Source organism: Rhizobium ruizarguesonis (assembly GCF_012349115.1).
Lineage (GTDB): Bacteria > Pseudomonadota > Alphaproteobacteria > Rhizobiales > Rhizobiaceae > Rhizobium > Rhizobium ruizarguesonis.
Genome location: NZ_PQIG01000089.1, coordinates 224,918 through 271,659 on the forward strand (window position 1 = coordinate 224,918; position 46,742 = coordinate 271,659).

The 46,742-nt window shown below is 60.7% G+C and carries 48 protein-coding genes and 3 pseudogenes (1 of these 51 cut by a window edge); 26 read left to right on the plus strand and 25 right to left on the minus strand.

All coding sequences use genetic code 11. From position 1 onward, the window contains the following. Positions 1-15 carry the start of a hypothetical protein gene (locus tag C3Y91_RS22620; protein WP_024319518.1) on the minus strand. 255 nt of this gene lie to the left of the window's left edge, so only the first 15 of its 270 coding nucleotides appear in the window; it begins with the start codon at positions 13-15; its stop codon lies off the left edge, out of view. Positions 16-118: 103 nt separating this feature from the next. Beyond that, a complete protein-coding gene (hemF, locus tag C3Y91_RS22625; RefSeq protein ID WP_024319519.1) occupies positions 119-1,030 on the minus strand; it encodes an oxygen-dependent coproporphyrinogen oxidase in 912 nt (303 codons plus the stop codon). A 177-nt stretch (positions 1,031-1,207) separates the two neighbouring features. Between hemF and C3Y91_RS22630 the strand changes: the two genes are divergently transcribed. Continuing rightward, positions 1,208-1,468 carry a hypothetical protein gene (locus C3Y91_RS22630; RefSeq protein ID WP_024319520.1) on the plus strand — a complete coding sequence of 87 codons (261 nt, stop codon included), beginning with the start codon at positions 1,208-1,210 and terminating at the stop codon, positions 1,466-1,468. 3 nt (positions 1,469-1,471) lie between these two features. Here the strand turns inward: C3Y91_RS22630 and C3Y91_RS22635 are convergent, their stop codons facing one another. Both C3Y91_RS22635 and C3Y91_RS22640 read right to left on the minus strand, forming a co-directional pair. Beyond that, positions 1,472-3,118, minus strand: coding sequence for a Na/Pi cotransporter family protein (locus C3Y91_RS22635; RefSeq protein WP_018073949.1), 1,647 nt, complete (start codon positions 3,116-3,118; stop codon positions 1,472-1,474). Between the two features lie 211 nt (positions 3,119-3,329). Then, entirely contained in the window at positions 3,330-3,791 is a 462-nt protein-coding gene (locus C3Y91_RS22640) for a tRNA (cytidine(34)-2'-O)-methyltransferase (protein ID WP_018073950.1), read from the minus strand. Positions 3,792-4,177: 386 nt separating this feature from the next. Between C3Y91_RS22640 and C3Y91_RS22645 the strand changes: the two genes are divergently transcribed. After that, on the plus strand, positions 4,178-6,034 hold the full coding sequence (locus C3Y91_RS22645) for an ABC transporter ATP-binding protein (protein WP_024319521.1): 1,857 nt from the start codon (positions 4,178-4,180) through the stop codon (positions 6,032-6,034). Between the two features lie 111 nt (positions 6,035-6,145). Here C3Y91_RS22645 and C3Y91_RS22650 read toward each other — a convergent pair whose 3' ends face one another. Next, a complete protein-coding gene (locus C3Y91_RS22650; protein WP_024319522.1) occupies positions 6,146-6,376 on the minus strand; it encodes a ribbon-helix-helix domain-containing protein in 231 nt (76 codons plus the stop codon). A gap of 162 nt (positions 6,377-6,538) precedes the next feature. Between C3Y91_RS22650 and C3Y91_RS22655 the strand changes: the two genes are divergently transcribed. Beyond that, positions 6,539-8,452: an ABC transporter ATP-binding protein gene (locus tag C3Y91_RS22655; protein WP_130688447.1), complete on the plus strand. Its 1,914-nt coding sequence runs from the start codon at positions 6,539-6,541 to the stop codon at positions 8,450-8,452. Here C3Y91_RS22655 and C3Y91_RS22660 read toward each other — a convergent pair. Continuing rightward, complete coding sequence (locus C3Y91_RS22660) at positions 8,408-9,340, minus strand: endonuclease/exonuclease/phosphatase family protein (RefSeq protein WP_024319524.1); 933 nt, start codon at positions 9,338-9,340, stop codon at positions 8,408-8,410. The two genes, C3Y91_RS22655 and C3Y91_RS22660, sit on opposite strands and share 45 nt — an antisense overlap. Positions 9,341-9,624: 284 nt before the next feature. Between C3Y91_RS22660 and petA the strand changes: the two genes are divergently transcribed. From petA to C3Y91_RS22680, 4 genes are all read left to right on the plus strand, one after another. After that, positions 9,625-10,203: a ubiquinol-cytochrome c reductase iron-sulfur subunit gene (gene petA / locus C3Y91_RS22665; RefSeq protein WP_026154254.1), complete on the plus strand. Its 579-nt coding sequence runs from the start codon at positions 9,625-9,627 to the stop codon at positions 10,201-10,203. A gap of 14 nt (positions 10,204-10,217) precedes the next feature. Continuing rightward, the gene (locus C3Y91_RS22670; RefSeq protein WP_018073954.1) at positions 10,218-11,486 is read left to right on the plus strand and encodes a cytochrome b; all 1,269 of its coding nucleotides are present in this window, start codon (positions 10,218-10,220) and stop codon (positions 11,484-11,486) included. A 25-nt stretch (positions 11,487-11,511) separates the two neighbouring features. Then, positions 11,512-12,396, plus strand: coding sequence for a cytochrome c1 (locus C3Y91_RS22675; protein WP_018073955.1), 885 nt, complete (start codon positions 11,512-11,514; stop codon positions 12,394-12,396). A gap of 115 nt (positions 12,397-12,511) precedes the next feature. Then, a complete protein-coding gene (locus C3Y91_RS22680; RefSeq protein WP_018073956.1) occupies positions 12,512-13,054 on the plus strand; it encodes an adenine phosphoribosyltransferase in 543 nt (180 codons plus the stop codon). A gap of 85 nt (positions 13,055-13,139) precedes the next feature. On the opposite strand, the gene C3Y91_RS22685 is transcribed toward C3Y91_RS22680, so the two are convergent. Together C3Y91_RS22685 and C3Y91_RS22690 are read right to left on the minus strand one after the other, a co-directional pair. After that, positions 13,140-13,607, minus strand: coding sequence for a MaoC family dehydratase (locus C3Y91_RS22685; RefSeq protein WP_018073957.1), 468 nt, complete (start codon positions 13,605-13,607; stop codon positions 13,140-13,142). Next, positions 13,604-14,068: a MaoC family dehydratase gene (locus C3Y91_RS22690; RefSeq protein ID WP_018073958.1), complete on the minus strand. Its 465-nt coding sequence runs from the start codon at positions 14,066-14,068 to the stop codon at positions 13,604-13,606. The genes C3Y91_RS22685 and C3Y91_RS22690 overlap by 4 nt, the downstream gene beginning before the upstream one ends. A gap of 81 nt (positions 14,069-14,149) precedes the next feature. On the opposite strand from C3Y91_RS22690, the gene C3Y91_RS22695 reads away from it, so the two are divergent. Continuing rightward, entirely contained in the window at positions 14,150-15,244 is a 1,095-nt protein-coding gene (locus C3Y91_RS22695; protein WP_168575807.1) for a hypothetical protein, read from the plus strand. 72 nt (positions 15,245-15,316) lie between these two features. Here the strand turns inward: C3Y91_RS22695 and ychF are convergent, their stop codons facing one another. Continuing rightward, entirely contained in the window at positions 15,317-16,420 is a 1,104-nt protein-coding gene (gene ychF / locus C3Y91_RS22700; protein ID WP_024319526.1) for a redox-regulated ATPase YchF, read from the minus strand. A gap of 153 nt (positions 16,421-16,573) precedes the next feature. Between ychF and C3Y91_RS22705 the strand changes: the two genes are divergently transcribed. The 3 genes from C3Y91_RS22705 to clpS all read left to right on the plus strand — a co-directional run bounded on the left by C3Y91_RS22705 (position 16,574) and on the right by clpS (position 17,647). After that, positions 16,574-16,852 carry an AbrB/MazE/SpoVT family DNA-binding domain-containing protein gene (locus C3Y91_RS22705; RefSeq protein WP_018073961.1) on the plus strand — a complete coding sequence of 93 codons (279 nt, stop codon included), beginning with the start codon at positions 16,574-16,576 and terminating at the stop codon, positions 16,850-16,852. Beyond that, complete coding sequence (locus C3Y91_RS22710; RefSeq protein ID WP_130655968.1) at positions 16,842-17,240, plus strand: type II toxin-antitoxin system VapC family toxin; 399 nt, start codon at positions 16,842-16,844, stop codon at positions 17,238-17,240. The genes C3Y91_RS22705 and C3Y91_RS22710 overlap by 11 nt, the downstream gene beginning before the upstream one ends. Positions 17,241-17,335: 95 nt before the next feature. Continuing rightward, complete coding sequence (gene clpS, locus C3Y91_RS22715; protein WP_003541733.1) at positions 17,336-17,647, plus strand: ATP-dependent Clp protease adapter ClpS; 312 nt, start codon at positions 17,336-17,338, stop codon at positions 17,645-17,647. Positions 17,648-17,678: 31 nt separating this feature from the next. Here the strand turns inward: clpS and C3Y91_RS22720 are convergent, their stop codons facing one another. The 5 genes from C3Y91_RS22720 to C3Y91_RS22740 all read right to left on the minus strand — a co-directional run bounded on the left by C3Y91_RS22720 (position 17,679) and on the right by C3Y91_RS22740 (position 22,857). Continuing rightward, a complete protein-coding gene (locus tag C3Y91_RS22720) occupies positions 17,679-18,131 on the minus strand; it encodes a GNAT family N-acetyltransferase (protein ID WP_018073964.1) in 453 nt (150 codons plus the stop codon). Positions 18,132-18,136: 5 nt separating this feature from the next. Beyond that, the gene (gene pth / locus C3Y91_RS22725; RefSeq protein ID WP_168575808.1) at positions 18,137-18,868 is read right to left on the minus strand and encodes an aminoacyl-tRNA hydrolase; all 732 of its coding nucleotides are present in this window, start codon (positions 18,866-18,868) and stop codon (positions 18,137-18,139) included. Between the two features lie 106 nt (positions 18,869-18,974). Continuing rightward, positions 18,975-19,688 carry a substrate-binding periplasmic protein gene (locus C3Y91_RS22730; RefSeq protein WP_168575809.1) on the minus strand — a complete coding sequence of 238 codons (714 nt, stop codon included), beginning with the start codon at positions 19,686-19,688 and terminating at the stop codon, positions 18,975-18,977. Positions 19,689-19,713: 25 nt separating this feature from the next. Continuing rightward, complete coding sequence (locus C3Y91_RS22735) at positions 19,714-22,065, minus strand: EAL domain-containing protein (RefSeq protein WP_018073967.1); 2,352 nt, start codon at positions 22,063-22,065, stop codon at positions 19,714-19,716. Positions 22,066-22,248: 183 nt separating this feature from the next. After that, on the minus strand, positions 22,249-22,857 hold the full coding sequence (locus tag C3Y91_RS22740) for a 50S ribosomal protein L25/general stress protein Ctc (RefSeq protein WP_024319531.1): 609 nt from the start codon (positions 22,855-22,857) through the stop codon (positions 22,249-22,251). Positions 22,858-23,153: 296 nt separating this feature from the next. On the opposite strand from C3Y91_RS22740, the gene C3Y91_RS22745 reads away from it, so the two are divergent. Together C3Y91_RS22745 and C3Y91_RS22750 are read left to right on the plus strand one after the other, a co-directional pair. Beyond that, complete coding sequence (locus C3Y91_RS22745) at positions 23,154-25,238, plus strand: putative bifunctional diguanylate cyclase/phosphodiesterase (RefSeq protein WP_024319532.1); 2,085 nt, start codon at positions 23,154-23,156, stop codon at positions 25,236-25,238. A gap of 100 nt (positions 25,239-25,338) precedes the next feature. Next, positions 25,339-26,814 (plus strand): hypothetical protein, encoded by a 1,476-nt coding sequence (locus C3Y91_RS22750; protein ID WP_168575810.1) that lies wholly within the window; start codon positions 25,339-25,341, stop codon positions 26,812-26,814. A gap of 47 nt (positions 26,815-26,861) precedes the next feature. Here the strand turns inward: C3Y91_RS22750 and C3Y91_RS22755 are convergent, their stop codons facing one another. Further along, a complete protein-coding gene (locus C3Y91_RS22755; protein WP_024319534.1) occupies positions 26,862-27,767 on the minus strand; it encodes a LysR family transcriptional regulator in 906 nt (301 codons plus the stop codon). Between the two features lie 117 nt (positions 27,768-27,884). Between C3Y91_RS22755 and C3Y91_RS22760 the strand changes: the two genes are divergently transcribed. From C3Y91_RS22760 to C3Y91_RS38595, 3 genes and pseudogenes are all read left to right on the plus strand, one after another. Then, positions 27,885-28,913, plus strand: coding sequence for an aldo/keto reductase (locus tag C3Y91_RS22760; protein WP_024319535.1), 1,029 nt, complete (start codon positions 27,885-27,887; stop codon positions 28,911-28,913). 128 nt (positions 28,914-29,041) lie between these two features. Further along, a complete protein-coding gene (locus C3Y91_RS22765; RefSeq protein ID WP_281411373.1) occupies positions 29,042-29,662 on the plus strand; it encodes a PadR family transcriptional regulator in 621 nt (206 codons plus the stop codon). 4 nt (positions 29,663-29,666) lie between these two features. Continuing rightward, positions 29,667-30,966, plus strand: a pseudogene (locus C3Y91_RS38595) (FAD-dependent oxidoreductase). Positions 30,967-31,019: 53 nt separating this feature from the next. Here C3Y91_RS38595 and C3Y91_RS22775 read toward each other — a convergent pair. The 6 genes from C3Y91_RS22775 to lgt form a co-directional block, all read right to left on the minus strand. Further along, the gene (locus C3Y91_RS22775) at positions 31,020-31,952 is read right to left on the minus strand and encodes a ribose-phosphate pyrophosphokinase (RefSeq protein WP_018073974.1); all 933 of its coding nucleotides are present in this window, start codon (positions 31,950-31,952) and stop codon (positions 31,020-31,022) included. A 105-nt stretch (positions 31,953-32,057) separates the two neighbouring features. Beyond that, positions 32,058-32,879, minus strand: coding sequence for a hypothetical protein (locus tag C3Y91_RS22780; protein WP_130791778.1), 822 nt, complete (start codon positions 32,877-32,879; stop codon positions 32,058-32,060). A 91-nt stretch (positions 32,880-32,970) separates the two neighbouring features. After that, positions 32,971-34,122, minus strand: coding sequence for a M24 family metallopeptidase (locus tag C3Y91_RS22785; RefSeq protein ID WP_018073976.1), 1,152 nt, complete (start codon positions 34,120-34,122; stop codon positions 32,971-32,973). A gap of 5 nt (positions 34,123-34,127) precedes the next feature. Further along, positions 34,128-34,922 (minus strand): peptidoglycan editing factor PgeF, encoded by a 795-nt coding sequence (gene pgeF / locus C3Y91_RS22790; RefSeq protein ID WP_018073977.1) that lies wholly within the window; start codon positions 34,920-34,922, stop codon positions 34,128-34,130. Positions 34,923-35,033: 111 nt separating this feature from the next. Beyond that, a complete protein-coding gene (locus tag C3Y91_RS22795) occupies positions 35,034-36,134 on the minus strand; it encodes a class I SAM-dependent methyltransferase (RefSeq protein WP_018073978.1) in 1,101 nt (366 codons plus the stop codon). Between the two features lie 19 nt (positions 36,135-36,153). Further along, positions 36,154-37,002, minus strand: a complete 849-nt coding sequence (gene lgt / locus C3Y91_RS22800) for a prolipoprotein diacylglyceryl transferase (RefSeq protein WP_168575811.1) — start codon at positions 37,000-37,002, stop codon at positions 36,154-36,156. A gap of 201 nt (positions 37,003-37,203) precedes the next feature. Here lgt and C3Y91_RS22805 point away from each other — a divergent pair, with 201 nt between their 5' ends. From C3Y91_RS22805 to C3Y91_RS22820, 4 genes are all read left to right on the plus strand, one after another. Beyond that, on the plus strand, positions 37,204-37,464 hold the full coding sequence (locus C3Y91_RS22805) for an accessory factor UbiK family protein (RefSeq protein ID WP_024319537.1): 261 nt from the start codon (positions 37,204-37,206) through the stop codon (positions 37,462-37,464). A 389-nt stretch (positions 37,465-37,853) separates the two neighbouring features. Beyond that, complete coding sequence (locus C3Y91_RS22810; protein ID WP_003581141.1) at positions 37,854-38,354, plus strand: type III secretion system chaperone family protein; 501 nt, start codon at positions 37,854-37,856, stop codon at positions 38,352-38,354. Position 38,355: 1 nt separating this feature from the next. Beyond that, entirely contained in the window at positions 38,356-39,183 is an 828-nt protein-coding gene (proC, locus tag C3Y91_RS22815) for a pyrroline-5-carboxylate reductase (RefSeq protein WP_018073981.1), read from the plus strand. Between the two features lie 10 nt (positions 39,184-39,193). Beyond that, positions 39,194-39,535, plus strand: a complete 342-nt coding sequence (locus tag C3Y91_RS22820) for a tRNA-binding protein (RefSeq protein ID WP_075224517.1) — start codon at positions 39,194-39,196, stop codon at positions 39,533-39,535. Between the two features lie 175 nt (positions 39,536-39,710). On the opposite strand, the gene C3Y91_RS22825 is transcribed toward C3Y91_RS22820, so the two are convergent. After that, the gene (locus tag C3Y91_RS22825) at positions 39,711-40,406 is read right to left on the minus strand and encodes an MBL fold metallo-hydrolase (RefSeq protein ID WP_168575812.1); all 696 of its coding nucleotides are present in this window, start codon (positions 40,404-40,406) and stop codon (positions 39,711-39,713) included. A gap of 287 nt (positions 40,407-40,693) precedes the next feature. On the opposite strand from C3Y91_RS22825, the gene C3Y91_RS22830 reads away from it, so the two are divergent. Beyond that, on the plus strand, positions 40,694-41,311 hold the full coding sequence (locus C3Y91_RS22830; RefSeq protein WP_130675502.1) for a DUF1236 domain-containing protein: 618 nt from the start codon (positions 40,694-40,696) through the stop codon (positions 41,309-41,311). A 183-nt stretch (positions 41,312-41,494) separates the two neighbouring features. Beyond that, positions 41,495-41,764: a hypothetical protein gene (locus C3Y91_RS22835; RefSeq protein WP_003541697.1), complete on the plus strand. Its 270-nt coding sequence runs from the start codon at positions 41,495-41,497 to the stop codon at positions 41,762-41,764. 135 nt (positions 41,765-41,899) lie between these two features. Here the strand turns inward: C3Y91_RS22835 and C3Y91_RS22840 are convergent. Further along, positions 41,900-42,641: pseudogene (locus C3Y91_RS22840) on the minus strand (branched-chain amino acid aminotransferase); the annotation flags it as partial. Positions 42,642-42,746: 105 nt separating this feature from the next. After that, positions 42,747-42,869: pseudogene (locus tag C3Y91_RS22850) on the minus strand (branched-chain amino acid aminotransferase); the annotation flags it as partial. A 279-nt stretch (positions 42,870-43,148) separates the two neighbouring features. Here C3Y91_RS22850 and C3Y91_RS22855 point away from each other — a divergent pair. From C3Y91_RS22855 to C3Y91_RS22870, 4 genes are all read left to right on the plus strand, one after another. Then, complete coding sequence (locus C3Y91_RS22855) at positions 43,149-43,640, plus strand: MarR family winged helix-turn-helix transcriptional regulator (protein WP_064247790.1); 492 nt, start codon at positions 43,149-43,151, stop codon at positions 43,638-43,640. Beyond that, positions 43,641-44,342 (plus strand): response regulator, encoded by a 702-nt coding sequence (locus C3Y91_RS22860; protein ID WP_018073989.1) that lies wholly within the window; start codon positions 43,641-43,643, stop codon positions 44,340-44,342. 24 nt (positions 44,343-44,366) lie between these two features. After that, complete coding sequence (locus tag C3Y91_RS22865; RefSeq protein ID WP_168575813.1) at positions 44,367-45,743, plus strand: ATP-binding protein; 1,377 nt, start codon at positions 44,367-44,369, stop codon at positions 45,741-45,743. A 152-nt stretch (positions 45,744-45,895) separates the two neighbouring features. Further along, positions 45,896-46,147: a helix-turn-helix domain-containing protein gene (locus C3Y91_RS22870; protein ID WP_130689437.1), complete on the plus strand. Its 252-nt coding sequence runs from the start codon at positions 45,896-45,898 to the stop codon at positions 46,145-46,147. On the opposite strand, the gene C3Y91_RS22875 is transcribed toward C3Y91_RS22870, so the two are convergent. Then, on the minus strand, positions 46,109-46,742 hold a 634-nt coding region (locus C3Y91_RS22875), incomplete at its 5' end, for a transposase (RefSeq protein WP_168575814.1). The two genes, C3Y91_RS22870 and C3Y91_RS22875, sit on opposite strands and share 39 nt — an antisense overlap.

The window sequence follows — 46,742 nt, forward strand, 5'->3', positions numbered from 1 at the left end:
ACTTTGTATCGTCATGACAATCCTCCTCCGATTGTTACGCACATACATATAAAGTTAGGACGCACTGAGTTTTCGTGAAGGTCTATCACCTCGAATTTATCGATGAGATATCACAGTTTCATGGCCAGCGGACGACGGGGGGCAACGACGAGAGAATGGATTCAACGTTGCCGCCGGTCTTCAGGCCGAAGATCGTGCCACGATCATACAGCAGATTGAATTCGACGTAGCGGCCCCGGCGGATCAATTGTTCGTCGCGATCGGCCTCTATCCACAATTTATTGAAGTTGGAGCGGACGATCTTCGGATAGACCATGGCGAAGGCTCGGCCGACATCGCGCGTGAAGGCGAAATCGGCGTCCCAGCCGCCGGCTTCCTCGCTCGAATGCAGCCAATCGTAGAAGATGCCGCCGATGCCGCGGGCCTCGTTGCGGTGTTTCAGGAAGAAATATTCGTCGCACCAGGCTTTGTAGGCATCGTAATCGGCGACGGCATGATTGCGGCAGGCGATCTCCATAGCCTTATGGAAGAGCTGGCTGTCCTCGTCCTCCTGCGTGCGGCGACGCGACAGCACTGGCGTCAGGTCGGCGCCGCCGCCGAACCAGCGGCTTGATGTGACGACCATGCGGGTGTTCATATGCACCGCCGGAACGTTTGGGTTGACGGGATGAGCGATCAGGGAAATGCCCGAGGCCCAGAAACGCGGATCGTCCTTGGCGCCGGGTATCTGGGCGCGGAAATCCGGAGAGAACTCGCCGTGGACGGTGGAGGTGTGGACGCCGACCTTCTCGAAGACGCGGCCTTCCATCATCGACATCCGGCCACCGCCGCCGGCGCCGTTTTCGCGTGACCAGTCCTTGGCGGCGAAGCGGCCGGGCTCCTGGTCGGAAAGCGGCCCTTCCAACTCATCCTCGAGGGCCTCGAAGGAGGCGCAGATCGTATCGCGCAATCCCTCGAACCAATTGCGGGCGGCAGCCTTCTTCTCTTCAATATCGTCAGGCAAGCCGATCGGCAGTTCCGGTCTTTCCATTTACGCCTCCGACGGTCGACATCTCCTTCGGAGGCGACTCGCTCATTCTTGATTGCAGGCCATGATTAGCAGTTGGTGCTGCATCTCGCCAAGCCGCGGCAGCACTGCCGAGCGCTTCCAAGATTCGACTCGCAAATCAAGAATTTCGATATTACCTTTTCCGAGGAGGTAGGTTTGATGAAAAAAGTTCCAGGGCCTCCGTCCTTCGACGGCCTGAAGCGCAGGATAGCGAGACATCGGGCGGAAAATCCCCCGAGCAAGAAAGACCATTTCGTGCGTGAGACTTATTGCCTCGGCCTCATGGACGCACGCGCCAAGGCGCGCGAATGGTTCGACGAATATCCGAAAGCCGCCTATTGGACCGAGGTGGAGAGTTGGCGTCAGCTCGAGGGCGACCAAATCGAATTCACCATGCGCCGCCTGCCTTCGGCCGACTGACCGTCACTTTGCAGTCGCCCGCACGCGGCTTTCGATCAGCAGACCGCTTTCATCCATGATTGGATGCGCCACCGAGACGATGTGGGCATTGAGGCGCTTCAGGTCGCGCAGCATGTCGAGATGCAGCGAACTCGTCTGCAAGCTGTCGGCGCGGCCATCACGCAGACGTTCGAGGTGGCGCTCGGCAGACTGTTTTTCCATCCGGCGCACCTCGACCTTTACCTCCATCATCTGACGCGCGAGATTGAAATCGCGGGTGACGAAGATCGTCTGGGCGACGCGCAAATTGTCGATTGTCAGATCGAACAGCTTTCGCAGTTCCTGATGACCGTCCTCGGAAAATTTCAGGCCGAGGGAGATCTTCTTCGCCACCTGCTCCAGCAAGCCCTTCTCGATAATGTCGCCCATGTGCTCAAGGTTGATCGCATAATCGATGACGACGATCGAACGGCGGGCGTTCTCGTCGCTGAGACCCTCGCGGCCAAGCTTCGAGAGATAGACTTTCACCGCCTGCTGCAGCCGGTCGACGCGCTCTTCGAGGGCCGGGATCTCGGCAAGTTTGGATGCACTGTTATGCTCGAAAGCTTCGGAGACCCGGATGAGCATGCGCTCGATCAAGTCGCCGACGCCGAGCACTTCACGGGTGGCGCTGGCGAGGGCAACGACCGGCGTCGAAAGCTCCTGTGCATCCAGATATTTCGGCGCGTTATCGGGTTCGGCCTGATCCGGCACCAGCCGGGCCATCAGGGTGGCGAGCGGCCGGGAGAAGGGCCAGGCCAGCGCCGCCAGCAGAAGGTTGAAGGCAAGATGCGCATCGACCGGCAGCTTGGCGGGACCGAAGGGCAGCATTTGGATGAACTCCGCGCCATATCCCGCCAGAGGCAGCGCGATGAGGCAGCCGAGCGTGCGGACGGCGAGGTTGCCGAGGGTGACGCGCCTCGCCGAAGCCGGGCCGGACAATGTCGCGATAACCGGCGGTATCGCACCGCCGAGATTGGCGCCGAGCACAAGCACGATGACGAGTTCGGCGGAGACCACGCCGGCCGAGGCGAGCGACAGGATGAGCACCACCACTGCGAGGCTCGACGAGGACGCGAAGGCGAGTGCTGCCGAGACGAGCATTGCTACGGGCAGAGCGCCGTCCAGCAGGCCGATGAAGGCGGCGAGAGCAGGCGAGGCGCGCATCGGTTCCGTCGCAAGGCCAAGGAGATGCAGCGACAGCAGCATCAGCCCGATGCCGATCAGCGCCGTGCCGCCGCCTTGGCTGGAGCTTGAACGGCCGCGGTAAAGCACAATGCCAACAAGAATCAGAAGAGGAGAGAGCCATTCGATGCCGGTGGCGACGATCCAGGCAGTGATTGCCGTGCCGACATTGGCGCCGAGCAGGACGATCTGCGCCATGCGCGGCTTGATCAGGTCGCGCTCGACGAAGGAGGCTGTCATCAGTGCTGTGGCCGTCGAGCTCTGCAGCGCGACGGTTGCAACGAGGCCTGACAGGAAAGAACGAAGACTGCCACGCGTGCCGGTCGCCAGGCCTGTTCTCAGGCGGGCGCCGAAGGCCCTCGTCACGCCATCCTTCACCTGCGCGAGGCCGAACAGCAGCAGAGCCACGGCGCCGAACAGGTTGATCATGATGATTGTGGAGTCCATTTTTTGTTTTTATTCTTCTTTCGTCGGTCTGAAGAGATGCTGTTTTCCTCTCTGGCCCCAAGTTATTGGAATCGTGGAGGCTATACGAAATTTTTGGTTGTTCGGCTAATAAATATACCCCAGTCTGACCGATTGACAACGCCGTTTTGCGACATATTCCGGAGCTGTTCGGCAAATCCATCGCATGTGCTCCGCCAGCGCTGCGAGTTGGTCAGGCCCAGACGGTTTGGCGCATTGCTTCGCCGACGATCATCGCAGCCGAAACCGCGACATTGATTGAGCGTTGGCCTTCGACCATCGGAATCAGGACGCGCGCATCGGCTGCCTCATGCACCTGATCCGGCACGCCGGCGCTTTCGCGACCGAAGAGCAGGATATCGTCCGGCCGGAAGGCAAGATTGGTGTAGCGCTCCGCAGCTTTGGTCGAGGCGAGGATCAGGCGGCGGCCGGTGGTCAGACGCCATGCCTCGAAGCGGTCCCAGCTGACATGGCGGGTGAGGGCGGCGGCGGCGATATAATCCATTCCCGCCCGTTTCAGGTTGCGGTCGGAGATGTCGAAGCCGGCGGGCTCGATCAGATCGACCGCAAAGCCAAGGCAGGCGGCAAGACGCAGGATCGTGCCGGTATTGCCTGGAATATCCGGCTGATAGAGTGCCAGTCTGAGTGAAGTCATGATCCGCCATCTTCCTGCTTTCACCGCAAAACGCCTAATGCAACTGTGATTTCGACGCAACAGGGCGCGTTTTGACCCGAAAAGATGAAATTTTTGGCAGAACAGGGCTGGAAAATTCCTCGTTTTCGCGTTATCGGTGCATATCTTTAATCGCCAGCAAGGAGCGCCAGAATGAATATTTTGCTGTATGTGCGCCTCCCGGCCGTGATGCCAAGCGGTGCGATTTTCCGCCGATAGTGCGGGTTTCTTCCCTGAATTTCCTTTTTTGATCCCTTGTGCGGCTGTCTCAGCCTCGCCCCTTGAACGTTCGGTTCCCATATGTGCTTGCATAGCGCTGGGATGGCGCGAAGCCGGGAGCCGGAATGATGACGTTTCGGAGCAATTTCATGTTTGGCTGGTTCGAACAGCGACTCAATCCCTTTCCGAGCGAGGAGCCCGTCGCCCCGCCGAAAGGCCTTTTTGCCTTCTGCTGGCACTACAGCAAACCGGCTGCGCCCTGGCTCGGCCTGATGGCCGTGCTCACCGCGCTGATTGCGATCGGCGAAGTGGCGCTCTTCCAGTTCCTCGGGGACATCGTCGACTGGCTGACCAATGCCGACCGCGCCACCTTCCTGGAGAGAGAAGGCCACAAGCTGTTCTGGATGGCGGCGCTGGTGCTGGTCGGCCTGCCGCTGACGGCCGGGCTCGATTCGCTCATCATGCATCAGATGATGCTCGGCAATTATCCGATGATCGCACGCTGGCAGATGCACCGCTTCCTGCTGCGCCACAGCATGTCGTTCTTTGCCAACGAGTTTGCCGGGCGTGTCGCGACCAAGGTGATGCAGACGTCGCTTGCCGTGCGCGAGACGGTGATGAAGATCCTCGACGTCTTCGTCTATGTCGTCACCTACTTCCTGACGATGATCATCGTCATCGCAGCGGCCGACTGGCGGCTGATGATCCCGATCCTCGTCTGGCTCGCAGTCTATATCAGCATCGTCGCCTATTTCGTGCCGCGGCTTCGCAAGATCGCGGCGGCGCAGGCGGATGCGCGCTCGATGATGACGGGGCGCGTGGTCGACAGCTATACGAATATCGCGACGGTCAAGCTGTTTTCGCATGCGGGCCGCGAGGAGGTCTATGCCAAGGAGGGCATGGACGAGTTCCTGCAGACCGTGCACAAGCAGATGCGCAAGGTGACGCTCTTCCACATCTGCGTCTATGTGAACAACTGCGTTGCGCTCTTCGTCATCTCGGGCCTGTCGATCTGGTTCTGGCTGAGCGGGGCGATCTCGGTCGGCGCCATCGCCATCGCCATCGGTCTTGCCATGCGTGTCAACGGCATGTCGCAATGGATCATGTGGGAAGTCTCGGCACTGTTCGAGAATATCGGCACGGTCTATGACGGCATGGAGATGATGAGCAAACAGCACGACATCGTCGACAAGCCGGGCGCACCCACCCTGACGGCGAAGAAGGGTGCGATCCACTACGACCGCATCCGCTTTCACTACGGCAAGAGCAAGGGCGTCATCGACAACCTTTCGCTCGACATCAAGGCGGGTGAGAAGGTCGGCCTGGTCGGCCGCTCCGGCGCCGGCAAGACGACGCTGATGAACCTGCTGCTGCGCTTCTATGATTTGGAGGCCGGCCGCATCACCATCGACGGGCAGGACATCGCAGGCGTCTCGCAGGAAAGCCTGCGTTCGCTGATCGGCGTGGTGACGCAGGACACCTCGCTGCTGCATCGCTCGATCCGCGACAACATCGCCTATGGTCGCCCCGATGCAACGGACGCCGAGGTGATCGAGGCCGCCAAACGCGCGAATGCCTGGGAGTTCATCGAAGGTCTCGTCGACTTGCAGGGCCGCGAAGGGCTGAATGCGCAGGTCGGCGAACGCGGCGTCAAGCTCTCCGGCGGCCAGCGGCAGCGCGTCGCGATCGCCCGCGTCTTCCTGAAGGACGCGCCGATCCTGGTGCTGGACGAGGCGACCTCGGCGCTCGATTCGGAAGTTGAGGCGGCGATCCAGGAAAACCTCTTCGCCCTGATGGAGGGCAAGACGGTGATCGCGATCGCCCACCGGCTTTCGACGCTGACGGAGATGGACCGGCTGATCGTGCTCGACAAGGGCCGGATCATCGAGGCCGGTTCGCACAGCGAACTGATCGCGGGAGGCGGCATCTATGCCGACCTCTGGAACCGCCAGTCCGGCGGCTTCCTCTCCGATCATGCCGAGGAAGCGGAAGTGGCGGCGGAATAAGATGAAATGAGGCCCTCCCCACGGAAGCGGGGAGGGCCTCTTGAATTCTTAGGATGGCTATGAGCTTGCCGGACGGTTGCTGAAACCTGACCGCGTTTGCCTCTTGGCCGTTCAAAGGCTGTCGGCCCAATCAATCGCGCGGTGATGTTCGATGAGGACGATGGTGTTGGCGGCGGCGATCGTGCGCAGCGCTGTGATGCGGCGGCGCTCCTCCTGGTCGATCCAGGCGGTGATGGCGTCGGTGACGATTTCATCGCGCGGCAGCGCCAGGTCGATGGCCAGGGCATCCAGCCTTTCTGCAAGCGGAAGCGGAATATGCGCATCGAGCATTTTCGTTTCCATGGACGGTTTCTCCGGTGAAGCGCGATCGTAACGTCAGATTGTGACCGGTTGAGGGGCAGTCAATGCCGATGCCGCCGATGTTATCGATAATTACCAAAATATAACATTCTGTCCGCTTTTCATTCCCTTTGCCGGGTCGGCTAATCCGCCTATATCGCTTCTATGTTGCTGAACCCCATCCTCCGCCGGTTCGAAACCTGGATCGACCCGTTCCGCCCACGCGCCAATCTCCAACCGCCGCGCTCGACGCTCGGATTCATCTGGTTCTATATCGGCCAGGCGAGGATGCCGTTTATCGCCATGCTCGTTCTCGGTGGGACATCGGCGGCAATCGAGGCTGCATTGTTCTGGTTCGTCGGCCGCTTGGTCGATATCCTCGGGAGTATCACGCCGGGTGCCGGCTGGAACGGTCTTCTCGCCGCCCATGGCGGCGAATTGTTCGGCATGCTCGCCCTTATCGGGCTCGTACGCTTCGTCGTCGCCTTCCTGATCGCGCTCGTCGACCAGCAGGTGATCACGCCGGGCTTCTACAATCTTGCTCGCTGGCAATCCTATCTCCACGTCTCCAGGCAATCATTGTCGTTCTTCCAGAGCGATTTTTCCGGGCGCATCGTCACCAAGGTCTGGTCGGCGGGGCAGGCAACCGGCGATCTCGTCACCTCGCTGATGGAAAGCGTCTGGTTCGTCGGCATCTATGCCGTAACGACGCTCGTGCTCGTCGCCCGGCTGGACTTTTCCCTTGCCGCCGTCGTGCTGTTCTGGCTTTGCGCCTTCAGCCTGCTTGCGCGCCACTTCGTTCCGCGGATCCGCCATCATTCCCGCGAAACGGCGGAAGCCGGATCGATGCTGAATGGCCGGATGGTCGACTCCTACAGCAACATGCAGACGCTGAAGCTGTTTGCACGCGATGAGGAGAGCGACCGCTACATGCGGCAGGGTTTCGATATCTATCAGGATACGGTGCTGCGCTTCACGCGGTTCATCACGGGCGTCAGGGCCTCGATGGCGCTGCTCTCCGGCCTGATGATCGTAACGATGGCGGGGCTGAGCGTCGATCTCTGGCTGCGCGGCCTGGTGAGTTCCGGCGCCGTGGCGTTTTCGCTGGCGCTGGTGCTCAGGCTGAATTTCCTGCTCGGACGGCTGATGACCCAGTTCAACGGCATCATGCGCAATCTCGGTACCATCCAGAATGCCGCCGAGCTGATCTCCCAGCCCCTGGGGCTCGTCGATCGGCCTGATGCCAAGACCCTGGTGATCCGGCAGCCCGGCATCCGCTTCGACAATGTTTCGTTCCGCTACGGCAAGGGTCATCAGCCGGTCGTCGAGAATTTTTCCCTGACCATCCGCCCGGGCGAAAAGGTCGGGATCGTCGGCCGTTCGGGCGCGGGGAAATCAACGCTGATGAACCTGCTGCTGCGTCTCTACGACATTCAGGATGGCCGCATTCTGATCGACGGCCAGGATCTTGCAGCCGTGACGCAGGAATCTCTCAGGATGCAGATCGGCGTCGTCAGCCAGGACACCTCGCTGCTGCATCGTTCCGTGCGGGACAATATCCTGTTCGGACGGCCGGATGCCGGCGAGGAGGGGCTGGTCGAGGCAGCCAGGCGCGCCGAAGCCATCGACTTCATCGAACGCCTGCAGGATCAGCAGGGCCGCAGAGGTTTCGATGCACATGTCGGCGAACGCGGCGTCAAACTGTCGGGCGGGCAGCGGCAGCGTATCGCGATTGCCCGCGTCATGCTGAAGGACGCGCCGATCCTCGTTCTCGACGAAGCGACGTCGGCGCTCGATTCGGAAGTGGAAGAAGCGATCCAGTCCAATCTCCACCGGATCATGGAAGGCAAGACGGTGCTTGCGATCGCCCATCGGCTGTCGACGATCGCCGCGCTCGACCGGCTGATCGTCGTCGATCTCGGCCGGATCATCGAGGAAGGCAGTCATGACGAACTGCTTCGCCGCGGCGGCCTCTATGCCGAACTTTGGGCGCGCCAGTCCGGCGGCTTCCTCGCTACGGATGAGGACACGGGCTCAAGGGTCGATGACAAATTCCGCCATCAGGCCAAAATGATTTGATCCGAAGCCGTTCTCGATACGGCGGACCGATTTCAGCCGCAGCGGCGCCCGGGTAAAGACGTGATCGATCGGAATACCGAAGGCGCCAGCCCGGATCGGCCATGTCGCGGGCTCCAGCGATACCGTGCCCAAGCCCTGGGTGCGCATGAGATACTGCACGTCTGGCGCCAGAATCGACGTATTGAAATCACCGGCAAGGACGAGTGGTCCCGAAATGGAAGGGATGATCTCTGCTAGATCCCAGATTTCGAGGCCGTGGAACTCATCGTAATAAGGTTTTGTCAGGTGCGCGGCGAGGAAATTGACCTTCTGGCCGTCGAAATCGATCGTCGAGATCGTCAGCCGATTGCGCCAGAGCAGGCCGAGATTGCTGATGCGGGGTTCGATGAGCGGACGTTTCGACAAGACCAGCGTATCGCATTGCTCCATGCCGACGCCGCATCCGATATAATAGGGATAGGCCTTCAACAACCGCGGCAGTTCAGACAGCAGCGGTTCGGCCTCCAGGATGTTGACGACATCGGCGCCCGAGGCGATGACCATGTCGGCGATGCCAGGGCCGTTTGCGAAATTATCGTTCTCGATATTGAAGGACATCAGCCTGAAGAGGGCGGGGCGGCTCTCCTCGACTGATGGTTCGATGAACTCGCGCATCATCACGACGCCGTGGACGGCAAGGACCACCGATACCGCGAGGGTCAGCAGCGCATACCAGTGCCGCTTGACGAGAAGGGCTGCGAGCGAGGCCATCACGCCGGCCACCGCCAGATGGACCTGGAAGCTGTAAAAGAACGACAGCAGATAGAAATCGGCAACGTACCGCAGGGAGACGATGGCGAGAACGAGGGTCGTGAGGACGCTGAATACGCAAAAAATCGTGTCTCTCATCCGCTCCGGTCCGGCTCGCTGGCGTGGCTGCGACTGCGCCTATCACGAGGCCGTTTTTGTTGCAACGCAACATAATGGCAAGCGCGTGTTTGCCTTAAAAAATTCATCCGAAATTTCCCGCGACATTGTGCCCTCATCCCCTTGCCAAGGCTGGACATAATTTGCGATCAAGCATAGAACGCGCCGGATTGCCGGGGAATCTATGGCCGAATTGTGTCCAGAGAGATTCGCCGGTAGAGGGGGCAGGGCGGAATTCCGCGAAAATTGCGCAGAGGATGTTAGCCGTGAGCGAACACGAAACGACAAGCGAGGGCATGGGCGAACCCACTCGCCGTGATTTCCTTTATCTCACCACTGGTATGGCAGGCGCCGTCGGCGCCGTTGCGGTCGCTTGGCCATTCATCGATCAGATGCGTCCTGACGCTTCGACGCTCGCTCTCGCCTCCATCGAAGTCGACGTTGCCAGCCTTGAGCCTGGCATGTCGCTGACGGTCAAATGGCGCGGCAAGCCGATCTTCATCCGCAATCGCACGCCTGAGGAAGTGGAAGCGGCAAACGCCGTCCAGCTTGGTGATCTGAAGGACCCGATCGCGCGCAATGCAAACCTTCCTGTCGACGCTCAGGCAACGGGTGTTGACCGTTCCGGCGGCAAGGGCAAGGAAAACTGGATCGTCATGATCGGCACCTGCACGCATCTCGGCTGCGTGCCGCTCGGCCAGGCCGGCGAATACAATGGTTGGTTCTGTCCCTGCCATGGCTCGGTCTACGACACGGCCGGCCGCATCCGCAAAGGTCCGGCGCCGCAGAACCTGGCGATTCCGACCTTTTCATTTTTGTCCGATACCAAGATCAAGATCGGTTGAGGGGAGACTGATTAATGAGTGGCCATTCCAGCTACGAGCCATCAACCGGCCTCGAGAAATGGGTCGATGCGCGCCTTCCACTGCCGCGCATGGTCTATGACAGCTTCATCGCCTATCCGGTTCCGCGTAACCTGAATTATGCCTACACTTTCGGCGCCATGCTCGCCGTCATGCTGGTGGTGCAGATCCTGACGGGCGTCACACTCGCCATGCATTACGCTGCCGAATCGTCGGTCGCCTTCAACTCCGTTGAAAAGATCATGCGCGACGTCAACCACGGCTGGCTGCTGCGCTATATGCATGCCAACGGCGCGTCCTTCTTCTTCGTCGCGGTGTACCTGCACATTGCCCGCGGCCTCTATTACGGCTCCTACAAGGCGCCGCGCGAAATCCTCTGGATCCTCGGCGTGGTCATCTACCTCCTGATGATGGCGACCGGCTTCATGGGCTACGTTCTGCCCTGGGGCCAGATGTCCTTCTGGGGCGCCACCGTCATCACCGGCTTCTTCTCGGCTTTCCCGCTGGTCGGCGAATGGGTGCAGCAGTTCCTACTCGGCGGTTTCGCGGTCGAAAACCCGACCCTGAACCGCTTCTTCTCGCTGCACTACCTGCTGCCGTTCATGATCGCCGGTGTCGTCATCCTGCACATCTGGGCGCTGCACGTCGTCGGCCAGACGAACCCGACGGGCGTCGAGGTCAAGACGAAGACGGATACGGTGCGCTTCACGCCTTATGCGACGATGAAGGATGCTCTCGGCGTCTCAATCTTCCTGCTGGTCTACGCCTATTTCGTCTTCTACCTGCCGAACTTCCTCGGCCACGCCGACAACTACATCCCGGCCGACCCGTTGAAGACGCCGGCCCACATAGTTCCGGAATGGTACTTCCTGCCGTTCTACGCGATGCTGCGTTCGATCACCTTCAACGTCGGTCCGATCGACTCCAAGCTTGGCGGCGTGCTCGTGATGTTCGGCGCGATCATCGTGCTGTTCTTCCTGCCCTGGCTCGATACGTCGAAGGTGCGCTCGGCCGTCTACCGCCCCTGGTACAAGCTGTTCTACTGGCTGTTCGTGATCAATGCGATCATCCTCGGCTGGCTCGGCTCGCAGCCGGCAGAAGGCTTGTACACCACGATCTCGCAGATCTGCACGCTCCTCTACTTCGCTTTCTTCCTGGTCGCGATGCCGGTTCTCGGCTTGGTGGAAACACCGCGCCGCATCCCGAACTCGATCACCGAAGCGGTGCTCGAAAAGCGCAACATGACCGCAGCGGTCAAGGCATAAGCGAGCGACGGAAGGGAATAGAAATATGAAAACGCTTGTTACAAGCATTCTCTCGTTCGCATTCGCCGCCGGTCTCGGCAGTGCGGTGCTGGCCCAGGAGGCGACGCCCGCCAACGGCGCGGCTGCGGCCCATCACGAGGAAAGTGCGACACCGCACTATCCGCTGAAGGAGCCGAAGGAGGAGGAATGGACTTTTGCCGGTCCGTTCGGCCATTACGACAAGAGTCAGCTTCAGCGTGGCCTCAAGGTCTATACCGAAGTCTGTTCCGCCTGCCACTCGATGAACCTCGTGCCCTTCCGCATGCTCGACGAACTCGGTTATTCCGAGGCGCAGGTGAAGGCTTTCGCTGCGAACTACGAGGTTCAGGACGGCCCGAACGCCGCCGGTGAAATGTTTACCCGCAAAGCGGTGCCATCCGATCACTTCCCGGCGCCTTTCGCCAATGCAGAGGCGGCGGCGGCTTCCAACAACGGCGCGGCTCCGCCCGACTTTTCGCTGATTGCGAAGGCTCGCGAAGTCGAGCGCGGCTTCCCGCAATTCGTCTTCGACATTTTCACGCAGTATCAGGAAGGTGGCCCGGATTACATCCATTCGCTGCTGACCGGTTATGAAGAGCCGCCGGCCGGTTTCCAGGTGCCGCAGGGCGGACATTATAACCCCTATTTCCACGCTGCGGCCGTCCTTGCCATGCCGAAGCCGCTCTCCGATGGCCAGGTGACCTATGACGATGGTGCGCCGGCGACGGTCGACCAGTATTCGAAGGACGTCTCCGCCTTCCTGATGTGGGCCGCCGAGCCGCATCTCGAGGAACGCAAGCGTACGGGCTTCATGGTCATGATCTTCCTCTTGATCTTCACGGTGCTGATCTACCTGACGAAGCGGTCGATCTACGCCAACAAGGAACACTGAGCGGTTCCCGATCGACATTCAAAAGGCGGCCTCGGGCCGCCTTTTTTGTTGGTTCCGCCCCTGGCAATTGATAGGGTGCGGCCAGTTTCATGCCCTCGCAGAATATGGACTTTCCATGGACAATACGACTTCGGAGCTCGCAGCCAGCATCCGCTCCATTCCCGACTATCCCAAGCCCGGCATCATTTTCCGTGATATCACCACGCTGCTCGGCAACCCACGCGCTTTCCGCAGGGCGGTTGACGAACTGGTGCAGCCCTATGCTGGCACCAAGATCGACAAGATCGCCGGCATGGAGGCGCGCGGCTTCATTCTGGGCGGTGCGGTGGCCCACCAGCTTTCCTCGGGCTTCGTGCCGATCCGCAAGAAGGGCAAACTGCCGCACGAGACCGTGCGCATCGCCTACAGCCTGGAATACGGCGTCGACGAGATGGAGATGCATCGCGATGCGGTGCAGCCCGGCGAGAAGGTGATCCTGGTCGACGACCTGATCGCCACCGGCGGCACGGCCGTCGGCGCAACGAAGCTGCTGCGCCAGATCGGCGCGGAAGTGGTCGGCGCCTGCTTCGTCATCGACCTGCCGGATCTCGGCGGCCGCAGGAAGCTGGAAGAACTCGGCGTTATCGTGCACACGCTGGTCGAATTTTCCGGGCATTAGATCAAAGAAATAGAGCATGATGTCGTCCGAAAACCGCTCACACTTTTCGGCATCATGCTCCGAACCACTTCCATTGCGGGCGGCGTCAGTCGAATTCGAGGACGCCGCTTTCGAAGCGGATAACGGGATCGCCGTTTTGATTGACGCCTTCGCAGAGGATCGTGTTGACGTGCCAGCCCGGCCGTGAGGCGAGCGCCCGGCTGGAGAGCAAGGCGACGGAATAGGTCACGTCATCGTCGACGAACACCGGCCGCAGCCATTGCAGCTTCTGAAAACCCGGTGAGGGGCCGAGCTTCGGTGCTGTCAGGCCCTTTTCCGCGAGTGCTGCGCTCTGCCTTTCCCAAAAGGCAATGAAAGTCTGCATCCAGGCGGCCGTCGTGTGCCAGCCGGAGGCGCAGAGATCGCCGAAGAGGCTTTCCTTTGCCGCCTGCCTGTCGATATGAAAACGCTGTGGATCGAAGCGCTTGGCGAAGCGGATGATGCTTTCCTCGGTGAAGGTGTAGCTGCCGATCTCGGCCTTCTCGCCGACGGTGTAGAGGTCGGACATTTTCATGCTGATGTCTCCGGGCGCATGCGGAGCATGACCGAATTTTCTGAGACCAAGACGAGTTGGCCTCGCTGGTTTTCCACCTCATGGCGGAACTTGACGATGCCCATGCCGGGCCGCGAGCGCATCGGCCGGGATTCGAGCACAGTCGAATGGCCCGACAGCGTGTCGCCGGCAAGGACAGGCTTGCGCCATTCCATCAAATCGATACCAGGCGCGCCCTCGGCGAGCGCGGTCAGGAGATAGCTGTCGGCCATCATGCGCATGAACATCGAAGAGGTGTGCCAGCCGGAGGCGGCAAGCCCGCCGAGAATGCTGGCGCGGCCGGCAGCCTCATCAAGATGCATCGGCTGCGGGTCGAATTCGCTTGCGAACTCAATGATTTCCTCGGTGGTTACCGGCTTCGGGCCGAGCACGAAGCGGCGGCCGGGCCGGAAATCCTCAAAGGAAAGCTTTTCTGCCGACATTCGCTCCTCCCGCCATATGCAGCGCACAATGCTTACAATAGCATCCGCGCGGGCTCAATGATTCCGGGGAGATAAACCGGTATGACGGAACTGAGATCGATACTCGACGAAGCTGCACGCCAGGGGCTGATTTCGCCGGAGGCGGGCGGGCGGCTTTTGCCGTTTCTGGCCGAGCGCGGCGTCACCGTCATAGAGGCGCGGCCGGCAATGGCAGCGCAGGAAGAGCAGGCCTGGTCGGATACCGAGACACCGCGTTTCGTGCGCGGCTTTCACGATGTGCTGATCACGATCGGTGTCGTCGTGGCGCTCGGCGGCCTCTGGGGGCTTGCCGCACTTTATGCCGTGCTGCCTGCGATCATTGTGCTTTCGGAGATCCTGGTGCGCCGGCAGCGGCTTGCCCTGCCGGCCGTCAGCCTGACGATCGCGCTGTTCTGCTGGACATTCCTGCTGATGTCCTTCTTCTTCAAGCCGATAACATCCGCTTTCAACGGGGCGGAGGCGACGCAGTTCGTTGCCGGCTTCCCTATCATTCTCGGCGCCTATTATGTCCGCTATCGGGTGCCGTTGGCGTTGGCGCTCTGCATCATGTCGGCCCTTGCTTTCGTCCTCACCCTACTTTTGCGGCTCATGCAATGGGCGAGCGGGGATCCGCAATTCTTCGCCAACCATCCCGTCTTGCTCGCGGTGGTCTGCCTCGTTTGCGCGCTCGGGCTCTTTGCAACGGCGCTGTATTTCGACCTTGGCGATCGGATGCGCCGGACGACACGCTCCGATATCGCCTTCTGGCTTCATCTGGGTGCTGCACCGGCGCTGCTCTTCAGCGTCCGCCTGCTGATTTCGTTCGACGGCAATTTGCTGGATGTTGCCCAGACGGTTTCGATCAAGACGCCGATCATCGTTATCAGCGTTGGGGTGCTGATGCTGATCGGCCTTGTCATCGACCGGCGCGCCTTCGTCACGTCTGGACTGCTGTCGCTCGGTTTTGCGATCTACGGCATTTTCCGACAGGGAAGTGCGACGGTTGATACCTATATCTTCACGACGCTGATCGTCGTCGGGGCGATCGTGCTCGTCATAGGAACGGGCTGGATGCCGCTGCGCCGCATCGTGCTGCGGGCGCTGCCGGACGCCATTTCGCAAAGACTGCCGCCGGCCATCTTAGGGGCAACTCCGTAAATCTTACGATTTCGCCCAAACCGCTGAGCGATTTGGGCGAAATGAATTGATCGGGATAGCGACAGTTTCCGTTCAGGTGTTGAAGCGGAAATGGATGACGTCGCCGTCCTGGACGACGTATTCCTTGCCTTCGTCGCGCGCCTTGCCGGCATCCTTGGCGCCGACTTCGCCGTTGTATTTGATATAGTCGTCATAGGCGATGGTGTTGGCGCGGATGAAGCCACGCTCGAAATCCGAATGGATGACGCCGGCGGCCTGCGGCGCCTTGGTGCCGCGCTCGATCGTCCAGGCGCGCGTTTCCTTCGGGCCGACGGTGAAATAGGTGATCAGGTGGAGCAGCTTGTAGCCGGCGCGGATCAGCCGGTCGAGGCCCGCCTCGTCAAGGTCGAGGGCGGAGAGGAATTCCTTGGCTTCCTCCTCGGGAAGCTGGGCGACCTCAGACTCGATCGCCGCCGAGATAGTGACGGTTTCAGCACCCTGCTCCTTCGCCATGACAGCGACGGCCTCGGTGAATTCGTTGCCGGTCGAGGCATCGCCTTCGGCGACGTTGCAGACGTAGAGCACCGGATGTGAAGTCAGAAGATTGAGGCTCTTGAGGATGACGATTTCTTCCGCGTCGAGCGTCGACAGCAGCGTGCGCACCGGCTTGCCTTCGTTGAGCAGCTTCAGCGAGGCTTCCATGATCGGCAGCATCGCCACCGAATCCTTGTCCTTGCCGGTGGCGCGCTTGCGGGTCTGCTCGGTGCGGCGCTCCAGGCTTTCGAGGTCGGCAAGCATCAGCTCGGTCTCGATCGTCTCGGCATCGGCAACGGGATTGATGCGGCCTTCGACATGCGTGATGTCGCTGTCTTCGAAGCAGCGCAGCACATGCACGATAGCATCGACCTCGCGGATATTGGCGAGGAACTGGTTGCCGAGGCCCTCACCCTTCGAGGCGCCGCGCACCAGGCCGGCGATGTCGACGAAGGAGATGCGGGTCGGGATCAGTTCCTTCGACTTGGCGATATCGGCAAGCTTGCGCATGCGCGGATCCGGCACGGCGACTTCGCCGGTGTTCGGCTCGATGGTGCAGAAGGGATAATTCGCCGCCTGTGCCGCCGCCGTCTTGGTGAGCGCGTTGAAGAGGGTCGATTTGCCGACATTCGGCAGGCCGACGATACCGCATTTGAAGCCCATGGCTTGATCCATATCTATTGGTAACTTTGCCCTGCCTATGCGGGAATGGCCGCCCTGGGTCAAGGGTTCGCAACATGAATTGAAAAAGCTGAGGCGCTCGGATTGAAGGTAAGGCGATTTAGCCTTACTTTTGGAGCAAAGGATACCATCAGCATGGCAACTCTGACTGTGACGGCAAAGGGGCAGGTCACCCTGAAAAAGGAGGTGCTTCAGCATCTCGGCGTCAGGCCCGGCGACAAGATCGATGTCGATCTCCTGCCTGGCGGCAAACTTGAGGTCATTGCTGTTAAGAGGCGGCCGGTCGCCGGCTCGGTGGAAAGCTTCTTCGGGAGTCTGGAGAACAAGGAGAATATTCATGCGACGCTCGAAGAGATCGATGAGGCCATAAAGGCGGGCTGGGCAGGCGAGGTCGGCGTCGACAATGATCGTTGATACGAATGTGCTCGTACGTTCGGCCGTGCACGACAATCCGAAGCAAACTGAGCGTGCAAGGACGTTCATGCGCGAGGCCGAACGCCTGTTCATTTCCAATCTGACGTTTTGCGAATTCGTCTGGGTCGCCAGCCGGGTCTATCGCAAGAGCGCTTCAGAGATCTCAGCGGCCATCCGGCTGCTGATATCGGACAGGAAGGTTGTCTACGACAGAGTTGCCGTCGAAGCCGGATTATCCTGTCTCGATGCTGGCGGGGATTTCGCCGACGGCATCATCGTCTTCGAAGGTCGCAGACTTGGCGGCGAAACATTCGTGACATTCGACAAGAAGGCTGCCGCAATCCTGGAAAAAGCCGGCCAGAATTGCCTCCTGCTCTCCGCGGAATAACACTCCGTCATTGAACTGCCGTGCTTACGGTGCAATATATTGGTGGCGGATGTATTCTCCGCCTTTTCCATGTCATCAACGGGTGGATTTTTCCGATGAGTGACAATGACATTGCCCTGAAACCGAAGGCCAAAGTGAAGCTCAAGCTGGACAAGCCGAAGCTCTACAAGGTCATTCTCGTCAATGACGATTATACGCCGCGCGAATTGGTGATCATGATCCTGAAGGCCGTCTTCCGCATGAGCGAGGAGACCGGCTACCGGGTGATGATGACGGCGCACAAGCTGGGTTCCTGCGTGGTCGTGGTCTGCGTCAGGGACATCGCCGAGACCAAGGCCAAGGAAGGCATCGACCTTGCCAAGGGCATGGGCTTTCCGCTGATGTTCACCACCGAACCGGAGGAATAGGCGCTTTCCGAGGGCCGCCGCGAATATGGAGTCAGGGCCGGCGGATCTGATAGCCGGTCTTTTCCTGCACGAAACCGCAATTCTCATAGAAGCGCAACGTTGCCGGATTCTTGGAGCCGGTAAGCAGCATCACCTTGTAGCATCCGGCGTTCCAGGCCTCGGCGACCGCGTGGCCGATGACGGTGCGGGCATAACCGCGCTTGCGATGATCGGCATGGGTGACGACGTTTTCGATGAGCGCATAGGGCGCGCCGTTCCGTGTCAGGTTCGGCACGACGACGCTTGTGACGGTGGCGACGGCGACCTCACCCGCAACACCGATGAAGACGGTCATGCCGGGCTGGGCCAGGATGGCGGAAAAGCGTTCCTCGGCACTGGCCTCGTCAAGAACCGGATCGGTGGGGTTCAGCTGGCGGTAGAGGGCCAGGAGACCGGGAAGATCGCCGCGGACTGCGGGCCGGATGATGACGTCTCCATCCGGCATCAAGCTCAATCGCCCTTGTTGCCGAATATCTTTTTCAGCATGTCGGCCATCGGGCCGGTCACCGGCAGCTTCGGCTGGTTGTGGCCGCGAGCCTGATGGATATGCGACTGGCCGGCCGGCTTCTTCTCGGCGTCCTTTTTTTCCTTCGCTGGCTTCTCCTCCTCGGCCTTGCCGCCGAGCGCCAGCGCGATCTTGTTCATCAACTGCGAATCCTCGTTTCGCACCAGCATATCGGCATTGTCGGCGAGCGTGTCCAGAAGCGGCTCCACCCAGGCCTTGTCGGCCTTGGCGAAATCGCCGAGCACGTGGTTCTGCACCATTTCCTTGACGCCGGGATGGCCGATGCCGAGGCGCAGCCGCCGATACTCCTTGCCGCAATGGGCGTCGAGCGACTTGATGCCGTTGTGGCCGTTGTGGCCGCCACCGGTCTTCAGCCGCGCCTTGCCCTGGGGAAGGTCGAGTTCGTCGTAGATCGCCACGAGATCGGCCGGCTGGAGCTTGTAGAAACGCATCGCTTCGCCGACAGACTCGCCGGAAAGATTCATGAAGGTCTGCGGCTTGATCAGCAGCACCTTCTCGCCGCCGAGCTCGCCCTCGGCGATCTCGGCCCTGAACTTCTTCGACCAGGGCGAAAAGCTGTGGCGCCGATGAATGGCATCGACGGCCATGAAGCCGATATTGTGGCGGTTGCCGGCGTATTTGCCGCCGGGATTGCCGAGACCCGCGATGATCAGCATGGTCTGTTTTTCCTTGCTAGAACTTCCCGCCGTTCACCACCGCGAAATGAAAGCAAAGTCAAGCGGAAAGGGCAGCGGTCTGTCGGCCAAAGTCGCTCAGACAGGGTCAGTCCGACAGGTTCATGCCGTATTTCAGGAAGATCTGCTTCTGGTCACCATCGGCGATCAGCTTGTCGAGGGCAGCCTGCATCCTGGCGAGCAGATCGGCCGGAAAGTTCTTCTCGCAGGCGATGCCCATCGGCTGGGAGGAGAGCACGGTCACCATCTCCACCGGCTGGTCGACCTGCAGCTTTTCGAAATAGAGTTCGGAGATCGGCATCATGTCGATGCGCCCGCCAAGCAGTTTGCGCAGCGTCGCGTTGAAGTCGCTGGCGACATCGAGCTTGGTGAAGCCCTTCTCCTTCAGGATCGTCTCGGTGTAATCCTCGCGCTGAGTGCCGACCGTATATTTCTTCGCCTCGTCCAGATTGCTGGCGGTGACATCAGAACCCTTGCGGGTGATCAGGATGTTGCGGTCGATGAGCAGCGGCTCGACCCATTTAAACAACGGGTCGCGCGCGCCGTTATGGGCGGTCGCAAAGACACAGGTCATCGGCGCCGTGCGGGCAAGGCTGAAAGCACGCGCCCAGGGCATGATCTCGATGGTGAAGTCGACGCCGATGGCGGCCATTATCTTTTCGACCTGCTCGACGGTCGCGCCCTTGATCTCCTTGCCTTCGCGGTAGTTGAAGGGGGCATAATCCTCGGTCGCGAAGGTCACCGTTTGCGCATGGGCGGTGCATGGCAGCACCAGGCATGCGAGAAGCAGGAGCTTTTTCATCGGTATCATCTCCTTCGTTCTTCGTTTACGAGGCGCGTGCGATGGCCGATTGCGAGGCCATCAGTTCCTCGATCAGCGTGGCTGCGTGCTGCGGACGGTGGAAGAGGTAGCCCTGGCCATAGTCAAGTCCCATCTGGTGGAGCGTGCGGCACTCCTCTTCGGTCTCGATGCCTTCGGCAATAACGGTGCAGTCCATCTTGTGGGAGAGCGTGGTGATGCCTTCGATCAGCATGCGGCTCTTCTGGCGCACGTCGTCATCGCCGTCGTTGATCGCGCGGGTGAACGACTGGTCGATCTTGATGATGTCGACAGGGAAGCGGTTAAGGTAGCTCAGCGACGAATAGCCGGTGCCGAAGTCGTCAAGCGCGATACGGCAGCCGAAGCGACGAAGCTCGGTGACGATCATGCGGATCTCAGGGTTGTCGTGCATCAGCACGGCCTCGGTGATCTCGACGACGATGCGCTCGGGGCGGATGCCGTGGCGACCGACGATGGCGGCAAGACGGGCCGGCAGCGCCGGCTCGAACTGCAGCGGCGAGAAGTTGATGGCGAGATAGGTATCCTGCATACCGGGGATGCGGGAAATCTTCGCGAGGTTGGCGACCGCCTTTTCCATGATGACGTTGCCGACGCGGACAATTTTTGCCGTCTCCTCGGCGACACTGATGATCTCGGCCGGCGGCATCAAGCCCTTCTGTGGATGGTTGAGACGCAATAGCGCCTCGAAACCTGATATGCCGCGACCGTTCAGGTTGACGATCGGCTGCAGGAAGGCCTCGAACCAGTTGTCGACGAGGCCGGCTTCGATATTGGCTTCGATCTCGGCGCGGCTGCGGGCACGGTCGAGCATGGCATTGTCGAAGAGCTGCGCGCCGTTTTTGCCGTCGCGTTTCTTGGCATACATCGCCATGTCGGATTTCTGCAGCAGTTCGGCCGCGGTTGCGGCATGATGCGGATAGATGGCGATGCCGACGGAAGCGCTCAGATGCATGTCCGGGGCGAATGGCGTTTCGAAGAGCGTGGCAATCTGCTCGCACATTGCCTTGGCGCGTTTTTCGGCATCCTTCGCCGGCAGCAAGATGGCAAATTCGTCGCCGCCGAGACGGGCTGCCTCGTCGGAGGGGGCAAGATGCGTTTTCAGGCGCTCGACGAGCTCGACCAGCGCCATGTCGCCGGCGGCATGGCCCATATTGTCGTTGATCCACTTGAAACGGTCGAGATCGACGAAGAGACAGGCGAGTTCCTGGCCGGCGGCGTCGGCGGCGGCGATCTTGTTGTCGAGGACGGCTTCGAAGCCCTGGCGATTAAGAAGCCCGGTCAGGTGATCGGTGATTGCCTGGCGGTGGTTGCGGTCCTCGGAGGCCTTGAGTTCGGTGACATCGGTCATGACCGATAGCGAGAGGCGGTCGTGAGCGCCGGCTCCCGCCTCTGATTCCATGATCAGGACGTCCATGGTGCGACCGTCCAAGCAGACAAACTTGACGGTGACGGTCATGCCGCTTTCGGCCCGGCGGCGCTTGACGAATTTGTCACGGGTGGCGGAAGTGACGAGATCGGCGAAGTTGCGGCCGATGACGGCGGCGCGGTTATACCCTGTGGCAAGCAGCCAATAATCACTGACGGCGGTGATGCGGTCTTCCTCGTCGAGCGAGAAGAGCATGGCGGGCGTCAGATTGTAGATGTCGGTGGCGCGGCGGTGGGCGAGTTTCAGCTCCTTTTCCTCGCTTTCGAGCTTGGTCTGCATCTCGTTAAAGCTATGGGCAAGCCGTCCCATCTCGTCGTTCGACTGCCAGTCGACATGATGGCGGGAGCCCAGCTGGCGGGTGGCCTCGATCGCCGCCGTCAGCCGCATCAGCGGCTGGATGACGAAGAAACGGTTGCCGATCAGCGCCGTGCCGAAAACGGTCAGCACCGCGAAGATGAAGATCGAAATGAAGACGACCTCTTCCTGCTTCAGGCCGGAAAACAGGCCGAGCGCGGGATAATAGACGCTGATGCTGCCGAGGTTCTTCGGACCGTCGACAGTGTTGTAGATGATGGCGCGCGACACCTGCACCAGCTTGCCGCCGAAGGAGCGCGGAATGGTAGACTGGCTGACATCGAGCTGGCCTGACTGGTCACGCACTTCGACCTTGACGATGGCGCCCTGGGAAACGACCGTCGCGCTGATCTGGGTAACGCTCTCCTCATCGAGGTCCCACAGCGGTTTGGCCAGCGCCTGGGCATTGGCGACGAGAAGAACGGAGATGTGATCGCGTATTTCCTTGTCGGCTCGTTCCGAGGAAAGGAAAAGGAAGAGAACAAAGAGGGGAGCAACAAAAACAAGCAGCGCTCCGCAAACTATCGCAAAAAATCTGTTCTCAACGGAATTGTTCATGTTTCCGTCTACTCCCCCGGGCCGCCATATTTGCCGTCGCGCATTAGGCGGGCTTCTTCGCAGCTGACGGAACATGCTTTCACGAATTTGTTAAATGTTGCTGAAACGGGGCGTTTGCGGACAATGAAAAGCCCGCTTTCCAGGGGAAAGCGGGCCATATGCTTTACAAATTGGTCGAAGCGATCAGGCTTCGGCTCCACCTTCCGCAGCGCTCTCGTCAATGCCGCCAGCCGGGGCAATGATGGTCGCGATCGTGAAGTCGCGGTCGATCACAGGAGTGACACCCTTCGGCAGAGTGACTTCCGAGATATGGATGCTGTCGCCGATCTTCTTGCCGCCGAGGTCAATGTTGAAGAACTCAGGGATCGCATCGGCCGGGCAATGAACTTCGACTTCATGGCGAACGATGTTCAGAACGCCGCCGACCTTGAGGCCCGGGGACTTCTCTTCGTTGATGAAGTGAACCGGGATTTCGACGGTCACCTGGGTGTTACCGGAGACGCGCAGGAAATCGACATGCAACGTGAAGTCACGGACCGGATCGAGCTGGTAGTCCTTCGGCAGAACCTTGTGCTTCTTGCCGTCGACTTCGATCGTCGCCACGGTGGTCATAAAACCACCGGCGTGAATGCGCTTCGTCACCTCATTGGTGTTGAGAGCGATGGCAATGGGGGCCTGCTTGTCACCGTAGATGACAGCGGGTATCAAACCGTTGCGGCGAAGTTCACGGGCGGACCCCTTACCAACCCGTTCGCGCGCCTCGGCCTTGAGCTCGTAAGTTTCCTGGCTCATGGCTATTCCTTTCGAGGTTATTTGGAGAGTTCGGCGGCGGGCAAAAGCCTTGTTCCGACGAACCGGAGGCGGTATGATCCGACCTCATCCGCGTTGCCTCCAAGGGTGTCTACACGGACCGGTGGCCTATATTATAAGTCGATCGGAAACGCAAGTTGCGGATTTGGGTTGTTTTTTGCCCATATACACGCTTTCGCCAAGGTTTAACCATCGAAAACGAAATCGGCGGCGATTAATAAATCCTGCGTTTACCCGCCAATATAAGCAGGGCCGTCTCAATTTGCCGGTTGCCTCTCATGTTGCGTGTCCTTTCCTGCATCACCGTCGAACACAGCCTTCCGCATCTGATCTTCGCCACCGTTATCTGTGTGCTCGGATCGATGCTGTCGATGCGCCTCTTCACCCGGGTGCGCCGATCGCAGGGGCTGCAGAAAACCAACTGGCTGTTTCTCTCCGGTTTCGTTGGCGGCTCGACCATCTGGACGACGCATTTCATCGCGATGCTCGGCTACCAGACGCCGGTGGCGAACGGCTATGAGCCGACGTTGACGCTGCTGTCGCTGTTCGCCGCCGTCGCGACGACGATGATCGGCTTTGCCATCGCGTCAATCGCGCAGAAGAGCGCGCTTATCGAGGCAGGCGGCGTGATCGTCGGCCTCGGCATCGCGGTCATGCACTATGTCGGGATCGCCGGTTACGAGGTCGAGGGTCGTCTCGAATGGCAGGCCTCCTATGTCGTCGCCTCGCTGGTCTTGGCCGGCTTGTTCGGCGCAGTCGCCACCAATCGCGTCGGCCGGCCGATCACGCGTTTCTGCCGCCACGGGGCTGCCCTTTCGCTGATCCTTGCGATCGTGCTCACACATTTCACCGGCATGGCGGGGCTGACGATCTTGCCGGATGCCACTGTTGCGGCACCCACCGAGATCATCTCGGACGGCATCATGACCGGTCTCGTCAGCGCCGTCATGATCATCATCCTGGCGCTGGGTGCCTCCACCTATATCATCGACATGCAGTCGACGCAGGCAGCCGTCGAGCGTTACCGCCATCTGTCGCTGCATGACCCGCTGACCAATCTTGCCAATCGCGCCGCCTTCAACGAGCATCTGTCGGCGCTGGTCAACAAGCCGAGGGACATGACGGCCAATATCGCCGTGCTCTCCTTCGACCTCGACCGTTTCAAGGAAATCAACGACGTTCACGGTCACGCCGCCGGCGATGCCGTGCTGCGCGCCGTCGCCGAGCGGCTGTTCAAGATCATGCAGAACGGCCAGTTCGTGGCGCGGGTCGGCGGCGACGAGTTCGTGGCCGTCATGTGCGATTATTTCGTCCGTTCGGACGCCAAGGGACTGGCACAACGCATGCTCGACGAGATCGCTCGGCCGATCGAATGGAACGGCCATGCGCTGACCGTCGGCTCCAGTATCGGTATCTCCACCTATCCCGGACAGGCGGACAATTTGGACGACCTGTTGTCGCAGGCCGATATCGCCATGTATCGGGCAAAATCGACAGCGACCAACAGCATATGCTTCTACGAGCCCTCGATGGACCAGGCAGCGCGCGAACGCAACGCGCTGGCGAGCGAGATGCGGGAGGGATTGGCGCGCGGCGAATTCGAGCTGTTCTACCAGCAGCAGAATGACACGGTGACGCGCGACATCGTTGGCCTGGAAGTGCTCCTGCGCTGGAGACATCCCGCGCGCGGCTACATCGCACCCGTCGAATTCATTCCGATCGCGGAAAAGACCGGCTTTATCATTGAGCTTGGTGAATGGGTGCTGCGGGCCGCTTGCGCGGAAGCGGCGACCTGGAAGAACCCGTTACGCATCGCCGTCAACGTCGCGCCGCAGCAGCTCGGCGACAACCGCCTACCGCAGATCGTGCATCAGATCCTGCTCGAGACCGGCCTGCCGGCGGCGCGACTCGAGATCGAGATCACCGAATCCGGCATCATCGCCGATCATCAACATGCGCTGCAGGCAATCCGCCGGCTGAAAGCGCTGGGCGTAAAGGTGGCGATGGACGATTACGGCACGGGTTATTCGTCACTGTCGACACTGCAGAGCTTCCCGTTCGACAAGATCAAGATCGACCGCGCCTTCGTCGACGGCGTCGTCACCAACAAGCAGTCTGCGGCGATCGTGCGTTCGACGCTCATTCTTGCGGCAAGCCTCGACATACCGGTGCTTGCTGAAGGCGTCGAAAACGAAGACCATATCGATTTCCTTCGACGGGAAGGCTGCCTGCAGGTGCAGGGCTTCCTCTTCGGTAAGCCGAGACCGCGCTCGGGCATCGAGGCGATCGTCACCGGCGAGGCGCCGGCCGTACAGCAGGAAACGGTTCTTGCGCCCGCCGTGAAGAAATCCGCGGCCGCGTGAGTGGCAAATTGCCATTCTCTGCCGCAGCTGAGGTTGACATCGGCGCGCTTCGCATCTTTGGATGGCCGCATTCAAAAAAGGGCTGAGGAGAATTCGGACTATGCGTCTCAAACTTGTCACGGCAACGAGCTTGCTGGCACTTTGCCTTGTCACCACGGCCCAGGGCGTCGAGATCAATCAGGATGGCGCCAATGCGGTCAAGGACAATCTGACGAAGCTGCTTCCCGAGGATCTTGCGAAGAGCGGCCTGCTCACCGTCAATCCGGCAGGCACTCGCTATGAGATCATTTACGATCTGGCGAAGCTGCTTGCCAAGGCCGATCCGGCGACATTCGCGATCAACGGGCTGACGCCGTTCTCGATGTTCGCTACGCCGCTCGACAGCGGGCTCTGGAATATTGAGGGTGACAACAAGCTCAACGTCTCCGGCCATTTCAAAGGCCCTGACCAGAAGCCGACGGATTTCTCCTACTCCATCGCTTCGCTTGTCTATACCGGCGTCTTCGACCCGGCGATCAGCTACCTGCGCTCCGGCACCTTCACCGCCAAGGACATCAAGGTCGCTAGCAAGTCCGACACCGAGGAAGTCCATGCCAGCTTTGCCGGGATGGACCAAAAGCTGACCTCGACGGACAGCGCAGGCGGCAACGGGCGTATCGATTTTGCGGGCGGCGGCTCGATGTCGACTTTCGTCGAGCAGGTTTCCGGCCTGCAAATGCCGCCCGTTGAAATCCGTGCCGACTCGATCGATTTCGATGCCAAAGTGAACGGCCTGCCGGCCAAGCAAATCCGCGAGATCGTCCTTTTCATTCTCGACCATCTCGAGGAGAAAGAATTAAGCCCAGAGAACAGCGACAAGATAAAGGGAATGCTCAAGCAAGCCTTTCCGATTCTTGCCTCGTTCAGCGAGACAATCGGGGTCAATAATCTGACCGTCAGCAGCCAGATGGGCAATGGCGGCGTCAAGGCATTCGGTTACAACCTGGTTATGGACGGGCCGAGCGACGCCATGCGTTTCGGCTTCGGCATCGATGCGCAGGACATCAGCCTCGACAGTCCGGCAATGCCGGCAAGTTATTCGCCCTTCGTGCCGACCAATTTCGATCTGCAGCTCGCCATTCCGAATCTGGATTTCGCCACCTTCGGCGACGCGCTCATGGCGATGGATTTCAACGCCAAGCCGCCAGAGCAAAGCGGCGACGAGATGGCGAAAAAGCTCTTCCGCGATGGCCGGCTCACCATCGAGTTTCCGAAGGTCAGCGCCAAGTCCGATGTCTACGACGTCGATATGACGGGCAAGATCGAGGGACGGGTCGATACCCAGAAGGACTATTCGATGGAGGCGATGATCCTTGCCCGCGATCTCGACAAGACGATTGCCGCGGTTCAGGAGCTTGCCAAGACGGATCCCGACCTCAACCAGGTCTCCTTCGGCATGATGATGGTGAAGGGCTTCGCCAAGACCGATGCAGATGGCCGCTCGCGCTGGGACATCAGCATCAGCCGCGACGGCGCTGTCGCCGTCAACGGCCAGGTGGTCAAGGAAGCGGACCAGGAAACGGTCCAGCCGCAATAGCGTATCCAGGGTCTTTCGACCGAAGATCAGATGCGCCGCCTAGGGTCTCATCCTTTGCGGCGCAGCAGCGCCGTTGCCATGTCGAGAAAGGCGCGCAACTTCAGCTGCGTCTGCGAGCGGGCGGGGAAATAGGCAAAGAGACCGGGCGTGGTCGGCAAGAAGGGATCGAGCACGCGTTCGAGCCGCCCTGATGCCACGGCCTCGCCGACGGAAATATCCGGCAAATAGGCAAGACCGAGCCCGGCCTCGGCGAGCTCGAGCAGCAGCAGGAAATCGTTGACCATCAGGTTGCCGGGCGCATCGACGGAGAAGTCGCGCCCGTCTCGCTCGAATTCCCAGCGATAGATGACGCCCGATGTCGGATAGCGGTAGCGGATCGCCTGATGGCGGGTGAGGTCCTCCGGCGTTAGCGGCCGGCCATATCGGGCGAAATAGCCGGGTGAGCCGACCACCGTCCAGGTGATATCAGATGTCAGCCGCATGACGATCATGTCCTTTTCGATCGCTTCGCCGATGCGGATGCCAGCGTCGAAACCACGTTCGGTGATATCGATTGCCGCATCATCGACCGAGATCTCGACAGAGATATCGGGATAGGCGTTGCGAAATTGCGGCAGCAGCGGCGTCACGATCAGAGGCACGGCCATGCGCGGCACGGTGAGGCGCAGGTGCCCGAGCGGGCGGTCGCGGAAGCCACCCAGCATGTCGAAGGCATCAGCAATGTCGGCGGCAGCCGGACGGACGCGCTGGAAGAGCGCGGCACCGGCTTCGGTGAGCGCGACGCGCCGCGTGGTGCGGACGAAGAGCGGCACGCCGAGCCTCGTCTCGAGCGCGCGGATCGTCTGGCTGACGGCAGTCGGCGTGACGCCGAGCGATGCGGCGGCAGCGGTGAAGCTCCTGGCGTCGGCGACGGCCAGGAATTCCGTCAAGCCGTTGAAGGGGTCGGGCGCCATCGGTCCATTATGAAGTTAAGCTTCATAAGCCTTATCGATCCGGCGGATTTTTCGCAATAATGTTTTGAGGCATTGTCTCTGCATCCGATCACGACAATCCAATGGATGGAGGATGACATGCAATATACGACCCTTGGCCGGACCGGACTTGCCGTTTCCAGGCTTGCCTTCGGCGCAATGACCTTCACATCGGGCGACCGCAGCTTAGGCGCGATCTACAAGACCGATGCCGATGTCGCTGATGCGCTTGTCGGACAGGCACTTGATGCCGGCATCAACTTCTTCGATACGGCAGACGCCTACGCATCCGGCCAGTCGGAAACGATCCTCGGACAGGTGCTGATGGCGCGGCGCAGCGAGGTGGTGATTGCCACCAAGGTCGGCTTCCGCACCGGCACGCCGCTCGGCCATGCCGGGCTTTCCCGCCGCCACATCCTCTGGTCGGTCGAGGAAAGCCTGAAACGGCTCAGAACGGACTGGATCGACGTCTATATCGTCCACAAGGAGGATCCGTTCACGCCGCTCGAAGAGACGCTGTCGGCGCTCGATGCGGTCGTGCGCTCCGGCAAGGTGCGTTATATCGGCTTTTCCAACTGGTCGGCCTGGAAGGTGGCGGCGGCGCTCGAAATCCAGAAGGCGAACGGGCTGGCGCCCTTCACGCATGGACAGATGCATTATTCGCTGCTTGGCCGCGACGTCGAGCGCGACATTCTTCCCATGATGCAGCGTTATGGCCTCGGGCTGACCGTCTGGAGCCCGCTCGCCTCCGGTTTTCTCTCCGGCAAATACACCCGCGAAACGCTCGGTGATCCCGACAACCGCTATTCCGGTTTCGATATCCTGCCCTTCGACAAGGAGCAGGGCTTCTCGCTGGTCGAGCGCATGCGGGTGATCGCCGCCTCGCACGGGGCGAGCGTCGCCCAGGTGGCGATCGCCTGGCTGCTTACGAAAAAGGCGGTCTCCAGCGTGTTGCTCGGCGCCTCGAAGCCGCATCAATTGGCCGACAATCTCGGTGCGGCGGAGCTGGTGCTTGATGAAGGCGACCTTGCAGCGCTCGATGCGGCGACTGAGCCGGCCCCGGTCTATCCGAACTGGTTCATCGACAATCTCGTCGATGAATCGCAGAAGGTGGCCCTCGGCCGCTGATCGCCGATAGAGGATTTTTGTCGCAAGGGGCCTGTCGCCACGCCATCGGGTCGAACTTACGTCGAGCCGGGGCTCCGGCAATCATCATCGCATTGACTAGTCGTAAATTAACTAGTAATACTATGACTATGATATCAATCAAACGCTCCCCGACCGCGCTCGCTGTTCTTGGAATGCTCATGGAGGAGCCGCTGCATCCTTACCGGATGCAGCGGCTCATCAAGGAGCGCGGCAAGGACGAGGTGATCAATGTCACGCAGAGGGCGAGCCTCTATCAAACAATCCAGCGGCTCGAACGCGAGGGGTTGATCACTGCGCAGAAAACAGTCCGGGATGACAAGCGTCCCGAGCGGACCGTGTACGAGATAACCGAGAAGGGCCGCGACATGGCGCTGGAATGGATGCGCGAGATGTTGTCGACCGTGACGCGGGAATATCCGGAATTCCCCGCGGCCATATCATTTCTTCCTCTGCTCACGCCGAACGATGTGTTGGGTCGGCTTGAGCAAAGGGCAAAGATCATCGAGTCGGAGCTCCGCCGGATCGACGGAGTCCTAAGGGAGGCGCAGGCGGTACCAAGGCTCTTCCTTCTGGAGATGGAATATCTCCGGGCGCTTCACGCAACCGAATTGTCTTGGGTCAACGGCGTTGTCGAGGACCTGCGCGCCGAGCGCATCACCTGGACAGACGAGTGGCTGAGGCAGATCGCCGCGAAGTTCTCCATCGACCCCAACCTTGACCCGGAATAGTACCATGAAGGTTTTGATTATCGGCGCCGGGACCGGCGGTTTGGCACTCGCCCATCTGCTTAAGCAGGCTGGGGTTTGCATAGCGGTGTATGAGCGCGACCTCGCGCCGAACGCCGACACCGGTGGCTATCGCGTCGGCATCAGCCCGGCTGGAAGCCGAGCGCTAAAAGCCTGTATCCCCGGCGAACTCTACGACCTCTATGTCGCCACCTGCGCCAGGTCGCCGCGCTATTTCAACATGCTCACGGAACAGCTCGGCGAAGTGCTGAGCTTCGACGTCGATGATGCAGACCCGAACGCTCTCGACGGTGAAAAGAACGTGGTTCGAAAGACGCTGAGGCCGGGTTCTGCTCAGGGGACTTGAAGACGACGTGTTCTTTGGGAAGGCGCTTCAAGGTTACACAAGTAACGCGGACGGGTCGGTCACCGCGTGCTTTCAGGATGGAAGCCTCGCGACGGGAGATGTCCTGGTGGGTGCTGACGGCACGAGTTCCACTGTATGCAAGCAACGCTTGCCGGACGCGCGTCTGGAAGACACTGGGATCGTATCGCTCGGGGGCAAAATTCCTATGTCGGCCGAGACGAAAGCTCTGCTGTCGGACAAAATGTTCAAAGGCATGTCGCTGATTATGGCGCCGATGGGCTTCGGAGCAATCATTCACTCGCTCGAGTTCGCCGACAGCCGAAGGGACCCAGGGTTTGCTGCGCGTTGGCCGGATTTTGTCGAAGCACTCGACGAGGACAGCATCGGCTGGGGTATCTGGGGCGCCCGGCAGAATTGCCCGCGGGATCCGTCCGGCCTGAACGGTGAACAATTGAGAGAGCTGGGCTTGGAGCTCGCTCGAGACTGGCATCCGCACTTACGTGCTCTCATCCTTATGACGGAGCCCTCGACGATCTACGATGTCAAGGTCAGGACCTCCGTCCCGCTGACGCCTTGGACAAGTTCGAATGTCACGCTGCTCGGTGACGCCGTCCATACGATGACACCCGGACGAGGCGCGGGCGCCAACACCGCACTTCGCGATGCAGCTCTGCTTGGACGTATGCTGGTCGAAGCGAACCAAGGGCGAAAGCCGCTCGTTGAAGCCATCCACGCCTACGAAATCGAGATGCTTCGCTACAGTACCGAAGCAGTCCAAGAATCGAAAAAGCAGATGGATGCTAACGATCTTGCTCATCGGCCGATTGTCGGCACAGTTCAGCTCGCTTTCATGCGCAGCATGATGCGCATCGTCAACGCAATACCTGCACTAAAGCGGCGCGCCTTTCGGCAGATGATGCGAGTTCGCGGCGAAAACTAAGGTAGTCGCTGACAATCAGCAAAATCCGGAGGTTCGTCGGATGCCTGATGTTTTCAGTCAAACAGACTGGAGACGGACTCTTCCTGGGCCGTTCGGCTGATGGCTTCGCCGATCAGCGGCGCCGTCGTTACGACGCGGATATTGTGGGCCGAAAGCACGGCCGTGGTCGGCTGGATCGAATCCGTGATGACGAGTTCGCGCAGCTTCGAGGAGGTGACGCGGGTGACCGCGCCGCCGGAGAGAACGCCGTGGGTGATATAGGCGGTGACGCTGGATGCGCCCTTGGCCAGCATCGCGTCGGCCGCGTTGCAGAGCGTGCCGCCGGAATCGACGATATCGTCGATCAGCAGGCAGTCCTTGCCGGCAATGTCGCCGATGATGTTCATGACTTCGGATTCACCCGGCCGATCGCGGCGCTTGTCGACGATGGCCAGAAGACAGTCCAGGCGCTTCGCGAGCGCGCGGGCGCGAACCACGCCGCCGACGTCGGGCGAGACGACCACGACGTTGCTGAGGTCATAGTGGCTCTTGATGTCGCGGGTCAGCACGGGCATGGCAAAGAGGTTGTCGGTCGGGATATCGAAGAAGCCCTGGATCTGCCCGGCGTGGAGATCGAGCGTCATGACGCGGTCAGCGCCGGCCTCGGTAATGAGGTTTGCGACCAGCTTGGCGGAGATTGGCGTGCGGCCGGAAGCCCGGCGGTCCTGACGGGCATAGCCGAAATAGGGTAGGACGGCGGTGATGCGGCGGGCTGACGAACGACGCATGGCGTCGATCATGATCAGCAGTTCCATCAGATGGTCGTTGGCAGGAAAGGCGGTCGGTTGCACGAGGAAAACATCCTCACCGCGCACATTTTCCTGGATCTCCACGAAGATTTCCTGATCGGCAAACCTTCGAACACTGGCTTTCCCCAAGGGAACATTGAGATAGTTGCAGATCGCTTCGGCGAGTTGCCGGTTCGAATTGCCTGCGAAAACCTTCATTTTGGTCCGCCTGTTATGCGCTGATAGCCGCGCTTTTTAGTCAGCTTCCCCGTGAATGCAAGGGCAAAGGCGCCACAGGCTTCCATATTTGCAAAAAGTTTGTGACTAACCACCCTGAGTCTGCCGCCAGGAGGAGAATTCCGCGATCGTTTTTGAGCCGATCTGCTGCATCACCGAGGCCGGAACGCCCGCCCATGGATCGGTCGCGGCCGTCGGCACGCTTTCTTGCCCCTGGATTCGGTGCAGGCGGCCCCCGCCGCTGTCGAGAATATCCCAGACATAGACCACGGTGACCTTGCCATCGTCGCTGAAGGCGGAGAGGTAGCCTTTGAGAATATAATCGCTGCTCGCATCGTTGGAACTCTTGATGGAAAGGCCATGCGCGCGCGCCTCGGCGCCGAGCTGGCGCGAGAGCGGGGTCACGGCCTGCACCGGCGCGCCGATGATCGGCAGGAAGCGCACGGTATTGCCGCGGGTGGAGGAGGGGGCCGGGCTGAGGGCGGCGGTCTGCTGTGGCTGTTGCGTCTCGGCCGGTTCAGCCGACTGTGCGGGAAGCCCACCACCGGCCGCCGGCGGTGGCAGCGATTGTTCCTCGATCGGGGCGGAGGCAGCCGGCGAGGAGCCGCTCCTCGATAGGGCGTTTGCCTGCTCCTGCATTGTCGTCGGTGGCGCGCCGGTGCCGGGTCGATAGGCCTGTTGCGACTGATCATAGGCCGGATGGTAGCCGCCCTGCTGCGAGCTTCCCGAGAAATTCGGCTGGCGGGTGCCCGCCAAACGCTCGGCTTCACTCTGCGTCACCGGGCTCGACGACGCGCCGCCCGAGGAATCGCCGATATCGACCTGCGGTGTCAGCGCATCGGTGGTATTGCAGGCGGTCAGCAGAGCCATGACGAGTAGGAGCGTGGGCACAATCGCAGCTCGCGTCATCCCTTGATCCGTCCTTCCCACAATCGCAATCAGCCCCACCCGAATTTATGCGGGTGGGGACCGTCGTCTGTCAATTCCGGATTCTCACCGGTCAGAGGCCGATGAAATCGAGCGGATGGCGGGACAGCGCGCGCGGCGCATCCGCTGTGGTCAGATAAGTCTGGCCGAGCGTCATCGCCGTGCCCGTATCGGAATCGGCGATGATCATGTGCACGAAGAGCGACATGTTCGGCTCGATTGGCTGCGGATTGCCGACATGGAACATCTGATGCTCCATCCAGGAGGGCGAGAAGCGGGCGCCGAGCGAATAACCGCAGGCATTCAGCCGGTGGCGGGCCAGGCCGCGCTCGTCGATTATCTTGGCATGCATGTCGAAGACATCACCAAAGGTCTGGCCGGGCTTCAGCACGGTCTCGATCGCCTCGATGGTTTCGCGGCAGGCGTTGTAGAGTTCGCGGTGGCGGTGCGTCGGCTCGCCGATGACGATCGTGCGCATCATGGCGGCATGGTAATGCGCATAGGCGCCGGCCCATTCGAGCGTCAGCTGGTCGTTGGCGTCGAGCTTGCGGCGGCCGGCCTTGTAGCGGCAGAGCAGCGCGTCGGCGCCGGAGCCGATGATGAACTCGTTGGCGGGGTAGTCGCCGCCGCCGGAAAAGACCGCGCCCTGCATGGCGGCAAGGATATCGGCCTCGTCGGCGCCGGGCTTTGTCAGCCGGATCGCGGCATCGAGCGCATCGTCGGCGAGAACGGCGGCGCGCTCGACATAGGCGACCTCCGTCGGGCTCTTGATCAGGCGCAGGCGGCTGACGAGGTAGGAAGCGTCGACGATCTGGCCGAAGGTGGTCAATTGCGCGTCGAGCAGACGGGCGACGCGGCCGGTCATGCCGTGCGTATCATATTCGACACCGATGCGGGCGCCGAGCAGATCCATCTCGACCAGCAGGTTCTTCAGGTCAAGCGTCGGATCGGCATTGACCCGATCGACCCAGATATGGATGTCCTCGAGGATCGAGGTATGCCTCGCCTGGCGAAGATCGGCCGAGCGGGTCATCAGCGCCATGGTGCCGTCGCTCTTGACGACCAGCGTCTGGAAGAAGCAGTAGCCGAAGGTGTCGTAGCCGGTCAGCCAGTACATGCTTTCCTGGGCGAAGAGCAGCAAGGCGTCGAGCTTTTCTTCCTTCATTTTCTCGGTGAGGCGCGCAAGCCGGCTTGCGAATTCGGCCTTTTCGAAATGCAGTGCCATTCTGCTCAAGTCTCCCTGATTGATATCGCGGAAATCTGGCGGCCGTAATCCGGCTCCTTGCGATGTGTCGTCCTGCGGTAGGAAAAGAAGCGCTCGCTATCCGGATAGGTGCAGAGGCCGAGGCTTTCGGCACGCACGCCGGCTTTCGTCAGCCGGTCGACGGTCAACGCCGGCAGGTTGAACATGGCATGGCCGGGCGTCTCGGAAGGCACAAAAAAGCGCACGTCCTCCGGGTTTTCGGCGACGAAACGCTCGACGAACTCGGGACCGACCTCATAACTTGCCTGGCTGATCGAGGGGCCGAGGCAGGCGACGATGCGAGCGCGATCCGCACCCAGCGCCTCCATGGCGGCGATGGTATTTTCGAGCACGCCCGTCAGCGCGCCCTTCCAGCCGGCATGGGCTGCGCCGATGACGCGGTTATCGGGATCGGCAAAGAGGATCGGCCCGCAATCGGCCGCGAGCACGCCAAGCGCGATACCAGGGGTGTGCGTTACCATCGCATCGGCGTCAGGGCGGGCGCCGTCATAATCGGCACCGACCACCACGACATCGGGAGAATGGACCTGATGCACGGTTGCCAGCCGCTCGACCGGCAAGCCAAACCAGGCGGCGACACGGCGCCGGTTTTCGAGGACCTTGTCACGTTCGTCGCTGGAGCCGAGGCCGACATTGAGGCCACGATACAGACCTTCGGAAACGCCGCCGGCCCGCGTGAAATAACCGTGCCGGATGGTGCTACCCGCCGCTTCGTTCAGCAGCGCGCTTTCGATCGGTGCGGGAGAGGCCGCGTCCTGCATCTGTGATTCCGGGGTTTTCGAGGGGTTTGTTACTATCCCAAGCGCATCGCATATGCGGCGCGCTTCAAGTTCTTGTTTCGGGCCGATGTTGAACCAGCCGCGTGCGCCCTGTCAATCCACCGGACGAAAGGGCATGAGATCGATGGCGGGATGGGAGACCGCCATCACCTTGAAGAGTTCGCCCATCCGGCCTTCACCGGCGCCGGCAAGCCTTTCGACCGCCGCCTGAATGACCTGCTGGGTTTGCGGCTCGCGATCGCGACCGAGGGCCGCCGCACGTTCGAGAATGCCGAGGCCACTTAGAAAATCACCTTGATGCAGGGCGCCGTTCAGATGGAGGCCGGCCGCAAGCGCCGTTTCGGCGAGCTGCTGGAAGTCGACATGGCTTGTCAGATCGGCTTCACCGGGATGGGCGAGCGGCGGGTCGAATTCATGCATGCGCACGGCCTGGAGCGTATCGCCGAAGCCGGTGACGAGATGGCCGTAGTCGATCGTAAGCGCCGTGCCGCCGAAGACGCGCAGCCGCTCGCAGATTGCGATCATCACCGCCTGGCGGGCCGGCGAGATTTCAAAGAGGGTGCCGACCGGCACGTTCTGCACCGGTTCGGGAAGAAGCGCGGGATCGAGGCCGGCGACGCCGGCGGCGAAGGTCAGCTCGCCATCGGCGTCGATGCCGACCATGCGCTCGCGGAAACCCGTCGGCATGCGGACGAACTGGCGGATCGGGATGGCGTCGAAGAGTTCGTTGGCGGCAATCAGCGTGAAGCCGGGCGGCACTTCGTCGAAGCCATTATGCCAGGCAATTTTCTCGCCGTAAGGCTCGAGTGTCTGGCTCTGGACGTCGCGCAGGCGCTCGCTGGTTTCGACGAGATGCACGCTCATCGCATCCAGGAGTGGCGGGGCGATGCGGGAGATGACGCGCAGCATGTCAGCCATCATCGTGCCGCGGCCGGGGCCGATCTCGACGAGGCGCACATCAGTCGGTGCGCCGTGGCGCTGCCAGGCATGGACGAGGAAGACGCCGATCATCTCGCCGAAGATCTGGCTGACCTCGGGCGCGGTGACGAAATCGCCGGAACGGCCGAAGGGCTCGCGCGTCCGGTAATAGCCGTGTTCGGGATCGGCGAGGCAGAGCGAGAAATAATCGGTGACGCTGATCGGGCCGTTGGCCTGGATGATCGCCTTGATCTTTTTGCCTAGAGTGGTGGTCATGTCGCGCGTCCTGCCGTTTTCAAAGCTGCAGCGCAGCCTGGCGGCAGGCCCGCAGCATCGCCCAGAGGCCGAGCAGGATCATCGGGGAGGAGAGCACCATGCCCATGGTCAGCCAGTTCGTGCCGAGGAGATAACCGAGCTGGGCGTCGGGCTCGCGGAAGAATTCGACGAAGATGCGCGACAGCGCATAGCCGCAGACGAAGACGCCTGTGATGAAGCCGGGGCTTTTCAGCGCGCGCATGCCGTAGACCAGGGCGGCCAGCACCACGAGCAGAACTATGCCTTCGAGGCCGGCTTCGTAAAGCTGGCTTGGGTGGCGGGCGAAGGGACCGCCGGTCGGGAAGACCACGGCCCAGGGCACGTCGGTCAACCGGCCCCACAGCTCGCCATTGATGAAATTGGCGATGCGGCCGAAAAACAGACCGAAGGGAACGACGGTGGCGACGATATCGAACAGGCTCCAGATCGGTATGGCGTTGCGGCGCGCAAAGAGGATCATGGCAATCGTCGTGCCGGTCAGGCCGCCATGGAAGGACATGCCACCGTTCCAGATCTCGAGCGCACGGACGGGACTGCGCAGGACGGCGGGGAGATCATAGAAGAAAATATAGCCGAGACGGCCGCCGAGGACGACGCCAAGTGCTGCCCAGACGATGAAATCGTCGAGCTGCGTCCTTGACATCGGCGAGACGTTGCCGGGCCAGAGACTTTCATTGGCGGCGAGGCGGCGCGCATAGGCCCAGCCGAGCAGGATGCCGGCGACGTAGGCGAGGCCGTACCAGTGAATCGCCAGCGGACCGATCGAAACGGCGATCGGATCGATATCCGGGAAAGGCATGATGGCAAGGAGATCGGCTGCTATCGGCAAGGTTTTCCACCTGTTGAGTTGGGCGGAACATGCCGCTGCGATCCCGGACGGTCAAGTCCATTGTTCGTGATGGCTCGTTCCCGGCCGGCGCCGGCAAGCTTATCCCGTGCAAAGCGCTTGCATCGTGGGTGGCGAAGCCCTACCTCAATCCTCGAGGCCCCGAAGGGCCGAATTCACCTCATGCGAAGGGAGAAAAACGCCATGACGACCGGAACGAACCGTATCATGGACGAATTCGCCAAGCTGATGACCGATGCGGCCGGTGCCGCCCAGGGCGTCCGCAAGGAGATCGAAACCGCCTTCAACGCCCAGGCCGAGCGTTGGCTGAACAGCATGGACATCGTCAAGCGCGAGGAGTTCGAGGCCGTGCGCGAGATGGCGATCAAAGCACGCGACGAGAACGAGGCGCTTGCCGCCCGCATCGCAGCGCTCGAGACGAAGCTTGCCGGCGAGGGCGCTTAAGTCCCGGTGTGACACAGATGCGGCGTTGCCTTCATGCCACACGCCGCATCTTCCGTAAAAAAACCAGGTGAGTTTTCCACCTGTGGACACTGCCAAAAAAGCCAATTCGCAGAGTCGCTTATTCTCCCTTCTGAATTGAATTTCGAAGAGCCTTTCCACAGTGGCCGGTCCTATTTTCCGTTCGGGGGGCTGGCAGGGGGCAAGGGGCGCTATACACTGATTTTAAATGATGATTCGAAGCGACTTGGTAAGCTCCGGGCAGGTTATCTGCGTTAAGTCTGGCAGCGGTTCAACGATCATCCGAGTGGTGTTTCCGGTATTTGCGTGTGTCTTTTCTTGTGTTCGTACACGAAGTTAGGCCGCATTCGTTCCGGTCAAGAAGGTGCTGCATGAACCTGATGGAATTGGAATTCGAGCGTCAGTCGAACCCGGTCGATATGATCGAGTACGTTGCCTCCAACAACGACTGGTCGTTCGAACGGTCCGGCGAGGACGAGATCGCGATGACGGTCGAGGGCCGCTGGACGGACTACCACGTCTCTTTCTCCTGGATGGAGGAATTCGAGGCGCTTCATCTTGGCTGCGCCTTCGATATCAAAGTTCCCGACATCAGGGTCAACGAGGTGGTCAAGCTGCTCTCGGCGATCAACGGGCAGGTGCTGATGGGTCATTTCGACCTCTGGCGTCAGGAAGATGTCGTCATTTTCCGCCAATCGCTGCTGCTTGCCGGCGGTGCGGAGCCTACCAATCGCCAGGTTGAGGTGCTGCTTTCCAGCGCGCTCGATACCTGCGAAGCCTATTTCCAGGCATTCCAGTTCGTCGTCTGGTCCGGCATGGAAGCGACGAAGGCGATGGAAGCCGTGCTGTTTGAAACGGTCGGCGAGGCATAAGATGCCGACGACCCCTTTCTCCTCGACACATCCCGTCGTTCTGATCGGTGCCGGAAACATGGGCGGGGCGATGCTCTCCGGCTGGCTGAAAAGCGGCGTTCCGGGCTCGGCGGTCATCATTGTCGATCCCGGCCCGTCGCCGGCGATGTTGGCGACGATCAGCGAGGCTGGTGCGACGCATCTGACCGCGCTTCCCATGGATTTGAAGGCAAGCGTGCTGTTCCTCGCGGTCAAGCCGCAGGTGATGGAGACGGTGCTGCCGGCGGTGAAAAGTGCGGTCGGGCCGGGCACGGTCGTCGTCTCGGTCGCAGCCGGCAAGACGCTCGATTTCCTTGAGAGGCATCTCGGCAAGGCCGCCATGGTGCGGGCCATGCCGAACACGCCGGCCATGGTCGGGCGCGGCGTCACCGGCGCCTTTGCCAATTCGGGGGTCAGCGATCAGCAGCGCGAACGCGTCCATTCCCTTCTGCGCGTCTCGGGCCCGGTCGAATGGGTGCCGGCGGAAGCCGATATCGATGCCGTGACGGCGCTTTCGGGCAGCGGTCCGGCCTACGTATTCTATCTCGTCGAATGTATGGCGGAGGCAGGCCGTAAACTCGGCCTGCAGGCGGACCTCGCCATGCGTCTTGCGCGGGAAACAGTCGCGGGGGCTGGTGAACTCATGCACCAGTCCCCCGACGACGCTTCGCGGCTGCGAGAGAATGTGACTTCTCCCGGCGGCACCACGGCGGCGGCGCTCGCCGTGCTGATGGCCGAGAACGGCATGCAGCCTCTGTTCGACGCCGCCCTTGCGGCGGCGCGCAAGCGGGCCGAGGAACTGGCCGGCTGACGGAGACCATATGGCAGAAGAGATCAACTACGCCGATTTCGAGCGTGTCGACATTCGTGTCGGCACGATCATCGAGGCCAGTCCCTTTCCGGAAGCGCGCAAGCCGGCAATCAAGCTGGTGATCGATTTCGGCCCTGAGATCGGCGTTAAAAAATCCTCGGCGCAGATCACCGTGCATTATACGCCGGAAAGCCTGCTGGGCCGGCAAGTGCTCGGCGTCGTCAATTTCCCGCCGCGCCAGATCGGGCCGTTCCGCTCGGAAGTGCTGACGCTGGGTTTCGAGGACGAGAACGGCGCGATCGTGCTTGCTGCAGTCGAACAGTCGGTGCCAAACGGCCGAAAGATGATGTGAGCGGGAGCTTACACTTAAAGCGCGTCGCGTCGAATCGGATTCATGCGACGCGCTTTAAGTCTTTATGCAAGTCGTTATCCCAAAACCGCTGCGCACTTTTGGGCGACATGCATTAGATCAAAGAAATAGAGCATGATGTCGTCCGAAAACCGCGCACACTTTTCGGCATCATGCTCTAGTTGTTCGGGGCTTCGCCTGATGCGCCGGCATCGGATCCTCGACGAGGTCTGATTTCCTGCAGAAATGGATTGCTTCGCCGCTCGTCGCCGATGCGGCTGCCCGGGCCGTGGCCGCAGATGAAGCCGACCTCGTCGCCGAGCGGCAATACCTTGTCGCGGATCGAATCGAGAAGCTGCTGATGATCGCCGCCCGGCAGGTCGGTGCGACCGATCGAGCCGTTGAAGAGGACATCGCCGAGATGGGCGAAATTCTGCGCACGGTTGAAATAGATGACGTGGCCGGGGGCATGGCCGGGCGTGTGATAGACCTCGAATTCTTGGGCGCCGAAAGAGATCTTGTCGCCGTCCTTCAGCCAGCGGTCGGGCACGACGTTACGCAATCCTGATATGCCGTATTTCGCGGCCTGGGTCTCGATCCGCTGCAGCAGCGGCAGGTCGTCCTGATGCGGGCCGACCACGTCGATGCCGAGAGCTTCCTTCAGCTCGCTGGCACCGCCGGCATGGTCGAGATGGCCGTGTGTCAGCCAGATTTCCTTGATGGTCAGGCCGTTCTGGGCAATCGCCTGCAGGATGAGCGGCACGTCGCCGCCGGGATCGACGACGACGCCTTCCTTCGTATCGGGATCGAAGAAGATCGTGCAGTTTTGCTGGAAGGGTGTCACCGGAATGATGCCGGCCTGGAGCATGCCCATAAGTGCCTCGCTTGGTGTCTCTGCTGCTTCGGGTATAGTCCGAAACCGCGGCAAGGACAGCCGGAATCTTGTGCCATTGGCGGTGTGGCTCACGGTAAAAAGACGGACTGCAACAAGAATTTATGCCCTCTTCGCCATCGTCGCAGTGCGAGAAAATCGAGTTTTTCTCAATTTTTCCAAATATTTGCATGAAATCTCCCGCAAGTAGTGTTTCGCTCGGCGGAGCACAGGGGAACATCGTGGAACCCCGTGCGTTGTCAGCCCATCGAAACCAAGGAGACGCTCACATGACCTTGAAGAGAAACATTCTGCTGGCAGGCGCGGTGCTGATGGCTAGCGCCGGTCTCGCGCAGGCTGAGATGATGGCGACGACGGTCAACGATCTTAACGTCCGCGCCGGTCCGGGCCCGCAATATCCGACGGTCGGCCTTGCCACCCGCGGCTCGACAGCGGTCCTCGACGGCTGCATCGAAGGCAGCCGCTGGTGCCGTGTCGACGTCAATGGCATGCGCGGCTGGGTCTATGCCGATTATCTGCAGGTCGATCAAGGCGGCAGCTCTGTCATCGTCGAGCAGCACCGTGCCGAGATCGGCGTTCCCAGCGTGACTTATGAGTCGACCGCGAGTGTCGTGCCGGCCGAGCCACAGCCGGCACCGGGCGACGAGTTGCTCGGCCCCGTTGGAGCGGTCGAGACCATTACCCCGCCAGAGACGGTCCGCACTTATATCGAGACCAATCCGGGCCAGACGGTGCAGCTCGGCGGCGATGTCGTCGTCGGCGCTGAGGTGCCTGACGCTGTCACCTTCCAGTCGATTCCCGACTACGAGTACCGTTATACGAGGATCAACGATCGGCCGGTACTGGTCGATCCCGGTACACGCCGGATCGTCTACGTCTATCAATGACGTGTTCGACAGAAACTGAGGCGAGGCGGACGTCGGACCGCCTCGTTCCGGGGCGCTTCTCCCTGCCTTAATCCCGCATCGGTTGATTTTTCTTAACGCTTTCCTCCAAAATATGATAAAATACTAATATGCCGAAGGTTCGGCATGGATCGGCGATCGGGGAGATCGCCAGAGGAGGAAATCATGGAAGCGCTACTTCCGCTCATCACACAATTGATTGCCGGCGCAATCGGCGGCAACGCCGCGAGCGCCGCTTTGAAGCAGCAGGCGATCAACGTCGTCGCCCGGACCATCGCAGGTGCGATCGGCGGTGTTGCCGGCGGTATGCTGCTCAGCATGGTCGGCGGGGAAGCGGCCATGACCGGCCTGATCGCCGACGGCATCGGCGGCCTGATCGGCGGCGGCATTCTCTCGACGCTCGCCGGACTGGTCATGGCACGGGCGCATAGGTAAAAAGGCCCGGCAGGCGGTTATCTACAGCGCCGCGTGTCTTTTGAGACGCGCAATGGACGCTGTTGCACTTTAAATTGCTGCATAATTTTATCCTTTTAGGAATTATGCAGTAGCCGGACCGATTGCGTGAGGGTCTTATTCGGCGGCGATCGCCGCCGGATAGACTTCCTTCATGTAGTCGTCATCAGCACTTCGGAGATCTTCGACGGCGTGAAGCGGTACGGGCCGATTTCGGAAACCGGGGTCACTTCCGCAGCCGAGCCGGTGAGGAAGCATTCGCTGAAGCCGGGAAGCTCTTCCGGCAGGATAGCGCGTTCGATCACCTCGATGCCGCGGCGTTTGGCGAGTTCGATGACGGTCTGGCGGTGATGCCGTTCAGGAAGCAATTCGGGGTCGGCGTGTGAATGACGCCATCCTTGATGAAGAAGATGTTGGCGCCGGTCGCTTCGGCGATCTGGCTGCGATAATCGAGCATCATGGCATCGGCGTAGCCTTTGGCCTCGGCGGCGTGCTTGGAAATGGTGCAGATCATGTAGAGACCGGCAGCCTTGGAGGCGCAGGGCGCCGTCTTCGGATCGGGACGGCGGCATTCGGCGATATCGAGGCGGATGCCCTTCAGCTTTTCGGTTGGGTTGAAATAGCTGCCCCATTGCCAGATGGCGATGGCGACGTTGATGCGGTTGGCCTGCGCCGAAACGCCCATCATCTCACTGCCGCGCCAGGCGATCGGACGCACATAGGCATCGGAAAAACCCTGGCGCGCCAGGAACTCGACCGTTGCGACATCCAGTTCCTCGACGAAGTAGGGCGCTTTGAAGCCGAGGATCTCAGCGCATTTGTGCAGGCGCTGGTTATGTTCGGTGAGTTTGAACATCTAAAGCGCGTCGCGATCTTTCAGATTCGCTCCTCGCGCTTTAGGTTCCTTGTTTTTAGGCATGTCGTTGTCGCAAAACCGCTGCACACTTTTGCGCGACATGCTCTAGCCGCCATAGGCGCGCTCGCCTTCGAAGACGGCGCTGGCATAATGCAGGCCGTGGGTCAGTACGTGGATCTTGGCGTCTTTCCAGGCGACGAACTCGCCGTTGAACCAGATTTCGCCGTCCAGCTGGTCGAAAGGAACTGAAGCCTTCCCTCAACTCCTCCGATGCTTGAGCGCCATGCCTGTTGATTGTTGTCCCCATTACGTTTTATCCACAGACGCAAGGGGAAATCGCCTATTGCGTCGGAGTGCCGAACGGGCCTTGGTTTCCAGGGAAATGAGAGACCGTGCGGGCCACCCGCAGAGTTCGGGAAAGCTAGCAGCGACGCAAATTTATCTCAGCAAAGCTGACATATCTTCGCGAAAGCTTCCTGCAGCGCGCGGAAAGAGAAAAGGAAATGCCGAGTGTCACGACAGACCGGTCCGAAAGCAAGCAAGCCAGAGCCGCTGGCCACGCCGATGGAAGATACAGGGATTATCGATTTCGAGATCATCGAGCTGTTCTTCTTCGCCTATCGTGACTTCGTTTCCGATCCTGACGCCATCCTCGAAAAGAGCGGCTTCGGCCGGGCGCACCATCGCGTCGTGCATTTCGTCAACCGCAACCCTGGCATGACGGTTGCCGATCTTCTCGATACCTTAAAGATCACCAAGCAGAGCCTCGCAAGGGTGCTGAAACAGCTGATCGATTCAGGCTATATTCGCCAGGTGGCCGGCCCCGAGGATCGGCGGCAGCGGAAGCTTTATCCGACGAAATCGGGACGAGAGCTGGCGCTTGCCCTTGCTGAGCCGCAATCGCGCCGCATTGAGCGGGCATTCGAAGGGGCTTCTGCGGAGGTGCGGGAGGGCGTAAAAGCTTTCCTCAGCGGAATGCGGGACAGACAGAGGGCGGATTGAATGGCGGTCAAGACAGGTATTTCCGACGATGCGGCGCACTTGCTGGTGGTCGATGACGACTCCCGCATCCGCGCGCTGCTCAATCGTTATCTCGCCGAGAACGGCTTCCGCGTTACCGTCGCCGCCGACGGCGCCGAGGCGCAGCGCAAGCTCACCGGTCTGGATTTCGACCTCATCATCATGGACGTGATGATGCCCGGTGAGTCCGGCATCGACGTCACCCGCGGACTTCGCGCCATCAAGAATGTGCCGATCATCATGCTGACGGCGCTGGCGGAATCGGGCAATCGCATCGAAGGCCTCGAGGCCGGCGCCGACGATTATCTCTCCAAGCCCTTCGACCCGCGCGAGCTGGTGCTGCGCATCAACAACATCCTGCGTCGCAATGCGGGCGGCGAGGGACCGAAGATCGAACAAGTGATGTTCGGGCCCTACACCTTCTCGCTGACCCGCAAGGAGCTGAAGAAAGCCAGCGAGGTCATCCGACTCACCGACCGCGAGCAGGAGATCATGCTGCTCTTTGCACGGCGTGCCGGTGACACGATCCCCCGCCATGAACTGATCGGCAACGATACCGAAGTCGGCGAGCGGACGATCGACGTGCAGATCAACCGGCTGCGGCGTAAGATCGAGGATGATCCCGCCAATCCCGTCTGGCTGCAGACCGTGCGCGGCATCGGATACAGGCTGAGCATCGACTAAACTCAAGGTTCGGGACCGGCGCTGATGGTGACGATCGACAGCTTGCGGCGGGAAGACCGCACTTCTGCGCCGGGCTGGCGCTGGGTCGTCCGCTGGCTGCGTCGCCGGCTGCCGACCGGACTTTACGCGCGCTCGCTGCTGATCATCATCATTCCGATGGTGCTCTTGCAATCCGTCGTCGCCGCCGTCTTCATGGAGCGCCATTGGCAAATGGTGACGGAGCGGCTGTCGCTTGCCGTCACCCGTGACATCGCCGCGATCATCGAGATCATCGACACCTATCCGCAAAATTCGGACTATAGCGAGATCGTCCGTATCGCCCGCGACCAGCTCAGCCTGCAGATCTCGATCGAGCCGGATGGCGACCTGCCGCCACCGCGCGTCAAACCGTTCTTCTCGATCCTCGACGGCATCCTCAGCGACGAGATCACCGACGAGATCCACCGGCCCTTCTGGATCGACACGGTCGGCAACTCGAACCTGGTCGAGATCCGCATCAAACTCGACAACAAGATCCTGCGGGTGCTGACCAAGCGCAGCCAGACCTATGCGTCGAACACTCATATCTTCATCGTCTGGATGGTCGGGACCTCGCTGGTGCTGATCGGCATCTCGATCCTTTTCCTGCGCGGGCAGATCCGGCCGATCCTGACTTTGGCGCGAGCGGCTGAAAGTTTCGGCAAGGGGCAGAAGCCCGATAATTTCTATCCGCGCGGCGCCGACGAGGTCAGGCGTGCCGGTCTTGCCTTCATCCTGATGCGCGAGCGAATCGAACGGCAGATCGAGCAGCGCACCGCGATGCTCTCCGGTGTCAGCCATGATCTGCGCACCATCCTCACCCGCTTCAAGCTGCAACTGGCGCTCGCCGGCGACAATCCCGACCTGCATGGTCTGAATGACGACGTCAACGACATGCAGACCATGCTGGAAGCCTATATGGCCTTTGCACGCGGCGAGGTCGAAGAGGATGTCGGCGAACTCAAACTCAGCGAGATCTTTGCGAAGCTGGAATCCGATTTCGCCCTGCATGGCAAAAAATTCAGCTATTCCATCGAAGGCGATGACGACATATCCGTCCGGCCGAACGCCTTCATGCGTCTCGTCACCAACCTTGCCTCGAACGCGCGTCGTTATGCCGATAGGCTCGACATCGAGGCCAAGCACAATGCCAAATGGCTGACCGTCATCTTCGACGATGACGGGCCGGGCATTCCGGAAAAGAATCGCGAGGACGTGTTCAAGCCATTCTTCCGGCTGGATACGGCGCGCAATCTCGATGCGTCGGGCACCGGGCTCGGCCTTGCGATCGCCCGCGACATCGCCCGCAGCCATGGCGGCAACGTCACGCTCGGCGACAGCCCGCTCGGCGGCCTGAGGGCAACGATCCGCATTCCGGCCTAAAGCATGTCGCGCAAAAGTGTGCAGCGGTTTTGCGCTAGCGACGTGCGTAAAAACAAAGACCTAGAGCATGCTGTGATTTAGCGGAATCTGGGATTCGCAAATCAGTTTGAATGTGATTCAACATTGCTGCTGGGGAAGGCAGGCCAGCGGCGATGACACAGCCTTATTCTGAAGATCTTCGAGAGCGTGCAATGGCGCGGCTAACGGCCGGCGAGACGATACGCTCTATTGCGGCCGCACTATCGATCAGCCCTTCGTGTGTTTCAAAATGGAAGCGGCGCCTGGCCGAGACAGGCGCTCTTACGCCAGGCCGGATTGGCGGGCACAAGAAACGGACTTTGTCGGATGAGAATCTGTGTTGGTTGTCAAGGCGGATTTGGTGTCCAGATGCGATCGTGAGCTAGGAGGCAGTTTGCCAAGACGAGCAGCTTGCGCATGATGGCGACCAGGATGACCTTGGCTGGTTTTCCTGCGGCTTTGAGCGTGTCTGCAAAACGAGCAAGGGCGGGATTGTAGCGACATGCCGACAAGGCGGCCATGTAGAGCGCGCGCCGGGGTGCGGGCCTGCCGGCGCGGATGGAACGACGTCCGGTTCGGGCACCGCTGTCGTTGGCGATTGGGGCAAGCCCTGCCAGCATGGCGGCCTGCTTGCCCGAACATGTACCTAACTCGCCCATACCGGCCATCAAGGCCAGGGCGGTGACGCGGCCGATGCCGGGAATGGAGGTGAGGATCTCGGCCTTGCGGTAGAGCTGCGGATCCTCGCCGACACGTCGCTCGATTTCTTTGTCGAGACGTTCGACATACTGCTCCAGCCTGCGCACAAGGCGGTTGAGTTCGCCGCGCAGGAAGGCGGTGGTGGCCGTCTTGCTGCGATTTTGCAGGGCGGTGATGTCACATTTGGCCACTGATCGTGCATTGACCAGCTCCTGCAAGGCTTCAATGTGAGGACTTGGCGGCGTGTCGGCCGGCGGGCGCAGGCTCTCGGCCAGGAGCGCC

Excerpts from the sequence above, each read along its gene's own strand:
- ychF (WP_024319526.1), bottom strand. The coding sequence starts at position 16,420 with ATGGGCTTCAAATGCGGTATCGTCGGCCTGCCGAATGTCGGCAAATCG.
- C3Y91_RS22670 (WP_018073954.1), top strand. The coding sequence starts at position 10,218 with ATGAGTGGCCATTCCAGCTACGAGCCATCAACCGGCCTCGAGAAATGG.
- proC (WP_018073981.1), top strand. The coding sequence starts at position 38,356 with ATGCCGACGACCCCTTTCTCCTCGACACATCCCGTCGTTCTGATCGGT.
- C3Y91_RS22650 (WP_024319522.1), bottom strand. The coding sequence starts at position 6,376 with ATGGAAACGAAAATGCTCGATGCGCATATTCCGCTTCCGCTTGCAGAA.
- C3Y91_RS22775 (WP_018073974.1), bottom strand. The coding sequence starts at position 31,952 with ATGAAGGTTTTCGCAGGCAATTCGAACCGGCAACTCGCCGAAGCGATC.
- C3Y91_RS22695 (WP_168575807.1), top strand. The coding sequence starts at position 14,150 with ATGACGGAACTGAGATCGATACTCGACGAAGCTGCACGCCAGGGGCTG.
- C3Y91_RS22860 (WP_018073989.1), top strand. The coding sequence starts at position 43,641 with ATGGCGGTCAAGACAGGTATTTCCGACGATGCGGCGCACTTGCTGGTG.
- C3Y91_RS22740 (WP_024319531.1), bottom strand. The coding sequence starts at position 22,857 with ATGAGCCAGGAAACTTACGAGCTCAAGGCCGAGGCGCGCGAACGGGTT.
- C3Y91_RS22675 (WP_018073955.1), top strand. The coding sequence starts at position 11,512 with ATGAAAACGCTTGTTACAAGCATTCTCTCGTTCGCATTCGCCGCCGGT.
- C3Y91_RS22835 (WP_003541697.1), top strand. The coding sequence starts at position 41,495 with ATGGAAGCGCTACTTCCGCTCATCACACAATTGATTGCCGGCGCAATC.
- hemF (WP_024319519.1), bottom strand. The coding sequence starts at position 1,030 with ATGGAAAGACCGGAACTGCCGATCGGCTTGCCTGACGATATTGAAGAG.
- C3Y91_RS22660 (WP_024319524.1), bottom strand. The coding sequence starts at position 9,340 with ATGAGAGACACGATTTTTTGCGTATTCAGCGTCCTCACGACCCTCGTT.
- C3Y91_RS22825 (WP_168575812.1), bottom strand. The coding sequence starts at position 40,406 with ATGGGCATGCTCCAGGCCGGCATCATTCCGGTGACACCCTTCCAGCAA.
- C3Y91_RS22830 (WP_130675502.1), top strand. The coding sequence starts at position 40,694 with ATGACCTTGAAGAGAAACATTCTGCTGGCAGGCGCGGTGCTGATGGCT.
- C3Y91_RS22640 (WP_018073950.1), bottom strand. The coding sequence starts at position 3,791 with ATGACTTCACTCAGACTGGCACTCTATCAGCCGGATATTCCAGGCAAT.
- C3Y91_RS22795 (WP_018073978.1), bottom strand. The coding sequence starts at position 36,134 with ATGACCACCACTCTAGGCAAAAAGATCAAGGCGATCATCCAGGCCAAC.
- C3Y91_RS22710 (WP_130655968.1), top strand. The coding sequence starts at position 16,842 with ATGATCGTTGATACGAATGTGCTCGTACGTTCGGCCGTGCACGACAAT.
- C3Y91_RS22805 (WP_024319537.1), top strand. The coding sequence starts at position 37,204 with ATGACGACCGGAACGAACCGTATCATGGACGAATTCGCCAAGCTGATG.
- C3Y91_RS22705 (WP_018073961.1), top strand. The coding sequence starts at position 16,574 with ATGGCAACTCTGACTGTGACGGCAAAGGGGCAGGTCACCCTGAAAAAG.
- C3Y91_RS22635 (WP_018073949.1), bottom strand. The coding sequence starts at position 3,118 with ATGGACTCCACAATCATCATGATCAACCTGTTCGGCGCCGTGGCTCTG.
- C3Y91_RS22680 (WP_018073956.1), top strand. The coding sequence starts at position 12,512 with ATGGACAATACGACTTCGGAGCTCGCAGCCAGCATCCGCTCCATTCCC.
- C3Y91_RS22685 (WP_018073957.1), bottom strand. The coding sequence starts at position 13,607 with ATGAAAATGTCCGACCTCTACACCGTCGGCGAGAAGGCCGAGATCGGC.
- C3Y91_RS22760 (WP_024319535.1), top strand. The coding sequence starts at position 27,885 with ATGCAATATACGACCCTTGGCCGGACCGGACTTGCCGTTTCCAGGCTT.
- C3Y91_RS22645 (WP_024319521.1), top strand. The coding sequence starts at position 4,178 with ATGTTTGGCTGGTTCGAACAGCGACTCAATCCCTTTCCGAGCGAGGAG.
- clpS (WP_003541733.1), top strand. The coding sequence starts at position 17,336 with ATGAGTGACAATGACATTGCCCTGAAACCGAAGGCCAAAGTGAAGCTC.
- C3Y91_RS22870 (WP_130689437.1), top strand. The coding sequence starts at position 45,896 with ATGACACAGCCTTATTCTGAAGATCTTCGAGAGCGTGCAATGGCGCGG.
- C3Y91_RS22630 (WP_024319520.1), top strand. The coding sequence starts at position 1,208 with ATGAAAAAAGTTCCAGGGCCTCCGTCCTTCGACGGCCTGAAGCGCAGG.
- C3Y91_RS22750 (WP_168575810.1), top strand. The coding sequence starts at position 25,339 with ATGCGTCTCAAACTTGTCACGGCAACGAGCTTGCTGGCACTTTGCCTT.
- C3Y91_RS22735 (WP_018073967.1), bottom strand. The coding sequence starts at position 22,065 with ATGAACAATTCCGTTGAGAACAGATTTTTTGCGATAGTTTGCGGAGCG.
- C3Y91_RS22780 (WP_130791778.1), bottom strand. The coding sequence starts at position 32,879 with ATGACGCGAGCTGCGATTGTGCCCACGCTCCTACTCGTCATGGCTCTG.
- C3Y91_RS22720 (WP_018073964.1), bottom strand. The coding sequence starts at position 18,131 with ATGCCGGATGGAGACGTCATCATCCGGCCCGCAGTCCGCGGCGATCTT.
- pgeF (WP_018073977.1), bottom strand. The coding sequence starts at position 34,922 with ATGCAGGACGCGGCCTCTCCCGCACCGATCGAAAGCGCGCTGCTGAAC.
- pth (WP_168575808.1), bottom strand. The coding sequence starts at position 18,868 with ATGCTGATCATCGCGGGTCTCGGCAATCCCGGCGGCAAATACGCCGGC.
- C3Y91_RS22820 (WP_075224517.1), top strand. The coding sequence starts at position 39,194 with ATGGCAGAAGAGATCAACTACGCCGATTTCGAGCGTGTCGACATTCGT.
- C3Y91_RS22755 (WP_024319534.1), bottom strand. The coding sequence starts at position 27,767 with ATGGCGCCCGACCCCTTCAACGGCTTGACGGAATTCCTGGCCGTCGCC.
- C3Y91_RS22730 (WP_168575809.1), bottom strand. The coding sequence starts at position 19,688 with ATGAAAAAGCTCCTGCTTCTCGCATGCCTGGTGCTGCCATGCACCGCC.
- C3Y91_RS22765 (WP_281411373.1), top strand. The coding sequence starts at position 29,042 with ATGATATCAATCAAACGCTCCCCGACCGCGCTCGCTGTTCTTGGAATG.
- C3Y91_RS22865 (WP_168575813.1), top strand. The coding sequence starts at position 44,367 with ATGGTGACGATCGACAGCTTGCGGCGGGAAGACCGCACTTCTGCGCCG.
- C3Y91_RS22745 (WP_024319532.1), top strand. The coding sequence starts at position 23,154 with ATGTTGCGTGTCCTTTCCTGCATCACCGTCGAACACAGCCTTCCGCAT.
- C3Y91_RS22655 (WP_130688447.1), top strand. The coding sequence starts at position 6,539 with ATGTTGCTGAACCCCATCCTCCGCCGGTTCGAAACCTGGATCGACCCG.
- C3Y91_RS22690 (WP_018073958.1), bottom strand. The coding sequence starts at position 14,068 with ATGTCGGCAGAAAAGCTTTCCTTTGAGGATTTCCGGCCCGGCCGCCGC.
- C3Y91_RS22785 (WP_018073976.1), bottom strand. The coding sequence starts at position 34,122 with ATGGCACTGCATTTCGAAAAGGCCGAATTCGCAAGCCGGCTTGCGCGC.
- C3Y91_RS22810 (WP_003581141.1), top strand. The coding sequence starts at position 37,854 with ATGAACCTGATGGAATTGGAATTCGAGCGTCAGTCGAACCCGGTCGAT.